The sequence below is a fragment of the Luteimonas campi genome (genome assembly GCF_051162505.1).
Lineage (GTDB): Bacteria > Pseudomonadota > Gammaproteobacteria > Xanthomonadales > Xanthomonadaceae > Luteimonas.
Genome location: NZ_JBNWEM010000003.1, coordinates 555,238 through 600,439, shown reverse-complemented (window position 1 = coordinate 600,439; position 45,202 = coordinate 555,238). Strand labels below are relative to the sequence as shown.

At 68.3% G+C, this 45,202-nt stretch carries 35 protein-coding genes and 1 riboswitch (1 of these 36 cut by a window edge); of the genes, 16 read left to right on the top strand and 19 right to left on the bottom strand.

What is annotated here, in order from left to right; genetic code table 11:
• Both ACQYVW_RS12610 and ACQYVW_RS12605 read left to right on the top strand, forming a co-directional pair.
• A partial coding sequence (locus ACQYVW_RS12610; RefSeq protein WP_434946877.1) for an L-serine ammonia-lyase, iron-sulfur-dependent, subunit alpha occupies positions 1–241 on the top strand: 241 nt, incomplete at its 5' end.
• A 580-nt stretch (positions 242–821) separates the two neighbouring features.
• On the top strand, positions 822–2,873 hold the full coding sequence (locus tag ACQYVW_RS12605; protein WP_434947205.1) for a glycosyl hydrolase family 18 protein: 2,052 nt from the start codon (positions 822–824) through the stop codon (positions 2,871–2,873).
• Positions 2,874–2,994: 121 nt separating this feature from the next.
• Here the strand turns inward: ACQYVW_RS12605 and ACQYVW_RS12600 are convergent, their stop codons facing one another.
• Genes ACQYVW_RS12600 through metX form a run of 3 tightly spaced genes read right to left on the bottom strand, consistent with a single transcriptional unit; the run spans position 2,995 to position 6,355 of the window.
• Positions 2,995–4,083 (bottom strand): homoserine dehydrogenase family protein, encoded by a 1,089-nt coding sequence (locus ACQYVW_RS12600; protein ID WP_434932764.1) that lies wholly within the window; start codon positions 4,081–4,083, stop codon positions 2,995–2,997.
• On the bottom strand, positions 4,080–5,315 hold the full coding sequence (locus ACQYVW_RS12595) for an O-succinylhomoserine (thiol)-lyase (protein WP_434947204.1): 1,236 nt from the start codon (positions 5,313–5,315) through the stop codon (positions 4,080–4,082). The genes ACQYVW_RS12600 and ACQYVW_RS12595 overlap by 4 nt, the downstream gene beginning before the upstream one ends.
• A complete protein-coding gene (gene metX, locus ACQYVW_RS12590; protein WP_434947203.1) occupies positions 5,312–6,355 on the bottom strand; it encodes a homoserine O-succinyltransferase MetX in 1,044 nt (347 codons plus the stop codon). The genes ACQYVW_RS12595 and metX overlap by 4 nt, the downstream gene beginning before the upstream one ends.
• Positions 6,356–6,453: 98 nt before the next feature.
• Positions 6,454–6,581, bottom strand: a riboswitch (SAM riboswitch).
• A gap of 95 nt (positions 6,582–6,676) precedes the next feature.
• Here metX and ACQYVW_RS12585 point away from each other — a divergent pair.
• The 5 genes from ACQYVW_RS12585 (at position 6,677) to ACQYVW_RS12565 (ending at position 13,283) form a co-directional block, all read left to right on the top strand.
• On the top strand, positions 6,677–7,768 hold the full coding sequence (locus tag ACQYVW_RS12585; RefSeq protein ID WP_434947202.1) for a phytase: 1,092 nt from the start codon (positions 6,677–6,679) through the stop codon (positions 7,766–7,768).
• Positions 7,765–8,673 carry a peptidoglycan DD-metalloendopeptidase family protein gene (locus tag ACQYVW_RS12580; RefSeq protein WP_434947201.1) on the top strand — a complete coding sequence of 303 codons (909 nt, stop codon included), beginning with the start codon at positions 7,765–7,767 and terminating at the stop codon, positions 8,671–8,673. Before ACQYVW_RS12585 ends, ACQYVW_RS12580 begins: the two co-directional genes overlap by 4 nt.
• Positions 8,674–8,878: 205 nt before the next feature.
• Positions 8,879–10,483: a peptide chain release factor 3 gene (locus ACQYVW_RS12575; RefSeq protein WP_434932769.1), complete on the top strand. Its 1,605-nt coding sequence runs from the start codon at positions 8,879–8,881 to the stop codon at positions 10,481–10,483.
• 131 nt (positions 10,484–10,614) lie between these two features.
• Positions 10,615–11,247 (top strand): PAQR family membrane homeostasis protein TrhA, encoded by a 633-nt coding sequence (trhA, locus tag ACQYVW_RS12570; protein WP_434947223.1) that lies wholly within the window; start codon positions 10,615–10,617, stop codon positions 11,245–11,247.
• A 77-nt stretch (positions 11,248–11,324) separates the two neighbouring features.
• Positions 11,325–13,283, top strand: coding sequence for an AsmA family protein (locus tag ACQYVW_RS12565; RefSeq protein ID WP_434947200.1), 1,959 nt, complete (start codon positions 11,325–11,327; stop codon positions 13,281–13,283).
• Between the two features lie 7 nt (positions 13,284–13,290).
• On the opposite strand, the gene ACQYVW_RS12560 is transcribed toward ACQYVW_RS12565, so the two are convergent.
• From ACQYVW_RS12560 to mtgA, 3 genes are all read right to left on the bottom strand, one after another.
• On the bottom strand, positions 13,291–13,719 hold the full coding sequence (locus ACQYVW_RS12560) for a CBS domain-containing protein (protein ID WP_434947199.1): 429 nt from the start codon (positions 13,717–13,719) through the stop codon (positions 13,291–13,293).
• Positions 13,679–14,707: a glycosyltransferase family 2 protein gene (locus ACQYVW_RS12555; RefSeq protein WP_434932772.1), complete on the bottom strand. Its 1,029-nt coding sequence runs from the start codon at positions 14,705–14,707 to the stop codon at positions 13,679–13,681. Before ACQYVW_RS12555 ends, ACQYVW_RS12560 begins: the two co-directional genes overlap by 41 nt.
• 179 nt (positions 14,708–14,886) lie before the next feature.
• On the bottom strand, positions 14,887–15,645 hold the full coding sequence (gene mtgA / locus ACQYVW_RS12550; RefSeq protein WP_434932773.1) for a monofunctional biosynthetic peptidoglycan transglycosylase: 759 nt from the start codon (positions 15,643–15,645) through the stop codon (positions 14,887–14,889).
• Positions 15,646–15,727: 82 nt separating this feature from the next.
• Between mtgA and hslO the strand changes: the two genes are divergently transcribed.
• The 4 genes from hslO (at position 15,728) to ACQYVW_RS12530 (ending at position 24,113) form a co-directional block, all read left to right on the top strand.
• Entirely contained in the window at positions 15,728–16,639 is a 912-nt protein-coding gene (gene hslO, locus ACQYVW_RS12545; protein WP_434947198.1) for an Hsp33 family molecular chaperone HslO, read from the top strand.
• A gap of 111 nt (positions 16,640–16,750) precedes the next feature.
• Entirely contained in the window at positions 16,751–17,599 is an 849-nt protein-coding gene (locus ACQYVW_RS12540; protein WP_434932775.1) for an XOO1806 family protein, read from the top strand.
• A 176-nt stretch (positions 17,600–17,775) separates the two neighbouring features.
• The gene (locus ACQYVW_RS12535) at positions 17,776–20,790 is read left to right on the top strand and encodes a TonB-dependent receptor plug domain-containing protein (RefSeq protein WP_434932776.1); all 3,015 of its coding nucleotides are present in this window, start codon (positions 17,776–17,778) and stop codon (positions 20,788–20,790) included.
• A gap of 392 nt (positions 20,791–21,182) precedes the next feature.
• Positions 21,183–24,113, top strand: coding sequence for a TonB-dependent receptor domain-containing protein (locus tag ACQYVW_RS12530; protein ID WP_434932777.1), 2,931 nt, complete (start codon positions 21,183–21,185; stop codon positions 24,111–24,113).
• 357 nt (positions 24,114–24,470) lie between these two features.
• Here the strand turns inward: ACQYVW_RS12530 and ACQYVW_RS12525 are convergent, their stop codons facing one another.
• From ACQYVW_RS12525 to ACQYVW_RS12495, 7 genes are all read right to left on the bottom strand, one after another.
• Positions 24,471–24,815, bottom strand: coding sequence for a hypothetical protein (locus ACQYVW_RS12525; protein WP_434932778.1), 345 nt, complete (start codon positions 24,813–24,815; stop codon positions 24,471–24,473).
• Positions 24,816–25,006: 191 nt separating this feature from the next.
• Positions 25,007–26,701: a tetratricopeptide repeat protein gene (locus ACQYVW_RS12520; protein ID WP_434932779.1), complete on the bottom strand. Its 1,695-nt coding sequence runs from the start codon at positions 26,699–26,701 to the stop codon at positions 25,007–25,009.
• Between the two features lie 9 nt (positions 26,702–26,710).
• Positions 26,711–27,157: a hypothetical protein gene (locus ACQYVW_RS12515; protein ID WP_434932780.1), complete on the bottom strand. Its 447-nt coding sequence runs from the start codon at positions 27,155–27,157 to the stop codon at positions 26,711–26,713.
• 61 nt (positions 27,158–27,218) lie between these two features.
• Positions 27,219–28,487 (bottom strand): aspartyl/asparaginyl beta-hydroxylase domain-containing protein, encoded by a 1,269-nt coding sequence (locus ACQYVW_RS12510; RefSeq protein WP_434947197.1) that lies wholly within the window; start codon positions 28,485–28,487, stop codon positions 27,219–27,221.
• Positions 28,488–28,584: 97 nt separating this feature from the next.
• On the bottom strand, positions 28,585–30,342 hold the full coding sequence (locus ACQYVW_RS12505; RefSeq protein ID WP_434947196.1) for a phosphoenolpyruvate carboxykinase (GTP): 1,758 nt from the start codon (positions 30,340–30,342) through the stop codon (positions 28,585–28,587).
• A gap of 118 nt (positions 30,343–30,460) precedes the next feature.
• The gene (locus tag ACQYVW_RS12500; RefSeq protein WP_434947195.1) at positions 30,461–31,201 is read right to left on the bottom strand and encodes a helix-turn-helix domain-containing protein; all 741 of its coding nucleotides are present in this window, start codon (positions 31,199–31,201) and stop codon (positions 30,461–30,463) included.
• A gap of 61 nt (positions 31,202–31,262) precedes the next feature.
• The gene (locus ACQYVW_RS12495; protein ID WP_434932784.1) at positions 31,263–31,892 is read right to left on the bottom strand and encodes a TetR/AcrR family transcriptional regulator; all 630 of its coding nucleotides are present in this window, start codon (positions 31,890–31,892) and stop codon (positions 31,263–31,265) included.
• 156 nt (positions 31,893–32,048) lie between these two features.
• Between ACQYVW_RS12495 and ACQYVW_RS12490 the strand changes: the two genes are divergently transcribed.
• The 3 genes from ACQYVW_RS12490 to ACQYVW_RS12480 all read left to right on the top strand — a co-directional run bounded on the left by ACQYVW_RS12490 (position 32,049) and on the right by ACQYVW_RS12480 (position 35,522).
• Positions 32,049–34,526 carry an acyl-CoA dehydrogenase gene (locus tag ACQYVW_RS12490; RefSeq protein ID WP_434947194.1) on the top strand — a complete coding sequence of 826 codons (2,478 nt, stop codon included), beginning with the start codon at positions 32,049–32,051 and terminating at the stop codon, positions 34,524–34,526.
• A gap of 97 nt (positions 34,527–34,623) precedes the next feature.
• Entirely contained in the window at positions 34,624–35,094 is a 471-nt protein-coding gene (locus ACQYVW_RS12485; RefSeq protein ID WP_434932786.1) for a hotdog fold domain-containing protein, read from the top strand.
• A 47-nt stretch (positions 35,095–35,141) separates the two neighbouring features.
• Entirely contained in the window at positions 35,142–35,522 is a 381-nt protein-coding gene (locus ACQYVW_RS12480) for a hypothetical protein (protein ID WP_434932787.1), read from the top strand.
• A 9-nt stretch (positions 35,523–35,531) separates the two neighbouring features.
• On the opposite strand, the gene ACQYVW_RS12475 is transcribed toward ACQYVW_RS12480, so the two are convergent.
• Positions 35,532–36,920, bottom strand: a complete 1,389-nt coding sequence (locus ACQYVW_RS12475; RefSeq protein WP_434932788.1) for an NTP/NDP exchange transporter — start codon at positions 36,918–36,920, stop codon at positions 35,532–35,534.
• Positions 36,921–37,019: 99 nt separating this feature from the next.
• Between ACQYVW_RS12475 and ACQYVW_RS12470 the strand changes: the two genes are divergently transcribed.
• Positions 37,020–38,633: a GMC family oxidoreductase gene (locus ACQYVW_RS12470; RefSeq protein ID WP_434932789.1), complete on the top strand. Its 1,614-nt coding sequence runs from the start codon at positions 37,020–37,022 to the stop codon at positions 38,631–38,633.
• Between the two features lie 44 nt (positions 38,634–38,677).
• Here the strand turns inward: ACQYVW_RS12470 and ACQYVW_RS12465 are convergent, their stop codons facing one another.
• The gene (locus tag ACQYVW_RS12465) at positions 38,678–40,564 is read right to left on the bottom strand and encodes a M48 family metallopeptidase (protein ID WP_434947193.1); all 1,887 of its coding nucleotides are present in this window, start codon (positions 40,562–40,564) and stop codon (positions 38,678–38,680) included.
• Positions 40,565–40,691: 127 nt separating this feature from the next.
• Positions 40,692–41,294 carry a LemA family protein gene (locus tag ACQYVW_RS12460; RefSeq protein WP_434947192.1) on the bottom strand — a complete coding sequence of 201 codons (603 nt, stop codon included), beginning with the start codon at positions 41,292–41,294 and terminating at the stop codon, positions 40,692–40,694.
• Positions 41,295–41,379: 85 nt separating this feature from the next.
• Here ACQYVW_RS12460 and ACQYVW_RS12455 point away from each other — a divergent pair, with 85 nt between their 5' ends.
• Positions 41,380–42,774 (top strand): serine hydrolase domain-containing protein, encoded by a 1,395-nt coding sequence (locus ACQYVW_RS12455; RefSeq protein ID WP_434932792.1) that lies wholly within the window; start codon positions 41,380–41,382, stop codon positions 42,772–42,774.
• A 540-nt stretch (positions 42,775–43,314) separates the two neighbouring features.
• On the opposite strand, the gene ACQYVW_RS12450 is transcribed toward ACQYVW_RS12455, so the two are convergent.
• From ACQYVW_RS12450 to gcvT, 3 genes are all read right to left on the bottom strand, one after another.
• The gene (locus tag ACQYVW_RS12450; RefSeq protein WP_434932793.1) at positions 43,315–43,749 is read right to left on the bottom strand and encodes a hypothetical protein; all 435 of its coding nucleotides are present in this window, start codon (positions 43,747–43,749) and stop codon (positions 43,315–43,317) included.
• 851 nt (positions 43,750–44,600) lie between these two features.
• The gene (gene gcvH / locus ACQYVW_RS12445) at positions 44,601–44,996 is read right to left on the bottom strand and encodes a glycine cleavage system protein GcvH (protein ID WP_434932794.1); all 396 of its coding nucleotides are present in this window, start codon (positions 44,994–44,996) and stop codon (positions 44,601–44,603) included.
• Between the two features lie 94 nt (positions 44,997–45,090).
• On the bottom strand, positions 45,091–45,202 hold the 3' portion of the coding sequence (gcvT, locus tag ACQYVW_RS12440; RefSeq protein ID WP_434947191.1) for a glycine cleavage system aminomethyltransferase GcvT. 983 nt of this gene lie beyond the right edge of the window; only the last 112 of its 1,095 coding nucleotides appear in the window; the start codon falls outside the window, past its right edge; the stop codon is at positions 45,091–45,093.

The window sequence follows — 45,202 nt, the reverse complement described above, 5'->3', positions numbered from 1 at the left end:
CAACCTCGGCCTGACCTGCGACCCGATCGGCGGCCTGGTGCAGATCCCCTGCATCGAGCGCAATGCGATGGGCTCGGTGAAGGCGATCAACGCCAGCCGCATGGCCCTGCGCGGCGACGGCCAGCACAAGGTCAGCCTGGACAAGGTGATCCGCACGATGCGCCAGACCGGCCGCGACATGCAGGACAAGTACAAGGAAACCAGCCGCGGCGGGCTGGCGGTGAACGTCATCGAGTGTTGAGGTCGCGCCGTACCCGGGGCGATGGATCCGCGTCCGGCAAGACCGTTCCCCGTCCGGCCACCTGATCGCCCGCCCCTGTCCGGCGCGCCGTCCGCAGCCAGCTCACGCATCCCCCGAACCGCCCGCCCCGGCCAAGCCCGCGACGGTCAGGCCCGGAGTCGGGAGACCGGCAGGCCGTGCCCGCGGCCACCCCATCCGTGCGCGAAGTCACGACAAGACGCCGGCGACAGCGTCCGGTCCATCCGTCAGCGCCGCACAGGCCATGCGACAGACACGCCCGCGCCGCGCGCGCCACCGTTGTCATCGTTGTCATGAGACATTGTGATTCGACCTGCATATCGGCCAGAAAGGCTTTGACAACGATGGTCGGCGCTCGTCATGTAGGCCTGCTCCGACAGGATCGTTGGCAGCATCGACACCGTCGGACGCAGCGCTTGCGCAACGCTGCCGCCCGCCCCTGGCGGTCGGCACCTTCCGGCCCCACTGGACCGCGTCCACCTGGCACCAGCAACGCATGCAGACCGGAGGGTCTCCGGGCATCGCCCGCCACTGTCACCGTCACGGAAGAAGGAGTCAGACCATGCACCGCAGAACCGCCCTTGCCACGCTGCTGCTTGCGGCCGCCTGTGCGCCCGCGCTGTCCGCGCAGGCGCAGACCGCCAGCTGTGCCGCCGTGCCCGCCTGGAACACATCGACCGTCTACAACCCCGGCGACCGGCTGGTCTACCAGAACCGCCTGTACCAGGCCAACATTCCCATCTGGAACGCGCCGCCGACGCATTGCCCTTCCTGCGGCTGGTACACCGATCTCGGCGCCTGCGGCACCGGCGGCGAGAACCAGTTGCCCAGCGTCTCGCTGACCGCCCCGGCGAACGGCGCCAACTTCAACGCCGGGACGCCGGTCGCCATCAGCGCCAACGCCAGCGATGCCGACGGCAGCGTGCAGCGCGTCGAGTTCTTCGCCGGATCGGTGTCGCTCGGCGTCGACGCCAGCGCTCCCTACGGCGCGACCTGGAACAACCCGCCCGTCGGCACGCACGCGCTGACTGCGGTGGCCACCGACGACGACAACGCCACGCGCCGCTCCACCGCCGTGACCATCACCGTACGCCACAATGCCGACGTCACCCCGCCCGGCGTGCCGACCGGCCTGAATGCCGTCGCCCGCGCCCCGCGCAGCATCCAGCTCGCGTGGACCGCCTCCACCGACAGCCCGGGCGGCAGCGGCCTCGCCGGCTACGACGTCTATCGCAACGGCAGCCTGGTGGGCTCGCCGACCAGCAACGGCTTCACCGACACCGCGCTGGTGCCGGGAACCCAGTACCGCTATCGCGTGCGTGCCCGCGACGCGGCCGGCAACGCGTCCGCGCAGGGCGCCGAACTGGCCGTCAGCACCACCGCCGACGACGGCACCGGTAGCGGCCGCAACGTGATCGGCTATTTCGCGCAATGGGGCATCTACGGCCGCGGCTACCTGGTGAAGAACATCCAGAGCAGCGGCTCGGCGTCCAGGCTCACCCACATCAACTACGCCTTCGGCAACGTCCGCAACAACCGCTGCGAAGTGGGGGTCACGCAACCTGCCGATCCGAACACCGGCGCCGGCGGCGACGCGTTCGCCGACTACACCAAGGCCTTCCAGGCGGGCGAGAGCGTCAGCGGCGCGGCGGATACCTGGGACCAGCCGCTGCGCGGCAACTGGAACCAGCTCAAGCAGCTCAAGGCGCGCAACCCCGGCCTCAAGGTGCTGATCTCGCTGGGCGGATGGACCTGGTCGCGCGGTTTCTCCGACGCGGCCCGGCCTGAGAACCGCCAGGCCTTCGTCGCCTCCTGCATCGACGCCTACATCCGCGGCAACCTGCCGGTGGTCGAAGGTGCCGGCGGTCCGGCCGCGGCGGCCGGCGTGTTCGACGGCATCGACATCGACTGGGAATATCCCGTCGCCTGCGGCCTGGCGTGCGGGCGACCCGAGGACAATGCGAACTTCACCGCCCTGCTCGCCGAGTTCCGGCGCCAGCTCGACCTCGTGCGGCCGGGCCTGCTGTTGACCGTCGCCGTTGGCGCCGGCATCGACAAGGTGCGCGTCACCGATCCCGGCCAGTACCACCAGTACCTGGACTACATCAACGTGATGACCTACGACTTCCACGGCGCGTGGGATTCGCGGACCAACCATCACAGCGCGCTGTTCGCCTCGCCGGCCGATCCGTCGACGGGCGATACCGCGTTCTACAACAGCGATGATGCGATCCAGGCGTTCCTCGACCGCGGCGTGCCTGCCGCCAAGCTGCACCTGGGCATCGGCTTCTACGGGCGCGGCTGGACCGGCGTGGCGGGCGCCAACAACGGCCTGTACCAGAGCGGTTCGGCTGCCCAGGGCACCTATGAAGCCGGCATCGAGGACTTCAAGGTGATCAGGACCCGGCCCGGCACGATCCACACCGATCCGGTCGCAGGCGCCAGCTGGAAGTACGACGGCAGCACGTTCTGGAGCTACGACACGCCGCAGATGGTCGGCGAGAAGATGCAGTACGTGAAGGCGCGCGGCCTGGGCGGCGCGTTCTTCTGGGAGTTCAGTGGCGACGACGCCAACGGCACGCTGGTCAACGCGATCCACGACGGCCTGCGCTGACGCCAGCCCACGCCGCGATGCGCGACACGACGACGGCCGCCCTGTGCGGCCGTCGTTCTTCATCGGTGGGTGCCAGCCCGCCCGCGCCAGCTCCTGGATCCGCGCTGCCGGATCGATCCGGTCAGCCGGCGCCTGCGGCGCGCGAGATCCGCAGCACGTCGTCCAGCAACGCCGCTGCCGTCACCTTCGCGCCTGCGCCAGGCCCCTGGATCACCAGCGGCTGATCACTGTAGCGGTCGCTGAAGATCGCGGCGCGGTTGTCGGTGCCGTTGCCGCTGGCCAGCGGGTGCGACAGCGGCAGTGCGCGCAGGCCCACGCTCGCGCCGCGCTCGGCGTCGAAACGGCCGACGAAGCACAGCCGCGCATCGTTGCGGTAGGCGTTGAGGAAGCGCTCGCGCAGCGGCGCGTCGAGTGCGGACAGCTGCGCATCGACGGCATCGGCCGGCGCATCGCGCAACGCGTCGGGGACCAGCGACGAGACCCGGATCTCGCGCGCTTCCAGCGGCAGGCCGGCGGCACGCGCGAGGATCAGCAGCTTGCGGCGCACATCCTCGCCCGACAGGTCCTGGCGCGGATCGGGTTCGGCATAGCCGGCGTCACGCGCCTCGCGCACCAGGTCGGAAAACGGCCGGGTGTCGTCGTAGCGCGACAGCAGCCAGGCCAGCGACCCCGACAGCACGCCCTCCACGGCGTGGATGCGGTCGCCGCCGGCGACCAGTTCGCGCAGCAGGCGCAGCAACGGCAGGCCAGCGCCGACCGTGGCCGAATCGCCGTAGCGCGCGCCTTCCCGCTGCGCATCGACGATCGCCTGCGCGCGCGCCAGGTCGCCGCCATTGCCCAGCTTGTTGGCGGTGACGACATGGATCCCGCGCAGCAGCCACTCGGGGTGCCAGCCGGCGACGGTGTCGCTGGCAGTGGCATCGATCACGATGTCGCCACGCGACAGCGACTCGCCTTCGGCCCAGGGCGGCACCGCGCCCGTGCCGCGCGGCGCGGTGCGCGCCTGGGCGATGGCGGCGTCCAACGACTCGCCGGCGGGCAGCTGCACGCGCGAGTTGCTCAGCCATGCGAATTGGGGAAGCGTCACGCCCCGCTCGACCAGCTGGCGATAGCGCGCGACCACCGCGCTGCCCACCACGCCCGTGCCCAGCAGCGCGACACGACCGATACGCGTCGGCGCCGAAGGCCGGATCGGCGTCACCGAGCTCATGCGTCCACCCGCTGCAGGCCGGCGGCGCGATCGGCGGACGCCGCGGCCAGCGCGCGCTCGAGCGCCGCGGCCAGGTCGGCCTGCAGGTCATCGCCGGCCTCGATGCCGACCGACAGCCGCAGCAGTCCGTCGGGAATCCCGGCCGCCGCGCGCGCCTCGGCGGTCATCGCCGCATGGGTCATCGAGGCCGGGTGCGCCACCAGGCTTTCCACGCCGCCCAGCGATTCGGCCAGGGTGAAATGGCGCAGGCCGTCGACAAAGGCGCGCACCGCCTCGACGCCGCCTTCGAGCTCCAGCGACAGCATCGCGCCGAAGCCGCTCTGCTGGCGCGAGGCCAGCGCATGCCCCGGATGCGAGGACAGGCCGGGGTAGTGCACTCTGGCCACCGCCGGGTGCGCTTCCAGCTGCAGCGCGATCGCCTGCGCGTTCTCCTGGTGCACGCGCAGGCGCGCATCCAGCGTGCGCAGGCCGCGCAACGTCATGAAGCTGTCGAACGGCGATCCGGTGATGCCCAGCGCATTCGCCCACCAGGCGAACTGCTCATGCAGCTCGCGCGTCTTCGCCACGACCGCGCCGCCGACCACGTCGCTGTGGCCGTTGATGTACTTGGTGGTCGAATGCAGCACCACGTCGGCACCGAACGCGATCGGCGTCTGCAGCGCCGGCGAGAGGAAGGTGTTGTCGACCACGGCCAACGCGCCGGCGCGATGCGCGGCCTCGATCACGAAGCGCAGGTCGGTGACGCGCAGCAAGGGGTTGGACGGCGTCTCGATCAGCACCAGCTTCGGCGACTGCGCCAGCGCCGTGGCCAGCGAGCGCGGGTCGGTGAGGTCGGCCGTGATCAGCTCGAAATGGCCCTTCTTCGCCAGCGCGTTGAACAGGCGCCAGCTGCCGCCGTAGGCATCGTGCGGCACCACCAGCTTCTCGCCGGGCGACAGCAGGGCGTTGAGCACCAGGGTGATCGCGCCCATGCCGGTGGCGGTGACCACGCCGCCGGCACCGCCCTCCAGTTCGGCCAGCGCCTCGCCCAGCAGGTCCCGCGTGGGATTGCCGCTGCGGGTGTAGTCGTACTCGCGTTTGTTGCCGAAGCCGTCGAAGCTGAAGTTGCTCGACAGCACGATCGGCGGCGTGACCGCGCCGTACGCGGTATCGCGGTCGATGCCCGCGCGCACCGCACTGGTGGCGGGACGACAGGCCCCGTGGCTGGCAACGGACGTGGAACTGGCGGTCATGCGGGTTCTCCAGGGTTGCGCAGCGCGCCGGCGAGGATGCCGTCGATGCGGTCGGTTTCTTTCAGGAAGGCGTCGTGGCCGTAGGGCGAGCGCAGCACGCGCAGCTGGCCCGGCGTGCCGAGGGATTCGACCAGGGCCACCGAATCGGACAGCGGCACCAGGCGGTCGCCTTCGACCGCGACCACCAGGGTTGGCACCCGGACCTGCGCCGGGTCGATGCGGTGCAGGTCGATCGACTCGGACAGGCGCAGCCAGGCGTTGACCGACGTACGCGCGACGAAGCGCGCACCGGCCGCGTCCAGATAGTCCTCGGCGGCGACGCGTACGCGCCCGTTGACGACTTCCGGCGGAGCGTCGAAGCGCTCTTCGAATTCTTCGGGCGTCCGGTAGCTGAGCATCGCGAACTGGCGCGCCAGCGACAGGCCCTGGACATCGGCGCACTGCAGCTGGCCGAGTGCCACCGCCTTGCGCTGCAGCGCGCGCCAGGCCGCGGCGTAGGGATGCGCGCGATGCGCGCCGCTCACGGCGACCAGGGTGGCCGCACGCGCCGGATGGCGGATCGCGAACTGCAGCCCCACCAGGGCGCCGTAGGAATAGCCCACGAAACCGCGCAAGGCCTCGATGCCCAGCGCATCGAGCAGCACGGCCACGGCGTCGGCCTGGTCGGCAGTGTCGAGCGGCGCATCGATGCGGCCATCGGCGCCGAGGTAGTCGAACCCCAGGATGCGCAGGCGCGCGGGGTCCAGGGTGCGGCCGGGGCCCACCAGGTCGTTGGCCCAGCCGGCTTCGGGGAATTGCGCATTGGCCGCGATGTGGCGATGGGCGGAGATGCCACCGGCCACCAGCACCACCGGTGCGTCTTCGGGGCCGACGATCTCCCAGGCGATCCGGACCGGGCGCGGCCCCGCGTGGCGCAGCGGAATCGCCACCTCCAGCACGCCGCGCCGCGCGCCCGACGGATCGGCGACGGGCGCGCGCGCATCCGCCGACGCCGCGGCAGGCGGCGGACAGGGGCTGGCGGTGGCGTGGACAAGACCCATGGCGCAATCCGTTGGAGAGGACGCCAACGAGGCTTGCGGGGATCGGAAGACTGCCGGCAAGGCCGGCCAGATGCGCATCCACCACGAGCGGTGCTGCACAACCATCTTCCGGTAGACACTCAGGTCCCCGCAGGACTTGGCACCGCGACAGAGCCGACCTTGCGGTCGCCTCCATCAGGTTGCCCCGGCGTCTTCGGGCCTGTCCCTCAGCCGGTCTCGATGGATGGGGGCAGATTGCCAGCGCCCCGGGCGCCTGTCAATCGCTTCATGCCGATGAAGCGATACTTCGCAGGCGGGCCGCTTGCGGCGATAATCCGCGCCATGCGTTCTGCCCTTCCCCTCCTGGCGGCCCTGCTGCTGGCCGCCTGTGCGACCCCGCACGCCCCCGTCGGCTCCGGACCCGCGCCCGCGCCGGGGGCCGACGCCGTGACCGTGCCCGAGCGCTACGTCACCGTGGAGAACCCCGAGGACGAGCTGGACTCGCTCGCCACCTGGCCTACCGAGGACCGCGCGGTCTGGCTGATCGCCACCGCCAAGAACAGCCACGAACTGGTCGTGTTCGACGCCGACAGTGGCGAGCAGCTGCGCAGCGTCGGCCACCGCGGGACCGCCGATGGCGAGTTCCTGCGGCCCAATGGCGTGTTCGTCCACGGCGATCTGCTGCTGGTATCCGAGCGCGACAACCGCCGGGTGCAGATGCTGTCGCTGCCCGGCTTCCGTCCGCTGGGCAGCTTCGGCGAAGACAAGCTGCGCAGCCCGTATGGTCTGTGGGCTTACGAATCCGAACCCGGCCAGCTGCAGGTCTACGTGACCGACAGTTTCATGGATGGTCCCGATTTCAGGACCGTGCCACCGCTGGCGCAGCTCGCCCAGCGTGTGCACCGCTTCCGCATCGACACCGACGGCGAGGGCCAGCCGCAGCCCCGGCATCTGGGCGCGTTCGGCGATACCGCGCCGGACACCGCGCTGCGCATCGTCGAATCGCTTCTGGGCGATCCGAGGTACGACCGTCTCCTGGTCGCCGACGAGGACGCCCGGCATGGGGCGGCGCTGCGCGAGTACGCGCTCGACGGCCGCTTCACCGGCGGCGGCGTAGGGCCTGGCGCCTTCCTCGCCGAGCCCGAGGGAATCGCGCTGTGGGCCTGCACCGCCGACACCGGCTACTGGGTCGTCGCCGACCAGCTCCGGCCGCTCACGGTGTTCCGCGTCTTCGACCGCAAGGACCTGACGCCACGCGGCGCCTTCAGCGGCCAGGTCACCGCCTGGACCGACGGCGTGAGCCTGCATGCCGCGCCGACCGCGCGTTTTCCGGAGGGCGTCCTGTTCGCCGTCCACAGCGACCGCGCCGTGGCCGCGTTCGATCTGGGCGATGTCGCCCGCGCGCTCGACCTGGATCCGGCTTGCCGCCAATGAGCCGGCGGCGGCTGGCCGTTGCCATCGCGGCGCTTGCGTTGGCCAGCGCGCAGGCCTCGACGCTCTACCGCTGGACCGACGCCGACGGCCGGGTCCATTACGCCGATCGCGTCGACGCGCGCCATGCCGAGGGCGTGGAGCGCATCGCGATGCGCGCCGAGCCGGTGGCGGTGGCGCGCCTGCGCGTGGTGCCGGACGCCATCGGCGCGCAGGCCTGGGTCGACAACCTGCTGGCCGGGCCGATCGAGGTGATGCTGCACGCCGACGGCGTGGCCTACGCCAGCGAACCGGCCCTGCCCGCGCGGGCCACGATACCGCCGTACTCCCGCGCCCTGCTGGCGCGGATCGCCCAGGGCAATCCGCGCCTGCTCGTGGCCGCCGTGCCCGGCTCTCCCAGCGCACGGCCGCGCGACGTCGAATACGCCTGGCCGCTGCCGTCCGCCCCGCTGCGCATCCAGCAGGCCTGGGGCGGCAGCCACAGCCATCGCGACGCGGAGAACCGCTACGCCGTCGACTTCGCCGCGCCGGTGGGCACCCCGGTGGTGGCCGCGCGCGACGGCCTGGTGATCCAGGCCGAAGCGGACTACGGCGAGGCCGATGGCGAGGACGAGGCCAGCCTGCTGGCCCGCGCCAACTTCATCCGCGTGCTGCACGACGACGGCACCATGGCCCTCTACGCGCATCTGCAGACCGGCGGCGTGCTGGTCCGGCCCGGTGAACGCGTGCGCCGTGGCCAGTCGATCGGCCGCTCGGGCAACACCGGCCTGAGTACGGCCCCGCACCTGCACTTCGTGGTGCAGGCCAACCGCGGCATGCGGATGGAAGCGGTGCCGTTCCGCATGTTCGGCCCGCACGGCATCCTGCGTTTCGGCGAGGCCCGGGGACTCGAACCGCCGGCAGACTGACGCGGGGCGCCACTCCTGCCCGGGCGCTCGGAGGACGGCAATGCGCAGCCCCGCGCTTCCCGCCTCGCCGCACCGGGCAGGCCCCGACCACGCACCCCGGCCCGCTGTCGCCGGCGCGATCGCGCGCATCGCGCCCTGCCCGGCCGCGCCCCGTATAATTTCCATCTTTCCCAGACCTCCCGACGCCAGTGCGGCGGGTATCGCCATGCCTGACGTTTCCACCGAAGCCGCGCGCCGCCGCACCTTCGCCATCATCTCCCACCCCGACGCGGGCAAGACCACGCTCACCGAGAAGCTGCTGCTGTTCGGGGGCGCGATCCAGATGGCCGGCTCGGTGAAGTCGCGCAAGACCACGCGCCACGCCACCTCCGACTGGATGGCGCTGGAGAAGGAACGCGGCATTTCGGTCACCAGCTCGGTGATGCAGTTCCCCTACGAGGGCCGCATCGTCAACCTGCTCGACACCCCCGGCCACGCCGACTTCGGCGAGGACACCTACCGCGTGCTCACCGCGGTGGACTCGGCGCTGATGGTGATCGACGTGGCCAAGGGCGTGGAGGAGCGCACGATCAAGCTCATGGAGGTGTGCCGCATGCGCGACACGCCCATCATGACCTTCATCAACAAGCTCGACCGCGAGGGCAAGGACCCGATCGAGCTGCTCGACGAAGTGGAAAGCGTGCTGGGCATCCAGTGCGCGCCGGTGACCTGGCCGATCGGCATGGGCCAGCGCCTCAAGGGCGTGGTGCACCTGCTCACGGGCGAGGTGCACCTGTACGAGCAGGGCCGCAACTTCACCCGTCAGGATTCGACCATCTTCCCCTCGCTCGACGCGCCGGGACTGGAAGAGAAGATCGGCGCGCAGATGCTGGCCAGCCTGCGCGACGAACTGGAACTGGTGCAAGGCGCCAGCCATCCCTTCGACAAGCAGGCCTATCTGGACGGCAAGCAGACCCCGGTGTTCTTCGGCTCTGGCGTCAACAACTTCGGGGTACAGCCGCTGCTGGACTTCTTCGTCGAGCACGCACCCTCCCCGCGTCCGCGCGCGACCACGGGGCGCGACGTGGCACCACGGGAAGACAGGCTGACCGGCTTCGTATTCAAGATCCAGGCCAACATGGACCCACAGCACCGCGACCGCGTGGCGTTCATGCGCGTGTGTTCGGGCCGCTTCAGCGCCGGCATGAAGGCCTACCATGTGCGCAGCGGCAAGGAAGTGAAGCTGGCCAACGCGCTGACCTTCATGGCCTCCGATCGCGAGATCGCCGCCGAGGCCTGGCCGGGCGACGTGATCGGCATCCACAACCACGGCACCATCTCCATCGGCGATACCTTCACCGAAGGCGAGGCACTGAGCTTCACCGGCATCCCCAACTTCGCACCGGAGCTGTTCCGCCGCGCGCGGCTGCGCGATCCGCTCAAGCTCAAGCAGCTGCAGAAGGGCCTGGCGCAGCTGTCGGAAGAAGGCGCCACCCAGTTCTTCCGCCCGCTGATGAGCAACGACCTGATCCTCGGCGCGGTCGGCGTGCTGCAGTTCGACGTGGTCGCCTACCGGCTCAAGGACGAGTACGGCGTGGACGCGATCTTCGAGCCGGTCCAGGTGGCGACCGCGCGGTGGGTGAAGTGCGATGACGAGAAGAAGCTCGAGGAATTCCGCGAAAAGCATGCGATGAACCTGTCGATCGACGCGGCCGGCGAGCTGGTCTACCTCGCGCCGACCCGGGTCAACCTGCAGCTCGCCGAGGAGCGCGCCCCTGCGGTCAGGTTCATGGCCACCCGGGAACACGCCCATGCGGTATCGGTGAGCTGACGGCTCAGGCCAGGCCTGCCCGGCCTCCAGGGCGTCGACAGCCACGGTCGGCGTCGATGCGGTAACGTACGGGGGTGAGTACCCCCCACAGCGAGCTCCGCCAGTCGCGCGCCCGCAGGCGCGCGGCGCGCCTGTCCCACCTGCGCGACGAGATCGCCAGCGCGCTGACCCACGGCTTCGGCGCCGCCGCCGCACTGGCCGGCGGCGCGGTGCTGATCACGCTGGCCGCGATCCACGGCGATGGCTGGCAGCTGGGTGCGGCCATCGTGTTCGGCGTGACCCTGCTGCTGCTGTACCTGGCGTCGACGCTCTACCACGCCATCCAGCATCCGGTCGCCAAGGGGCGGCTCAAGGTCTTCGATCATTGCGCGATCTACCTGCTGATCGCCGGTACCTACACGCCGTTCACCCTGATCGGCCTGCGCGGCCCTTGGGGATGGAGCCTGTTCGCCGCCATCTGGACCCTGGCGCTCGCGGGCGTGGTGTTCAAACTGTTCTACACCGGCCGGTTCAAGCGGCTGTCCACCCTGATCTATCTGGCGATGGGCTGGCTGGTGCTGGTGGCGATCAAGCCGGTGATGGCCACGCTCGATGGCTGGACGTTCGGCTGGCTGATCGCCGGCGGCGCGTTCTACACGCTGGGCACCTTCTTTTATCACCGCGAGTCGATTCCCTACGCGCACGCCATCTGGCACCTGTTCTGCATCGGCGGCAGCGTCTGCCACTACGTGGCGGTGCTGGCCCAGGTGGTACCGCGCGCCTGAGCACGAGGGTTTCGCGAAGCTGAACCCTTCGCAGCGCTTTCGCGCGAGGATGACGCGGCTCGCGCAACCCTTGCGCGATGTCGACCAGCCCAAGTCCAGCGCCCGCGACCACCCCGCGCCGGCTTCGCCGCCCCTCGCGGCGCACGCTCACGATCCTCGGGGCGCTCGCGGCCGTGGTGGTGCTGCTGGTGCTGTTCTGGGACTGGAACTGGTTCAAGGGACCGGTCGAGCGCGTGGTCGAGGCGCGTACGGGGCGCGAGTTCGAGATCGCCGGCGACCTCGATGTGGATCTGGGCCGCGTCACCACGGTCACCGCCGATGGACTACGCCTGGGCAATGCGGAGTGGTCCGACCAGGCCCAGATGGCGACCGCCGACCGCCTCGCCCTGCAGTTCGAGTTCTGGCCGCTGCTCGTCGGCAAGCTGCGCCTGCCAGAACTGCGCCTGGTGCGGCCCGATGTGCGCCTGGAAACCGGCCCCGACGGCAGCCCGGGCAACTGGGACTTCGGCTTCCAGGACGATGGCGGCGAACCGCTGCAGCTGCGGCGCCTGTGGGTCGACCAGGGACGCCTGCGCTTCGACGATGCGCGCAGCGAGACCGCCATCGACATCCGGCTGTCCAGCGAGGAGGCCGCCCAGGCCGGTGCGGCGCCGTCCATCGCGCTGAAGGGCGAGGGCAGCTGGAGCGGCAACGAGTTCAGCCTGGAGGGCAGCGCCGAATCGCCGCTCGAACTGCAGGACACCGAGCGGCCCTATCGCCTCGACCTGCGCGCGCGCGCCGGCGCCACCCATGCCCATGCCCGCGGCAGCTTGATCGACCCGTTCCGCCTGCGCGACTTCGATCTCGAGTTCGCGCTGGCCGGCCGCAACCTGGCACACCTCTACCCGCTGCTGGGGCTGGCACTGCCCGACTCGCCGCCCTATTCGATCGACGGTCGCTTGACCCGCGACGGCAACACCTGGCACTACGACGCATTCACCGGCGAGGTGGGCCAGAGCGACCTCGGCGGGTCCGCCGCGATCACCACCGGGGGCGAGCGCCTGTTCTTCAAGGCCGATCTGGTTTCCAACCGGCTGGACTTCGACGACCTGGCCGGCTTCGTCGGCGGCGCGCCGGACCCCGAGGGAGAGAAACTCGACCCGGCGCTGGCCGCCCAGGCCGCCGAGCAGGCCGCGCGGGGCAAGGTGCTGCCCTCGCGCCCCTACGAACTGCAGAAGCTGCGTTCCATGGACGCGGACGTGCGCCTGCGCGCGCGCCGCATCAACGCGCCCAGGCTGCCGCTGGACGACATGGATGCCCACCTGCTGCTCGAGGCCGGCATGGTGCGACTGGCGCCGCTCAACTTCGGCGTTGCCGGCGGCGACATCCGCGCCGACATCCGCATGGACGCGCGCCGCGACACCATCCATACACAGCTCAAGGCCGAGGTGCGGCGGGTGGAGCTGTCGCAGCTGTTCCCCGACGTGGAACTGGCCAAAGACACGGTCGGCCGGCTGGGCGGCAGCTTCAACCTGGCCGGCACCGGCAATTCCGTGGCCGCGATGCTGGCCACGGCCGATGGCGACGTCGCGGTCGGCATGGGTCGCGGCGAGATCAGCAACCTGCTGGTCGAAGTGGCGGGCATCGACATCTACGAGGCGGTGAAGTACCTGATCGGCAAGGACCGCAAGGTGCCCGTGCGCTGCGCCTTCGCCGATTTCGGCGTGAAACAGGGGGTGATGGATTCGCGGGCACTCGCCTTCGATACCACCGACACGCTCATCGTCGGCCAGGGCCAGATCGACCTCGGCGAGGAAACCCTCGACCTGGAACTTCGGCCGCGGCCGAAGGATCGCAGCATCCTCGCCCTGCGCTCGCCGCTGCACGTGGGCGGCACGTTCGCCGATCCCAGCTTCCGTCCCGATTTCGCGCGCCTGGGGTTGCGCGGCGCCTTCGCGCTGGCGCTGGGCAGCATCGCCCCGCCGGCCGCACTGCTGGCGACCCTCGAGCTGGGCCCGGGCGAGGACAGCGACTGCGGCGGCGACTACGCCAAGTGACGCCGCCTCAGCCGGCGATGTAGCGCTGCAGCTGGTCCAGTTCGTGCTGCTGGTCCTCGATCACGGCCGCCACCAGGTCGCCGATCGAGATCATGCCCACGACCTCGCCGTCTTCCAGCACGGGCAGGTGGCGGATGCGGTTGCGGGTGACGATCTGCATGCACGCGGGTACGCCATGGTCGACGCCGACGGTCACCACCTCCCGCGTCATGATCGCGCTGACCGGCGTGTCCTTCGACGAGCGCCCTTCCAGCACCACCTTTCGCGCGTAGTCGCGCTCGGACAGGATGCCCACCAGACGCGCACCATCCATCACCAGCACCGCGCCGATGCCCTTCACCGCCATCAGCCGGATCGCATCGATGACCGGGGCATCGGGGGCGACGGCGAACAGATCAGCCGTCTTGGCTTCCAGCAGATGACGCACCGTACGCATGGCGCTTCCCTCCCGTTGGCTGCGATGCCACGGAGGATACTCCGGTGGACGCCGGGCGCCAGTCGTCGACCAGGTAGAGCGGACGCTGCTTGGATTCCTCGTAGAGGCGGCCGAGGTACTCGCCGATCAGCCCCAGCGCCACCAGTTGCACCCCGCCCAGGAACAGGATCACCGACATCATCGTCGGCCAGCCCGCGACCGGGTCGCCATAGAACAGCGCCTTGGCCACGATCACCATGGCGTAGACGAAAGCCAGCATCGCCACGCCCAGTCCGAGGTAGGTCGCCAGCCGCAGCGGCGCGGTCGAGAAGCTGGTGATGCCCTCCAGCGCGAAGTTCCACAGCTTCCACAGGTTGAACTTGCTGCGCCCGGCCACGCGCGCCTCGCGCCGGTACGGCAGCGCCACGCGGTTGTAGCCGATCCAGCCGAACAGCCCCTTCATGAAGCGGTGGCGCTCGCGCAACTGCCGCAATGCCGCGAGTGCGCGCGGCGAGAGCAGACGGAAATCGCCTGTATCGGTGGGAATGGGTGTATTCGACAGCCGCTGGATCACGCGATAGAACAGGTGCGCGCTCGCCCGCTTGAGCCAGCCCTCGCCGTCGCGCTGCTCGCGCATGCCGTACACATCATCGTAGCCCTGCCGCCACAGCGCCACGAATTGCGGCAACAGCTCGGGCGGATCCTGGCCGTCGGCATCGAGGATGATGGCGGCTCCGTCTTCCACGCGGTCCAGGCCCGCGGTCAGCGCCGCCTCCTTGCCGAAGTTGCGCGACAGTCGCAGCAGCGCCACGCGGCGATCGCCGTTGGCCAGCCCGCGCATCACGTCCCAGGTGCCGTCGCGGCTGCCGTCGTCCACGTACAGGATGCGGCCCTCGACCCGATCCGCCGCCAGCGCATCGAGCACGCGCGCCAGCCGCGCATGCAGCAGCGGCAGCGCCTGGGCTTCGTCTCTCGCCGCGATCACGACGGTCAGCAGTTCATGGTTCATGGCGCGCATCCTAGCCGAGCCGGCGTCAGGTTCCGCAGTGGCGCCGAGCCGTGGCGACGGCCTGGCCTGTCCGTGCAGCCTCTTGTCCGGGTCGCAGTCCTGGATGGGCAGGCGCCGGGCGGATGCCGCGCGCCGCGTACGCATGGCCGGGCCTGCCGCGGACAGCGGCCGCCGGTCGCTCAGTCCAGGGATTCGAGATAGGCGTTGCCGCCGATCTGCCGCATGTTGCGCTCGATCGCCCGCGTGCGCCGCTGGACATAGGGTCCAGGACTGGCGGCGCTGTAGCGCTTGGGACTGGGCAGCACCGCAGCGAGGCGCGCGCTCTGCGCGGCCCCGAGCGCCGAGGCGTCGCGGCCGAAGAAACTGCGCGCGGCCGCCTGCGCTCCGTACACGCCGTCGCCGAATTCGGCGACGTTCGCGTAGACCTCCAGGATGCGGCGCTTGGGCCACAGCAGTTCGATGAGCACGGTGTACCAGGTCTCGACGCCCTTGCGCAGCCAGCGCGAGGGCGGGCTCGACCCCTGCCACAGGAACAGGTTCTTGGCCAGTTGCTGGCTGATCGTGCTGCCACCGCGCAGGCGCCCCCCACGCTCGTTGCGCTTGCGCGCATGTTCGATCGCCGCCAGGTCGAACCCGGAATGGACGGCAAAGTTCTGGTCCTCGGCCGCGATCAGCGCAACCGGCAGCGACGGCGCCATGGCATCCAGGTCGCGCCAGTCGTAGGCGACGCGGAAACCGCCCTCGCCCTGCATCCAGGCATCGACCTGGCGGATGGCCATGAACGCAGAGAAGGGCGGGTCCACGAACCGCAGCAAGGCCACCTGCAGCACGCTGAACGCCAGCAGCCAGACCGGCAGCCAGAACAGGCGCCGCAGCCATCTGCGGCGAGGACGGCGACCGGCAGGGGACGGCGGGTCTCCGGGGAAGGCTTGCGGCATCTTCGGTTCGCCCCAATCTCGACTAGGACGCGACATCCGCGTCGCCACTATTCGACCACGCAGCGCAGGCCCGAAGCGAACGATGACCGATCTCCCCTCCCCCGCCGGCAACGACCGGCTGACCCGCTTCCTTCTGCCCGGCGCCGGCGTGCGCGGCGTGCACGTGCGCCTGCAGGACGCCTGGCAGCGGATCCGCAGCAGCGACGACTACCCCGCCGCCGTCTCCGAAATGCTGGGCGAGGCGGTGGCGGCCTCGGCCCTGTTCACCGGGCACGTCAAGGTCGAGGGCCGGCTCTCGGTGCAACTGCGCGGCCGGCACCGCCTGCGCACCCTGTTCGCCGAGTGCACGGCCGCCGGCACGCTGCGCGCAATCGCCCGCCTGGCGGAAGACGATGCCAGCACGATCTCGCGCGACCTGCGCGAGCTCGGCGATGGCGCCGTCCTGGCCATCACCATCGAGAACCCGGGCATCCGCGGCCGCGAGCCGGCGCGCTACCAGGGGCTGGTGCCTCTGGAGGCGGATTCCCTGGCGGGCGCATTCGAGGACTATTTCCGCCAGTCCGAACAGTTGCCCACCCGCCTGCTGCTGGCGGCCGACGACTCCCACGCGGCCGGGCTGCTGCTGCAGAAGCTGCCCGGGGACGAGGGCGATACGGACGGATGGGCGCGGGCCGGTGCCCTGTTCGACACCCTCGGTGCCGACGAGCTGCTGGCCACGGATGCGCAGACCCTGCTGTTGCGGCTGTTCCACGAAGAGGGCGTGCAGGCCCTGGGCGGGCGGGATCTGGCCTTCGGCTGCTCGTGCTCGCGCGAACGCGTCGCCGGCATGCTGCGCTCGCTGGGCGCCGAAGAAGCGCGCGCCGCCGTGATTGATGGCGCAGCCAGGGTGCGCTGCGAGTTCTGCGGGGAGCGCTACGCATTCGACCCGGGCGAGGTCGAAGCGCTGCTTGCGGATGAAATGGTTGACACCGAGGCACCCGAACGGGTTCAGTGAGCGTACAGGAATCCTGTGAGAGATGGATTGTTAAATAAACATAAACGCGCTAGGCTCGTCTTCCGTCTATAGAGGGAACTCCCGCCACTGCGGCGGGTCGATAGCACTCCCATGGCACGCCATCCCGCCCGACTGTTGACCGCACTGCTGCTTGGCCTCGGCCTGGCCGCGGGCGCGCATGCGCAGGGCAAGCGGGATCAGGCCGTGCTTCCGGTGGTCGATCACAGCAGCGGCAAGGTCCAGGCCTATCTTCTGCTGGAGCCTACGGGTGGCAATCGCGCAGGCACGCGCTGGCGCGCCGGCGACGATTCGCTGGACGCCAGCTTCGGCCTGCGGGCCGGCAGTTCGCTGGCCCTGCTCTGCAACCAGCGGAGCGGCGTTTTCAGCGCGGTCAGCAGCCTGGTGGACAACTGCCAGCTCGCCTCGCTGGACGAAAACGGCGGTAACCGCAACGCCAGCGCCACTGCGGCGTTCCAGCGCCCCGGTGGAGGCTTCGGGGTCACCGTCGGCCAGGGCAGCCAGAACCTGCCCGCCTGGATGACCCGCGGCAATGCGAGCGGCAACCCGCAGCTCGACCTCAACGACCTGACCGTCTTCGCCCAGAAGAACATCGGCGATGCGGCCTACGTGACCATCGCCGGCACCGTGGCCAAGGCCACCCTGATCCCGTTCTCAGAGGCGCCCGCAGACATCAGCGACCGCTGGAGCAGCAGGAGCCTGTCGGTCGGCGGTGGCTATGGTGCTTTCAGCGCCAACGTCATCGGCCGGGTCATCGAAACCCCCGGCCAGCCCCGCTTCGAAGGACTGGGGCTTGGCGTCACGTGGCGCACCCCCTGGAGCGGCCAGTTGACGGTCGGCGCCGAGAACGTGGTGACGCGCGGCCGCAACCCCTTCTCACCAAATGGTGAGACGAACGACGAGGGGGCCGTGCCCTACGTGCGGTACGAGCAGGATCTCTGATCGCTGGCGTGCATTTCCTTGCCATTTCGACGGGTCATCACGCAATTCAGTCGAAATGTTAACGACACTTTAATTTCTCTCCTCGGCCTTGTAGTATCGGGCGCAACCTTGCCGAACTTGGTGTCCACGTTGACGCCTCCGCGAGGTTCCTTAGAGATCACTGAGAGAGAGACCGCATGAACCTGAAGACCAGCAAGCTCCGCAATGCGATTTGTTTCGCCATTGCCGCGAGCGCGACTGCCGTGGCCGGCACCGGTGTCGCATTCGCCCAAGAGGGACAGCAGACAACTGAACTCGACCGCATCCAGGTCACTGGTTCGCGCATCCGCCAGGTGGATCTGGCCACCCCCGCTCCGGTGGTGCAGGTGTCCCGCGAGGACATCGACCGGATGGGCTTCCAGACGGTGGGCGACATCCTGCAGAACCTGCCGGTCCTGGGCTCTCCCCCGATCAGCCGCGCGAACGCGCTTTCCGCCGGTGAAGGCAACGGCGGCACCTTCGTCAGCCTGCGCAACCTGGGCGCGGAGCGCAGCCTCGTCCTGCTCAACGGCAAGCGCCTTGGCATCACCACCAGCGGTCTGGCTGACATTTCGCTGATTCCGGCGGCTGCCATCGAGCGCATCGAAGTGCTCAAGGATGGTGCCTCGGCGATCTACGGTTCCGACGCGATCGCGGGCGTGGTCAACCTGATTACCCGTACCGGTTTCGACGGCGTGCAGGGTTCGGTCTACTTCGGCCAGTACGATGAGGGCGACGGCGATACCCTGCGGGGCGACATGGTGCTGGGCGTGACCGGGGAGCGCTCGAGCCTGACTATCGCGGCCGAATGGGGCGAGGAAGACGGCGTGTGGGCCAAGGACCGCCCGTACAGTGCCTATCCGCGCTCCTACCTCCACCCAACCGACAGCTGGACGACCGTCGGCGAGTACGGCGGCTTCGTTGCCAGCTATTCCAACCGCGCGCTCTTCCCCGGCATCACGTTCCCCGCTCCCACCGCTACTAATCCAAATCCTGGCGTGCGCGTGGTCTGGGACGGGGTCGGCGACCCGACTCTGCCCACTAGCTATATCGCGCAGGATCAGAGTGTGGGCAGCTGCAACGCGAGCGGCTGCACCCCGGGCAGCACCCTGCACAAGAGCAACAGCAACGAGCAGATGTACCTGCGCACTCCGCGTGAGTACAAGTCGCTGTTCCTCGACGGAACCTACGACTTGAGCGACAACGTACGCTTCCGCACGAACCTGGCCTACAACAACCGGACCACGGAACGCTCGATCGCAGGCTATCCTTTCCAGGGCCCCACCTTCGGCGTTGTTGTCGACGCGGACAGCTACTTCAATCCGACCGGCGCCGATATCAGCAACTGGTGGCGTCGCCTTTGGGAAGTGCCGCGCGGCTCCACCACCACTACGGACAACTATCGCTTCACCGGCGCATTCGAAGGCAGCTTCGAAGTCGGCGAGCGGTATTTCGATTGGGACGTGAGCTATATGTTCAACGAGAACCGCCTGACCCGCAGCGACCGGGGCGATATCGCCTTGTCGCCGCTGCGTGCGGCGGTCGGACCGTCCTTCCTCAATGCGGACGGCGTGGTGCAGTGCGGTACCGCCGCCGACCCGATTGCCCTGTCTGCTTGCCTGCCGTGGAACCCCTTCCTGCACTCCGGCGTGACCGGGCCGAACGCGTTGACCGGCAACGATGTGCTGATCGATCGTCTGTTCCCCATCTACCACGACACCGGCAAGACCAGCACCACGGTCTGGTCGGCCAACGTGACGGGCAGTCTGTTCACCCTGCCCGCTGGTGAGCTGGCATTCGCAGCCGGCGTGGAAACCCGCAAGGAGAAGGGCGAGTTCGAGGCGGATGCGCTGAAAATCATGGCCGAGACCTCCGGACTGGCCAGCAAGCCGACGCGCGGCAGCTACAATGTGGACGAAGTCTATCTTGAGCTGAGTGTTCCGCTGCTTCGCGACATCGTCGGTGCCAATGAGCTGACGCTGGACGTTGCGACCCGCTACTCGGATTACGACCTGTTCGGCGACACCACCAACAGCAAGGTGGGCCTCAAGTGGCGCCCGATCGAATCGCTGCTGGTCCGTGCCACCTGGGCGGAGGGCTTCCGCACGCCGACGATCCTCGACCTGTACGGCGGCGGGTCCCAGACCTTCGCGACTTTCGCCGATCCGTGCGACACCGTGTACGGCGCTGCGGCCAGCAACCCCACCGTCCTGGCTGCGTGCACCGCGGACATGGGCGCGATCGCCGCAACGTTCCGGCAGCTGCAGCAGGGCTTCGTTCCTTCGGTGGGTCCTTCGGTCCAGACACCAGTTCCGTTCTTCTCCAGCGCCGGCAATCCGACGCTGACGGCGGAAGAGTCCGAGTCCAAGACCGTTGGCCTGGTTTACAGCCCGGACTTCCTGCCCGGCTTCAACGTTGCGCTTGACTGGTGGAACATCCGCGTAGAGAACACCATTGTGGGCGACACGCCGACCCTGATGCTCAACGACTGCTACGTCCAAGGGATTTCCAGCCGCTGCTCCGACCTGCTCTTCACCCGAGACCCGGTACAAGGCTACGTCACCAACCTGCGTTTCGGCTTCCGGAATGCCGGTTATCGTGAGGTGGAAGGCTTCGATTTCGATTGGAACTACAGGTTCGAGACCGGCTCGTTTGGTGACTTCGTCCTGACCTCGAACACCACCTACACGGTCAGCGATGTACTGCTGAGCACGAATGATCCTCGCGTGCCGCTGTCCTCGGTCAGCTTTGGCGGCAACCACCGGATCCGATCCAACACCGGACTGAACTGGAGCATGGGCGACTGGGGTGCGAGCTGGAATGCGCGCTTTTACTCCCGGACCAAGGAGAACTGCACGTACTTCGTCCCCGGTTCGACCGAGCCCAATCTCGAGTGTGATGAGATCACCTATGCGCCTACGGGTGCCTATCTGGCGGACGGCGTGACGCCTGCCTCCCAGATCTCCCGCCGTCGCCTGATTGGTTCGAACACCTTCCACGATCTGCAGATCCGCTACAACGCACCCTGGAATGCAGTCATCGCGGTGGGCGCCAACAACGTGTTCAACCACGAAGGCCCGGTGACCTATGTCGCCACCAATGGCGACTTCACCTATAACGGTGCGTTCGACATCGGCCGCTTCGTCTACATGAAGTACACCCAGAAGTTCTGATGGACTTGGCTGGATAATCAGCAAGTTACTGCGGCCCCGAAAGGGGCCGCAGTTTTTTGGGGTTCGTGAGCCCGTGCCGTTTCCGCTCGGCACACACTTCTATGCGCTCGACCCGGCTTTCCGGGGTTACGCGCCATCCGGGGACCCGCGTCAGGTTGCGTCCTGGCAAGCATCCCCACGGAACGCGGGGCACCCCTATTAGTCCGGCTCGGCCAGGGAGGTCGCAACGGAAGACCCCTCGCAGCCTGAACGACTCCGGTGCTGAGGACCAATTAACGACTCTTTAATTCTCGATTCACAGGGCGTAGTATCGGGCGCAACCTTGCCGATCTTGGCGTCATTGTTGACTCCCCGGCCTGGTTTGTGGTTACCCAAGTCCACTGGAGAGAGAGATGAGATTGAAGAGACACAAGCTCCGCGATGCGATCGCCTTTTCACTTGCGACCAGCGCTGTTGTGCTCGTGGGCACTGGCTCCGCGTTCGCCCAAGACGCCACAGCCGATCAGCAGACCCCGACGAGCCTTGACACCATCACCGTCACCGGCTCTCGCATCAAGAGTCAGACCTTTACGGCCTCCAGCCCCATCACGGAAATCACCGCGGAGGAGTTCACGCAGTACGGCGCCACTACGGTGGAGGACCTGGTCAACCAGTACCCGCAGGTCGACCTGAGTTTCGACAACTTCGAGAACAACGGCTCCTACGGGCACGCCACCGTCTCGATGCGCGGCTTGGGCCCGCAGCGCACGCTGACCTTGGTCAATGGCCGTCGCCTCCCGGCGAGCCGCAACGAAGTTACCGATCCGTCCATCGTCCCGGCGGCACTCATCAAGCGTGTCGACATCCTCTCCGGCGGTGCTTCGGCGATCTACGGCGCAGACGCTGTGGCCGGCGTGGTCAACTTCGTGCTTGACGACAAGTTCGAAGGCGTCCACCTGAACTTCGGCTATTCGGCCTACCAGCACGACAACGACAACGAGTATTGGCAGGGCCTCAACGAAGATGCGGGCTATGAGGCACCAAGCGGCAATTCCGGCTTCGACGGCATCAGCCGCAACGCCGACCTGGTAGTGGGCGGCAGCTTTGCCGAGAACAGGGGCCACGCGGTCGGCTGGCTGACCTGGCGCGAGAACGATGCTCTCTATCACGGTCAGCGCGACTACTCCCACTGCTCGGTGTTTTATGACGCGCCGGTATGTGGTGGCTCCGGCACGGCCGACCCGGCCCGCTTCGTGGTCAACGAGTACGGCCCGTTTGTAGACGAAGATGGCGAGAATCAGATCGGAGTGATCCCGTGGCCGACTGGCACCAATGCCAATTACGTCTATAACGGCAGTGGGTACGAAAACGGCGTCTACCTCTACAATTACGCGCCGATCAACTTCTACCAGCGTCCCGATAAGCGTATTACTGCGGGATTCATGGGCAGCTATGAGATCAACGAGTACTTCGAGCCCTATATCGAAGCGCTGTTTCTCGAGCGCAACTCCGAAGTCCAGATCGCCGAATCTGGTGCTTTCGGCGTGCCGATTCTGGTGAACTGCGGCAACGAACGGATCGGCAGCCTGTGCGCTGATGCGGGCGTCACCACCGATGTTGCGCAGATCGCGTTGTGGAAGCGCAACGTCGAGGGCGGCCCGCGTATCAGCAGTGCCGATGACAACACCCACCGCATCACCGCTGGCGTGCGGGGGTCCCTGTTCGATTCGTCGTGGACCTACGACCTGTCGCTGCTTTCCGGCAAGACCAAGACGGTCGACATCGGTAAGAACGACTTCCTGATCTCGCGAATCTCGGCCGCCGCGCTGGGCTGCGTGGACCCAACCTACGGCACGTTCCAAGGTTGCGAGCCGTATGACATCTGGACGGGCGAGATTTCGCCGGAAGCGGCGCAGGCCATGGCCGGCACTAGCTTTGCCGTGTATAAGACCAGTTATCGCGCGTTCTCCGCCGAGGCCAACGGCTACCTGGGCTTCGGCTTCCCCACTGCGGATGGTGAAGAGGTCGGCTTGGCAGTCGGCATGGAGCGCCGCGACTATTCCTATTACACCGAGTATGATACCGACTCCGCGGCGGGCAATTTCGCGGGCGCCGGTGCAGCCAGCCTTCCGGTGAATGCATCCAACACCGTGAACGACTTCTTCCTCGAGGCGGCGCTGCCGATCTACGTGGGCGACGGTGCTTTCAACCGCTTCGACGCTTCACTCGGCTACCGCTATTCGGATGACGAAACCACCGGCAACTACGATACTTACAAGTTCGGCCTCAGCGGCACGTTTTTCGACAACAAGTTGTTGCTACGCGCCGGATACAACCGCGCCGTCCGGTCTCCGAGCCTGAACGACCTCTACTACACGCAACGGATTGCCCTCAACACTGGCGGCACCGACCTTTGTGCCGGTGAGAATCCCAGCTACACGGCGGAGCAGTGTGCACGTACCGGTGTCCCGCTCAGCGTGTATGGCAACGTTCCTGCCAACGAGGCCAACCAGTACTACAACACGACTGGCGGCAACCCGAACCTGGCACCGGAAGTAGCAGACACCTACACCGTCGGGTTCGCGGTGGAACCGATTGACGACCTGAATATCTCGCTCGACTGGTACCGGGTGGAGATCGAAGATGCGATCGGTGGCATCGGGTACAACACCATTCAGATCCTCTGCATGGAACAGAGCCTGTATTGCGATCGCATCCACCGCGACGCCCGTGCCGGCCAGTACGACCTCTTTGTCGGCCTGGCGTCCGACCCTTTGTCCGGCAACATCAACAATCTTCCGGACAATATCGGCATCTACAAGAGGTCTGGCCTCGACTTCGCGGCGAACTACTCGTTCGCTCTGGGAGCGGGTCGTCTGACGACCAGTCTTGCGGCCAACTACGTGCTGGACGACTTCACCCAGACGTTGGCAGGGCAGCCCAGCACCGCTTACGACTGCACGGGCCTGGTCAACGAGACCCGGCTGTGCCAGACACCGGAGCTGCGCAGCATTGCCTCGGTGCGGTATGGCTGGGACCGTTATGGAATTGGCCTGCGCTGGCGCTTCATCGATGGCATGGACTACAGGGACGTGGATGGCAGCGCGCTCACCGATGACGACCGCGTCATCTGGCTGGATAACGGCGTGCCTTCTTACAACTACCTGGACCTCAACGGCAGTGTGAGTTTCGGCCAGGCGACGGTCACCCTGGGTGTGAACAACGTGCTCGACAAGGAACCGCCGTTCTCCGGCGACAGCGGCCTTTCGGCCAACGCCAACGCCCTCGGCGGCTACGATCAGGTCGGTCGCTACGTCTTCGGCAGCATCTCGCTGAAGTTCTGATCGAAGCAGGATATCGTTTCAAGGCAAGATCAAGCGGCGGGCTTCGGCCCGCCGCTTTTTTTGCTTTTTGCATTGCTGCTCGGCCGCGACAGGCAGATTCTCCTGCCGATTGCAGCGTTGCCCGGGGCAAATTCCCGGGGTGCAGGCGGTCATGATCGGCAAGGAAACCGGACGCGACCAGGTCGGATCATTCGGTAGGGCCGCGCCGCTGGAGCAGCGCGGCCGGACATCTGCTTGCTAGCAGACCGGTACGACGTATGCGCCAAGCCGGCACGGGATGCAGCGGCGCGACCCAGCAGCGGCCACGCATGAAAGAGGGAACTCCAGGTTGGAAGGGGAGATTCCAAATCCTTGCGCTTATTCGTCCCTGGGACCCCCAGGCGACTTGCGGTCGAGTTCACGCACCATGTCCCTGGCCGCGCGCTCGCGCGCCTCCCACTGTTCAGGCGTGTGGCACACGCGCTTCTTCATCCGGCTGCCAGTGACGTCTTCATGTTGGCAGATCTTCCCGTTCTTGCCGGGCACGGGAACTGCGGGAGCTTGGGCAGCCTCCGCTCCAGCCTCCTGCGCCATCGCCAGCCCGACGGACAGCAAGCTCATGGTCACGGCCGCGACCAGCGCATAGCCGATATGCCGCCGCCATCGCGGCCCTGCCCCGGAAATCCGAGGATAGCGGATGGAGCCAATGTGATTGACGCGCATAGCGGTGTCCTTGGTAGTTGCTGGAGTCCGTCGGCAAAGGGAGGAGGACGCCAGTTGTGGCCAGCACGCTCCTAGGCACCATTTATACCGCTGTGATCGACGCGTGGCGACCATGGCGGACCAATTTCGGTGCCGGACATGGCCCTCGCTCCCGACAAGCCGCCGTTGTCCGCCACGCCACGAAACGCACGCTATGCCTTCGGCTGCATGTCGAAGGCAATGGTCAGGCGCGATTCACGACCGTCGAACGGCACGGTGCCGTGCCACATGTAGGACGGAAACAGAGCTACGTACCCTGGTCTGGGATGGACCAGGCGACGCGGCGGCAGGGACAGCCTCAGGCTCTCCAGCGGCTGTCCGAACTGGATCCACCCGGCACGGTCCCCAGCATCGGGGTCGCGCACACAGCTGGGTAGCGAAACGTAGAAGGCGGAGCTTGCCCACCCCTTGGGGTGGATATGGTTGGAGTGATGCCCCGATGACCGCAGCCGCACCGACCATGAGGTCACGAAATCCACACTGCGCCGCCTGCGCGAGAGGAACGGATGAAGTGGATCATCGGGCAGGGTGACGAGCCAACTCTCGATTGCCGCACGCAGGGCCGCTTCGGTGGCGTGGATGATCGCAAGATCGCGTCCAAACAGCTGGCCTGCCGTCTGCGTACCGCCTCGCACGCTCTGGTTGATGGGCTCACGCGTGGCGTTGTGCATGGCCTCCAGAGTTTCGGCCAGCGCCTGCAGGAATGCCGACCGGCTCGCAAAACCACGGGGCGTCGGCACTTCGACGAAGCCCACCAGCCTGTCGTAATCGCAGAGCCAATGCTCCCGCTCATCGCCCGCCAGCCGCCATGCCGTGGCCAGATGGCTCCAGCCTTCCTGACCGGAGGGGTCGAGCTCGACTGCCTTCTCCGCGCAGCTTGCGGCCAAACCGATATCCCCGACGCGGAACGCGTGGCGCGCTCTTGCATTGAGAAACTCGGGCAACCGCCCCAGTTCGCCGTCCGCCACTGCGGAGTACAACACCGATGCCTGTTCTCGCTCCTGTAGGGCATCAAAGGCGTCGGCCGCGAACCAGCTCAGCAACGCGTCGTCGGGTTCTCGCTTGCGCAGCGGTTGCAGCAGCTCCAAGGCTTCTTCTGCGCGACTTGTCGCCAACAGCATCCGCGCCAAGCCCAGCTGCAGGGCACGATTGCCGGGCTTTGCGTTTGCCGCCGTGCGAAATGTGGCCAAGGGGTCCTCATCGGGTGCCAGTTGCGTGCCGTTCTCCCACAGCAGGTTGCTCAGCGTCTCGTGGGCGGGCGCATGGCCCGGGTGCATGGCAACTAGCTTGCGTGCGCCCTCCAGCGCCTCGCCCATGCGACCCGCGTCGATCAGCACGCCGTTGATCGCGTCCTGCAGTTCTGGCGGAACTTCGCCGCGTTGGCGCAGCATCCGCTCCGCCCGGCGGTACGCGTCGAGCGCATCATCGACGCGGCCCAGCAACCGCAGCACCACGCCCAGGTCGACCCATGCAGACGGCTGTTCCGGCACCAACGCCAGCGCCTTGCGGAGCGTGGTTTCGGCGGCGTTCCATTGACCCTGTTCACGCAGCACCTTGCCGTGCCGGGCGAGGCTCAGCCCGTAGTTGCGCGACACCATTGCATCGCCAGGCAACAGTCTCAACGCGCGTTCGAACGCGGCATCAGCGTGTGCGTGGCGACCGATGTGCGCCAGGCATATCCCCAGCAGGTGCCATGCATCCGCCGCGTGCGGCGCCTGCTCCGTCAATGCTTCGGCAATGGGCAAGGCCAGCGCATGCTGTCCGGATTGCAGCAGACTCCGCGCTTCCCGGAAGCGCCCTGCCTGCGCCGTACCCAACGGCTGGTTATTAGCGGGGAGCGGCGACATTCCTGACGCTCAGCGGGCCCGGCTTACGCGCAGGCCCACACCATCCGGCGTCAGCAGCCTGTATCCACCCATGATCGCCTTGCGCACCTGGACAACGTCGCCGGCACGAACGTGTCCAGTGCTGCGGGCCTCGGCCTGCCTCCAGACCTGCCCATTCTCGAGACTGAAGCTTCGCTGGCCGCCGTGGGCGTAGTCGACCTTGACCACCCGGCTCTCGATACGTTCCGGGTCTGCTTGCTCGACCGTCTGCCCTGGATTGCGCAGGGTTTCCCTCGGCTTGTCCAGACCGAAACTGGCTTGTGCCCTCTCCGTCGCCGCCTCGCTCACTTCAGGGGGGGGCGGGAAGGCCTTGTCATAGCAGGCCAGTCTCTGGGCAGGTTCGACCACGCTGGTGCAGGCATGGGTGGGTTGTTGCGCAGCCAGCGACAACGCGGGCAACCACAGGAGCAACGTCAAAAGACAGCGCCTAGGCATCATCAACTCCGCTGGACAGCTCAGGATAATTCACGGGACCAAACTACTCGCTTCCGGTGCGCCAATCGCGCATCGCACCCGCCAATGCGGTCGCCATTTCCCGCTCCTCCAGGCTGAGCAGCGGATTCCACACATCGAACATGAGGATCACGCGCATCTTGTCGCTGTCGTTGCGCGCCTCGTGCTCCAGCGTGTCGTCGAACACCCAGCACTTTCCCTCGCGCCACTGCCGCCAGTCGAAGCCGACGCGGTAGCTGCACTTTTCCGGGACGACCAGCGGCAGGTGGGCGACCAGTCGCGCATTGGTCTCACCGGTGTGCGGCGGGATATGGGCGCCAGGCGCCAGTGCCGAGAACATCGCATTCGGGCACAGCCCCGCAATCTCGACCGCATCCACCAGCGCCAGCGCCTCCGCCGTCCGCGGGCACTGCGCCAGGTGCTCTGCCACCGGCTCGCCATGCGCATAGAGATGGAATCCGCTCCAGTTGCGCGAGTGGTTGAGCTTGTCCCACTGGTTGACGGGGTCGCCCGGACGGTACTGGATGTACGGTACGAACTCCTCGCCCTTGCGCGCCAGCATGTCCTGCAACTCGGCCTTGATCACGTCGGTTCGCGATTCGAGTTCGCGCATCCACGGAAACAACGCGTCGTCATAGAAGGTGATCGCCGGCAGGCGGGGCACCTGCAGCTGATTGCAGTGCGACTGGTAGGGGCGCGTCCTTCCGGCAAGGATCGACACCGCCTCGTCCCAGCGCGCAGCGTGCACCTGGTCGATGGTCGCGCGTGTCGCGGCGACCTGGTGCCCGACATACTCGACGAGCTGCTCGGTGTCGCGCTCGACCACCTCACGCGCATGGCCGAGCCGTCGCCGCAGCGCGGGTGGCCACTCCGCTTCGGCTGGCGCCACCTTGAGGACATCGCGGAACGCGGCGGCCGCCGCTCTGGGCTTGCCTTGCTGTTCGAGAAATTCCGCCTTGCCCAGCAGTCCCGGCAGGAAATAGGGATCGATCTCGAGCGCGGAGATGATCGCGCCCCACTCCAGCTCGGGCCGTCCGGACTCGCGGTGCACGCGCCCGATGGTCAGCAGGATCATCGGGTCGCCGGGCGCACGCTGGCGCGCCTGCTGCAGGAATTCCAGCGCACCACGCGCGTCTCCCCGCTGGAACGCGTGCACGCCCAGGCTGAAGAGCGCCTGCACATGGTCGGGCGCGAGCGCGTGCACCCGCCCCCAGAGCTTCTCGGCGTCCTGCCAGCGACCCGATGCCGCCGCGGCGCCCGCGGCGTTGACCAGCGACGACAGTTGCCCGTCCACGCGCCCTCCCCGTGCCCGCCCGACGGCGGTTCGTCGCATTCTAGCCAGCGCCGCCTGCCTGCGCGCAAGCGGCGGCCCTTATCGCCCCACCGGTTTCTCAGCGCAGTGCGTGCGGCAGCCGCTCTCCGCACTGCGCCAAGTGGCGCGCGATTTCATCCTGCTCCACCGACCAGCCCTGCGCGTCTAGCTGCAATACCTCCTCGAGATCGGCCGCGTCGCATAGGGGCGAAGCGACCGCACCCTCCTCCGGCAGCAGCCCGATCGGACTCTCGACCGCGCCGGCGGTTCCAGCCACACGCCCCACCATCCACTCCAGCACCCGCATGTTCTCCCCGAAGCCCGGCCACAGGAAGCGGCCGTCCTCGCCCTTGCGGAACCAGTTGACGTGGAAGATCTTCGGCAGCTTCGCGCCGGGCCGGTCGAACGACAGCCAGTGCGCGAAGTAGTCGCCGAAGTGGTAGCCGCAGAAAGGCTTCATCGCCATCGGGTCGCGGCGCATCACGCCCACGGCGCCGGTGGCCGCGGCGGTGGTTTCCGAGCCCATGGCGGCGCCCACGCGCACACCATGTGTCCAGTCGCGGGCCTCGAACACCAGGGGCATGAAGGTGGACCGGCGTCCGCCGAACACGATCGCCGAGATCGGCACGCCCTGCGCGTCTTCCGCGCGCGGCGACCAGCTCGGGCACTGCTGCGCCGAGACGGTGAAGCGCGCGTTGGGATGCGCGGCCGGACCGTTGGCCGGATCGTAAGGGCGGCCCTGCCAGTCCAAGGCCGGGACGCGATCGTCCAGGCCTTCCCACCAGGGCTGGTTGTCGTCGGTGACCGCGACATTGGTGTAGATCGTGTCGCGCTGGATCATCGCCAGCGCGTTGGGGTTGGTCCTGGCGGATGTTCCCGGCGCGACGCCGAAATAGCCGGCCTCCGGGTTGATCGCCCAGAGGCGCCCGTCCTCGCCCGGGCGCATCCAGCAGATGTCGTCGCCCACCGTCCACACCTTCCAGCCCTGCGTGCGATACGACTCCGGCGGAATCAGCATGGCCAGGTTGGTCTTGCCGCAGGCGCTGGGAAAGGCGGCGGCGATGTAGTGCGTCTCGCCCTGGGGGTTTTCCAGACCGAGGATCAGCATGTGCTCGGCCAGCCAGCCTTCCTGGCGCGCCTGCCAGGAGGCGATGCGCAGCGCATGGCATTTCTTGCCGAGCAACGCATTGCCGCCGTAACCCGAGCCATAGGACTTGATGCCCAGTTCCTCGGGGAAATGCATGATGAAACGGCGGTCGGGATCGAGCTCGCCGATGGAATGCAGGCCGCGCACGAAGGAGCCGCCCTGTTCGCCCTCGCGCTCGATGCGCGCCAGGGCAGCCGCGCCCATGCGCGTCATCAGGCGCATGTTGGCGACCACGTAGGGAGAGTCGGTGATTTCCACGCCGCAGCGCGCCAGCGGCGAGTCGATCGGCCCCATGCAGTAGGGCACGACATACAGCGTGCGGCCCTCCATGCAGCCCTCGAACAGCGCGTCGATCTTCGCATGCGCCTCGGCGGGCGCCATCCAGTGGTTGTTGGGACCCGCGTCGTCGCGCTCGCGCGTGCACACGAAGGTCAGGTGTTCGACCCGGGCCACGTCCTGGGGGTCGGAGCGATGTAGGTAGCAGCCCGGGTGGGTGTCCTGGTTGAGTTCGACCAGGGTGCCGTCGGCCAGCATGCCGGCAACCAGCGCCCGGTACTCGTCCTGGCTGCCGTCGCACCAGTGCACGCGGTCGGGCCTGGCCAGGGCGACGACCTCGTCCACCCAGTCGTTGAGCGCGGCCAGCCGGCTCCCATGCGCAGGCGCTGCCTGCGGGCGCGGAACTGCATTCATCGATGTCCTCTCCAAAATCCGGCAAGCGCCGGCAAAGTACGTATCAATTGCAACAGTCTATGCGCCCCTGCGACGTGGGCGCTTGCTGCAATGCGACACGTTGGAGATGACAGCGTTATCAGTCCCGCGCACGACGGTAGGGCGCGAACAGCCGCAGCAGCCATGGCTTCTGCGCCAGCACCAGGCTCACGCCGACGCGCTGCTCGGCGGGCAGCGCGGCATCGCGGGCCAGCAGCCCGTCGAACTCGCGCGCCACGTCCTCGAGCCGCTGCTTCATCTGCTTCACGCCCTCCGGGCTCAGGGCGCCGGAGAGCAGCAGCAGTCGATCCTGCTCGCCATCGAAGGGGTCCGCGAAATAGTCGCCCAGCAGCGTGTGGCGGAAGTGGCGTTCCATCGGCCCGTCGGTGAGCCAGCGGAAGTTGCGCGCGGTCAATGGCCGCGCCCGGTTGCCGGGCTGCAGTTCGATGATGCCGAGCCGGTCGAGCCGGACCAGCAACCCGGTCCACTGCGGCAGGGTGAAGGCGAAGTGCGCCATCGCGTCCTCCTGCCGCCAGCGGTTGATGCTCAAGAACATCGCGAGCATCAAGGCGGGATCGTCGACCAGCGCCTGCTCCTGCGCTTCGCTCAGGCGCGCCATCGGCTCGGCTCCGCGACCGGCCTCGGCACCGAGCCCCGCCAGGCCCACCCCCAGCACCTCGCAGATCTGCTCGAGTCGCAGCAGGCTCATCGCGCGGCGCGAGAACATGCGCTTGACGGCGGCCTCGCTCAGGCCGATCCGCTGCGCGAGTTCGCGGTAGGTCAGGCCCTGCGCGCGCAGCGCACGCTTGAGTGCGTTGACCAGATCGACCGAAACACTCATCGCCGCGCCCCTTCCGCCTGGGTTCCGGGCTGGTCGTCGACCGCGCAGCCCATCACGTGCATCAGGCCGGAACGAGCGTGGCCGTGAGGTGCTCCACGTAGGCCTCGAATTCCTCCTGGGGCATGCGCGCCTGGTGCAGCTGCAGGTTGAGCTGGAGGAAGCCGACATAGGCGGCGTAGGTCAGGCGTGCGCGATGCAGCGCCTCCTCGCGTCCCAGGCCGGTCTGGCGGAACGAGGCGGTCAGGTAGTCGAGGCGGCGCTTGGACACGCGGTCGATCACCGGCTGCACCGCCGGGTGGTCGAGCGCCTTGAGCAACGCGCTGTAGATCACGTGCGACTGGTATTCGTGAGCGACCATCTGGAACAGCGACCGCAGGCGCTCGCGCGGATCTGGCACACGCTCGAGGGTGCCGAACACGGCCTGCTGCTCCACCGTCTCCCAACGCTCCAGCGCCGCCTGCAGCAGGGCCTCGCGCGAAGGGAAATGCCAGTAGAAGCTGCCCTTGGTCACGCCCAGCCTGCGGGCCAGGGGTTCGACCGCGACCGCGGCGACACCCTGTTCGGCGATCAGCTCGAGCGCGGCCTGCGCCCAGTCCTCGGCGCTGAGGCGCCCGCTACGCTCCGGCTTGGCGGCAGTGGCGCCCGTGGCGGTCGGTGCGTCCGCAGCGGGCCTGGTGGCGGATCTGGCCATGTCGATCGTTGTCCATACGCTGCCGTCGGGAATCGTATCGTCACCCATCCAGCGGTCCGTTGACAAGTCCGGAGGGACTGCCATACTCACCCGTACGGTCAGGCCTGACACGGCGATTGGCGCTGCGCAGGCCAGCAACTTCTGGAGGCACATCGGATGAGCGTCGCCATTCCCTTCATCGCCCTGCTGCTCGTTGGCGCATTCGCGGCCTACCACCGCGCGCGCCTCCCCATCTGGGTAGCCCTGAGTGCCGCCGCGCTGGTCGGCTGCTGGTTCCTCGGCGCCGACCGCGACGCCACGGTGGTGGCCGGTGCGCTGCTTGCCCTGGTCGCGGTGCCGCTGCTGCTGCCGTTCGTGCGCAAGCCGCTGATCACCGCGCCGGCGCTGGGCTTCCTGCGCAAGGCGCTGCCGCCGCTGTCGCAGACCGAACGCATCGCGCTGGAAACCGGTTCGGTCGGCTTCGAGGGCGAACTGTTTTCCGGCGATCCGGACTGGAACACGCTGCTGTCCTACCCCAAGCCCGAGCTGACCGCCGAGGAGCAGGCTTTCCTCGATGGCCCGGTGGAAGAGCTGTGCCGGATGACCAACGAGTGGGAGATCAACCACGTCCACGCCGACCTGCCGCCGGAGCTGTGGGACTTCATCAAGCGCAACAAGTTCTTCGGCATGATCATCCCGAAGGAGTACGGCGGCCTGGGCTTCAGTGCGCTGGCGCACCACAAGGTGATCCAGAAGCTGTCCTCGGTGAGCAGCGTGGTCAGTTCCACCGTCGGCGTGCCCAACTCGCTCGGTCCGGGCGAGTTGCTGATGCACTACGGTACCCAGGAACAGAAGGACTACTACCTGCCCCGCCTCGCGGTGGGCCAGGAAGTGCCCTGCTTCGGCCTGACCGGCCCCTTCGCCGGCTCCGACGCCACCTCGATCCCGGACTTCGGCATCGTCTGCAAGGGCCAGTGGAACGGCGAGGAAGTCCTCGGCGTCAAGCTCACCTTCGACAAGCGCTACATCACGCTCGCGCCGGTGGCGACGATCATCGGCCTGGCCTTCCGCATGTACGACCCGGACGGGCTGATCGGCGACACCCGCGATATCGGCATCACCCTGGCGCTGCTGCCGCGCGACACCGACGGTGTCGAGGTCGGTCGCCGCCACTTCCCGCTCAACTCGCCGTTCCAGAACGGGCCGGTGCGCGGCAAGGAAGTGTTCCTGCCGCTGCAGCACTTGATCGGTGGCGTCGAGAAGGCCGGCTTGGGCTGGAACATGCTCAACGAATGCCTGGCCGTGGGCCGCTCGATCACCCTGCCCTCCACCGCCAGTGGCGGCGCCAAGTTCGCGGCCGTCGTGGGCGGCGCCTATGCGCGCATCCGCAAGCAGTTCGGCCTGTCGGTCGGCCGCTTCGAGGGCGTCGAGGAAGCGCTGGCACGCATCGGCGGCAAGGCCTACGCGATCAGCGCGCTTTCGCAGGCCACCGCGGCCGCGGTCGACCGCGGCGACGTGCCCTCGGTGCCGTCGGCGATCGCCAAGTACCACTGCACTTCGATGGGCCGCGAGGTCGCCAGCGATTTCATGGACATCGTCGGCGGCAAGGGCATCATCCTCGGGCCGCGCAACCTCGGCGGCCGCGCCTGGCAGGCCTCGCCGATCGCCATCACGGTCGAAGGCGCCAACATCATGACCCGCAGCCTGCTGATCTTCGGGCAGGGCTCGATCCTGTGCCACCCGTACATCATGAAGGAGATGAAGGCGGCGCAGGACCCCGACGGCAAGGCCGGCCTGGAGGCGCTGGACGATGCGCTGTACGCCCACATCGGCGGCGCGATCTCCAACGCGGTGCGCTCGTTCTGGTTCGGCCTCACCGGCTCGAAGATCGGTGCGGCGCCCGGCGACGACAATACCCGCCGCTACTTCCGCAGGCTCGACCGCTACGCCGCCAACCTGGCCCTGCTCACCGACGTGTCGCTGGGCGCGCTGGGCGGCAAGCTCAAGTTCAAGGAGTCGCTGTCCGGGCGCTTGGGCGACGTGCTCAGCCACTTGTACATGATGAGCGCGGTGCTCAAGCGCCATCACGACCTGGGCGCGCCTGAATCGGATCGCCAGCTGCTGGCCTGGGCCTTCCACAACAGCGCGCACCAGATCGAGCTGGCGCTGTCGCAGGCGCTGCGGAACTTCCCGATCAAGCCGCTGGGCTGGCTGCTGTGGCCGGTGGTGTTCCCGCTCGGCCGCCGCGCCGTGCCGCCGGGCGACCGCCTGAGCCACCGCGTGGCGGCGTCGCTGATGACGCCCAACGAGGCGCGCGACCGCCTGGCGCAGGGGGTGTTCCTGACCCCGTGCGAGAACAACATGGGAGGCCGCATCGACAGCTACCTGGCCAAGGCGATCGCCGCCGAGCCGGTGGAGCGCAAGTTCCTCAAGGCGCTCAAGGCCAGCGACATCGAGGCGCTGGACTTCGCCTCGCAGCTGGACGAAGGCGTGCGCGAGGGCTGGATCACCGCCGACGAGCGCAGGCAGCTGGAGGAACTGCGCGAACTCACCCTCGACACCATTACCGTGGACGACTTCGATACCCACGAACTGCGAGCCGCCAGCTACTACGACCTGCCGCAGCACAAGCGCCAGCCGCGCGAAGCGGCCTGACCGCGCTGCCCCCGGTCGCCCGCGCAATGCGGGCGACCGTCGAATCGTCGCCAACCAGCGGCCCGCCCCTGCGGGCGGGCCCGCCGCGGAATCCGCCATGACCTCGAACGTCCTCGCGCTGTACCGCTCACTGGAAGGCAAACCGGCCGGACGCTGGCTGTTCTCGCGCCTGGTGTGCTGGAAAGCGCCCTATTTCTCGAGCATCGCGCCGCGCATCGTGTCGCTGGCACCCGGGCGCGGCGAGGCCACGGTGCGTCACCGCCGTCGCGTCAGCAACCACCTCGGCACCGTCCACGCCATCGCCCTGTGCAACCTGGCCGAGTTCATCGGCGGCCTGACCACCGACGCCAGCATTCCCGCCACCATGCGCTGGATCCCGCGCGGCATGGCCGTGGAATACCTGAAGAAGGCCAGGGGCGCGATGCGCGCCGTCGCCGCGCCGCTGGAAGCGCCGCGCGAAGCCGCCGACGGCTATGAGCTGCCGGTGCGCGTCGAAGTCTTCGACCCCGCTGGCGAACTGGTGTTCCGGGCGACCATTCGCATGTGGGTTTCGCCGCGCCGCAGCTGAGGCGCGCGGCCGGCGGGGCCGGATCGGACATCGGGGAGGACTTTGGGATGTCGGTCGACACGATCCTCCTGCTCTGCGCCGTGCACAGCCTCGGCTTCGCCCTGTTCCATCTGGGCTTCTGGCGCTGGTTCGACTGGCCGCGCTCGCTGCTGCATGCGGGCGGCCCGAACCGCGCGATCGTGCAGATCGCCAACCTCCAGCTGGTCTGGGTCTTCGCCGGCGTCGGACTGCTGTGCCTGCTCTACCCCGCGGCGCTCGTGCATACGCCCCTGGGGCGCGCGATGATGGCCGGCATGTCGGCGTTCTGGCTGATCCGGCTCGCAGCGCAGTTCGTCTGGTTGCGGATCCATCATCCGCTGGTGCACGCACTCAGCGCACTGTTCGCGTGCGGCGCCTTGCTGTTCGCCTGGCCGCTGCTGCGCGCCTGACGCTCCGGCTCAGGCCGGGTCCGGCCTGGCTGCCGCCTCGCCCGCCGCAGGCCTGGCTGCGCGTTCCGGCGGCAGCTTCGCCTCCTCGCGCAGCAGCCGCCAGGCGCTGAAGGTCATGCCGGAGGCGATCACCAGCCCCGCGCTGAACACCACGTTCGAACCGAACGCCGCCAGCAGCTTGTGCAGCCAGACGAAGGCCAGGTCGCCGCCGCGGTAGATCACCGTGTCGATGGCCGCGCCGGCCTTGTAACGCCACTCGCGGCCCACACGCGTGTAGATGGTCTCACGGGCCGGTTTGGCCAGCGAGAACTCGCTGGCGCGGGTGACCACCTGCACGATCGCCACCATCAGCGGCAACGGCGAAGCCGACAGGACCGAGAAGCCGAGGATGATCGCCGCGCCCGGGATCAGCAGCGCCGGCGCGATGCCGAAGCGCGACATCAGCGCGCGGGTAACCAGCAACTGCACCACCAGGGTCAGCGAGTTCACGGCGAGATCGAGCGTGGAGAAGAACGCCGCGCGTTCTTCGGCGGTCGCGAAGGCGGTGCGGGCGATCCGGTTCTGCTCGTTGTACAGCAGGGTGCCGATGCCCACACCCAGCACCACCATCAGCGCCAGCCAGCGCAGCAGCGGCTCGCGGGCGATGAGCTTGAGCCCGGCCAGCACCTCGCCCCCCATCGGCGTCTCGCCGCTGGCCTGGCCGCGCTCGGCCTCGCGCGCCACCGCATACCGCCGCAGCCGCAGGATGCAGACCACGCACAGGCTCAGCAGCACGGCCGACACCAGCATCATATTGGGGATGCCCACGCGCTCGACCAGCGCCCGGGTCAGGATCGGGCCGACGAAGGCGCCGATCGTGCCCGCCGCTCCGATATAGCCGTAGTACCGCCTGGCCTCGACGTTGCTGTAGACGTCGGCCATGAAGCTCCAGAACACCGCGACCGCGAACAGGTTGAACACCGTCAGCCACAGGATGAAGGCCAGCCCGCGCCCCGCCATGCCGCTGTCGAACATCGCGTAGAACAGCAGCAGGGTGGCGATGAAGAAGCCGTAGATCACCGGCAGGAACACGCGGCGCGCGAAGCGGCTCACCAGCCAGCCGTAGACCGGCTGCAGCAGCAGCATGATCACGAACACGGCGGTGAAGATGAACTGCAGCGTGAACTCGCCCAGGGCTACGCCACGCTCCGCGAAGAAGCCGATCAGCGCAGGCGGGAACACCGCTTCGATATCGCTGGAAGCCGCCATCGCCTCGCGCACCGGGCGCAGCACGTAGTAGCCGCTGAGCAGGCAGAAGAAGTACAGGAACGACCACAGCAGCGGCGGGGATTCGGCGAACGCCGCGCGAAACCTCGCGGCCCGGCCCGCAGGGACGTGGTGTTCGGCTGCGCTGCTCATCTGGGTTCCACGCGTGGGGCGCGCAAACGGTAGCCGAATGCGGCGGCGCATTCCAGCAGCCGAGCATATGCTCTAGGCCCGCGCCCTACCTTCCCGCGGATGCGCAGCCGGCCCGCCACCACGCCCACGTTCGACTACATCGTCGTCGGCGCAGGATCGGCCGGCTGCGTTGTCGCCAGCCGGCTCTCGGAAGATCCGGACGTGCGCGTGCTGCTGCTCGAGGCCGGTCCGCGCGACTGGCATCCGTTCATCCACATGCCCGCGGGCCTGGCGCGCCTGGTCCACCGCAGGGACATCAACTGGAACTACAGCACGGCGTCCGAGCCCGCGCTGGACGGGCGGACACTGTGGTGGCCGCGCGGCAAGGTGCTGGGCGGCTCAAGCTCCATCAACGCCATGTGCTACATCCGCGGCGTGCCGAGTGACTACGACCACTGGGCTGCGCTCGGCGCCAGCGGCTGGCACTGGAACAACGTGCTCCCCTGGTTCCGCCACAGCGAGGGCAATACCCGCGGCGGCGATGCCCTGCATGGGGCCGATGGGCCGCTGTCGGTGTGCGACCTGCGACACGTCAATCCACTGTCGCAGGCATTCGTCGAGGCGGGCGTCCAGGCCGGCTTCGCGTGCAACACCGACTTCAACGGCGCCGTCCAGGAAGGCGTGGGCCTCTACCAGGTCACCCAGTCCGAGGGTGCGCGTTGTTCGGCCGCCACCGCCTACCTGTGGCCGGCGCGGAGGCGCGGCAATCTTCGCATCCTGAACGGCGCCCAGGCGCAGCGCATCACGTTCGAGCGCGGTCGCGCGACCGGCCTGGTGTACACCGCGCAAGGCCGCGCATTCCACCAGCCCGCGGCACGCGAGGTGATCCTGTGTGGCGGCACGATCAACTCGCCGCAGCTGCTGATGCTGTCGGGCATTGGCCCGGCCGCGGACCTGCGGCGGCACGGCATCCGCGTGCAGCACGACGCACCGGGCGTCGGCGCCAACCTGCAGGACCACCTCGACATCTGCACGCTGCGCCAGGCCACCCGGCGCGTCTCCTACGACCGCGCCAGCGAGCTGCGCCTGGCCTTCGACTATTACCTGCGTGGCAGACGAGGCGCGGACTCCAGCAACATCGCCGAGGCCGGCGGCTTCGTGCGTTCGCCGCTGGCGCCGGACGAGCGCGCGGACATCCAGCTCCACTTCGTGCCGGCGATGCTCGAAGACCACGGCCGGCGCCGCCTGCCCGGCGATGGCTATACCCTGCACGCCTGTTTCCTGCGTCCGCGCAGCCGCGGCCGCATCACGCTGGCCAGCGACCGCGGCGGCGATGCGCCGCGGATCCAGGCGAACTATCTATCCGATGCGGAAGGGTTCGACCTGCGGATGATGGTCGAATGTGCGCGGATCTCGCGCGAGATCCTGGCCCAGCCGGCGTTCGCGCCCTACCGCGGCGGCCCGATCCAGCCTGTCCGCGACGATCTGGACGACGAAGGACTGGCGCGTTTCGTCCGCGCCCGCGCCGAAAGCGTCTACCACCCGGTCGGCACCTGCCGGATGGGCAGCGACGAAATCGCGGTGGTGGACCCGGAGCTTCGTGTCCACGGCGTCGAGGGCCTGCGCGTGGTCGACGCCTCGGTGATGCCCACCCTGCCCGGCGGCAACACCAATGCACCCACGATCATGATCGCCGAGCGCGCATCGGCGCTGATCCGCTGCGCAGATCGATAGGGCACGACAGCGGGTGGCAGATGGAGTCCCCTTGCGCGGGCGACTCAATGCTCCAGCATCGGCGGCAGCGGGCAGTGCAGCACGCCGCAGATCGTGCGCAGCAGCTCCGACTCGGCGACCGAGATCCGGCCGTCGTGGGAGGCCGCGTCGGTAATCGCCTCCACCGCCAGCTGCTTGGCCAGCGGGTCGAGCGCGTCCAGCGCATCCCACACCGCATCCAGCGCCAGCACGCCTTCGGCAGGCGGCGCATAGGGAAGATGGTCGCGCGGCAGCACGCGCTGCATGCCGGCGAGGTAGGCGCGACGCGCACCGTCCGGATCCCCGGGATGCCCGGCCTGCGCCACGACCGCCAGCAGGATGGAAAACTCCTGGCGCACATTGCCCGGCTTGCGTCGGCCGAAGCGCGCGTAGCGGGCGGGATCGAGCGCTTCGCGCAGCTGCACTTCCAGCAGGCGGCCAAGACAGTACTCGAACAGGCTCACGCGGCCGTCGGCGTGCACGATGGCATGCACGGTGTCGAGGTAGGTCGCCAGCTCGGGACGCGGACGCAGCCGCATCGTCGGGAAAGCGAGCGCGGCCAGCGGCATGCGCAAGGCCGGATGCAGCGCGCGCAGATGCTCCTCGCGCAGTCGCCGCGCTTCCGCCGCGGCCTGCACGCCGAGCCTCGCCACGATCTCGCTGCGCTGGCGGTCGGCGACATCCGCATCGTCGTCGAGCAGCAGGCCGAGCAGCAGGGCTCCCGCGGCATCGCGCTGGCCGGCCAGCGCACGCAGCGCCGGTGGCATGGAGGCGACGATCGCGTCGGCGCGCCGGTAGTCGTCCTCGCGCGGATCGGCGACCTGGGACGCGACCATCGGCGGGGTGACGTCGAGCCTTGCAGAGGCGAGCGGCAACGCACCGCGCCCCGCCGCGACCAGCCCCATCTGCATGTCCTCGTCCAGCCCGCTTGGCGGAACCGCCAGCCACTGCGCCCTCAGCCGCTCCAGGCTTTCGGGCTTGAACGACGGCTCCAGCGCCTGGATCCGCTGCAGCACCGGCGGATGGGTGGCGAACAGTCCGCTCAGCCCGGTGCCGTCGCCGAACAGCATGTGGCTGACTTCCTCCGCATCGGCGCGCTCGGCCAGTCGCGAGCCATCGTGCAGGCCGGCGATCTTTTTCAGTGCACCCGCCAGGCCGCTCGCCTGGCGCGTGAACTGCACCGCGGACGCATCGGCCAGCACCTCGCGACTGCGGCTGACCGCTGCCTTGATCATGCGCCCGAAGAACAGCCCCACATAGCCCACCAGCAGCGCGATCAGCGCGGCCACCAGGACCGGCATCGCCCCGCGCCCGCGCACGCTGCCACCGTGCTGCAGGATCTTGCGGCCGATCAGGCCCAGCATCAGGATGCCGAAGAGCACGCCGATCAGGCGGATGTTCAGCCGCATGTCGCCATTGAGGATATGGCTGTACTCGTGGGCCACCACGCCCTGGAGCTCATCGCGATTGAGCCGGTCGAGCGCGCCGCGGGTCACCGCGATCACCGCATCGGAGGTCGAGTAGCCGGCCGCGAAGGCGTTGATGCCCGGCTCGTGCTCCATCACGTAGACCTTGGGCACCGGCACGCCCGAGGCGATCGACATCTCCTCGACCACGTTGCGCAGCCGGCGCAGATGCAGGTCGGTGGTGTCCTCGGGCACGGGCACGCCGCCCATCTGCAGCGCCACCGATTCGCCGCCGCCGCGCAGCGACGCCACGCGGTACAGAGAGCCGATCCCGATCACTCCCAGTGCCAGCAGGGTCGAAAGCGCCAGCAGCACCGGATCGCCCCCGAACACCAGCAGCACGCCCACGTCCACCGCCACCACGATCCCGACTACCGCCAGCGCGAACAGCAGCACCAGCCGCGACGTATTGCGGCGCGCCTGCGCCTGGCGTTCGAAGAAGTTCATCGGGAGCCGGGATTCGGGATTCGGGATTGGGGACTCGGAAGATCAGGAGCGCGCGCCGGGACTCGGACAGCAGGCGCGACCTGCCGCTCTTCCGAATCCCCAATCCCGAATCCCGGCTCCCGGCTCCTCAGAACTGCACCTTCGGCGCTTCGCGCACCTCCGCGCGGTCGGCCGGGATGTCGAGCAGGGCGGCCGGCGCGAAGTTGAACATGCCCGCGACGAGGCTGGAGGGAAACACCTCGCGCCTGTTGTTGTAGGCCATCACCGAGTCGTTGTAGGCCTGCCGGGCGAAGGCGACCTTGTTCTCGGTGCTGGTCAGTTCTTCCGTGAGCTGCATCATGTTCTGGTTGGCCTTGAGGTCCGGATAGGCCTCCGCCACCGCCAGCAGCCGGCCCAGCGCGCTGTTGAGCATGCCCTGCGCCTGCCCGAGTTCGGCCATCGCCGCCGGATCGCCGGGGCTGGCCTTGGCCGCGGAGAGGCCGGACACCGCCGCACCGCGCGCGGCAATCACGGCCTCGAGCGTCTGCCGCTCGTGGGCCAGATAGCCCTTCACGGTCTCGACGAGGTTGGGGATCAGGTCGAAGCGGCGCTGCAGCTGCACGTCGATCTGCGCGAAGGCATTCCTGAACGCGTTGCGGGCGGTCACCAGGCCGTTGTAGATACCGATGCCCCAGCCGCCGAACAGCACCGCGATTCCGACCAGGATCGCCAGCAGAATCAATCCACTCACGAAGATTCCTCCCCTTGTTCATGCAACTGCGGAAACAGGCGCATATGATCGCCTGCAGCGAGAGCATACGCAGGGGGCAGTCCCGATGAAAGCGAACCTTCCCCGGCCGCGCAGCACACGCCTGCATCGCGCATTGCTGCTCGGCCTGCTGCCGGCGATCGCCCTGACCGTCGCCGCGCAGACACCGCTGCCATGGACCAGTGACGCGCCGGTCGCGGCGGATGTGACGCCGGCACCGATCACGCCGGTGGTCCCGGCCGACCGTCCCGCGCCGCTGCCGGCCGAGGTCAAGCGCCTGCCGCTGGCCGAAGGCTTCGACGTGCGCCTGTTCGAGGCGATGGCCCAGGACCTGGTCGCCAACCAGCGCGTGCCCGGCATGGCGATGGCGATCGTGCACAACGGCCAGGTGCTCAGCGCGCGCGGCTACGGCATCACCGACGTCTCCAATGCCGAGCCGGTGGACGCGCACACCGTGTTCCGCCTGGCTTCGCTGTCGAAATCGTTCGCCGGCACCGTGACCGGCATGCTGGTGGCCGAAGGCGCGCTGCGCTGGGACAGCCGCGTGGCCGACTTCATGCCCAGCCTGCAGTTCGCCGATCCCACCGCCGCGCAGCGGCTCACGGTGGCGGACGTGCTCAGCCACCGCGTGGGCCTGCGCCATCACACCTACGACCGCGACATCGAAAGCAATGCCGAATACCACAGCCTGGTGCAGCGGTTCGCGGCCGTGCCCATGGCATGCGGCCCGGGCGAATGCTACGGCTACCAGAACGTCGCCTTCAGCCTGGTGGGCGACGTGGTGTTCGCCGCCAGCGGGCAGTTCTACAGCGAGTCGGTGGCGCGTCGCATCTTCAAGCCGCTGGGCATGAACGACGCCAGCCTGGGCCTCGACGGCATCACCGCCAGCCCGCGCTGGGCCAAGCCGCACGTGCGCGCCGGCGGCGGCTGGAAGTCGCTGATGCCCAAGCCCACCTATTACCGGCTGGCGCCGGCGGCCGGGGTCAACGCCAGCGCCGCCGACATGGCGCAGTGGCTGCTCGCCCAGGGCGGTCACCGCCCGGACGTGCTGCCTGCGCCCCTGCTGGCCACGCTGCAGGCGCCGATCGTGGGGACGCCCGGCGAGATCCGCGGCAGTTCCTGGCGACGCGAGCGCCTGAACTCGGCCGGCTATGGTCTGGGCTGGCGTGTCTACGACTACGCCGGCCACCGCCTGGTCTTCCACGGTGGCGCGGTGCAGGGCTATCGCGGCCTGATGGCGATGCTGCCCGAGCGCGACCTCGGCGTGGTGGTGCTGTGGAACAGCAACAGTTCGCTGCCCTCCGGCCTGCTGCCGACGATCCTGGACCGGGCGATCGGCCTGCCTGCGCAGCAGTGGCTGGATGTCGACATCGACATGGAAACGCTCTACGCCTCCGACGGGGCCGAGCCGCCGGCGCATGGTGGTCCGCAGTCGGACCGTGCCCAGGCCCAGCCGGACTGAGCCCGCCGCGTCTCGTTCTGCCGCACTGCAGGCGTGCCACGACGCCGACCGCCGCGCAGTGGTGGTCGCTGAAACCTGTGACCAAGACGAGCGATCGCGGCCTGGTGTTCCGCGCGTGGTTTCGACGCGGGTAACGGTGGCCGCACAGTCGCCCGACCTTTCGCCGATGCGGTTTGGCCAGACGCGAGGAGGACGGGGTGCCGCTACCACCCCGGCAGCACTGCGCCTGACGCGTGGCCAGCAGCGGCCTCGCCTTGCCCGAAGCCGGAAGATGCATCGTCGGCGAAACTTGCACCGCCCTCCGGAGCGCCGGCTCATCGCCCGCTGACGCGAATGGACATCCAGCAGTCGGTCGCCAGACACCTGGCGGAGCGCTGTGCGATCACCTGCCGGCGGGGCATGGCCCTGCAGGCCGATCCGTCGGGGACCGCGGCCCGTCACTCACTCGCCGGTCGCGCGTCGCCAAGCGGCAGTCCCAAAAAAAACTCCCTCTCCGCCTGGGCACGCGGAGAAGGAGCTTCGGTTACGGCTGATCGGGGATCAGATCAGGGGCGTCGGCATCGGCGGCATGGCCACAGCGGCACCCTTCTTGGCAGTCCGCTTCTTGGCTGCCTTCTTGGTGGTCTTCTTCGCAGCCGCCTTCTTGGCGGTCTTCTTGGTGGTCTTCTTCGCGGCCTTCTTGGCAGGACGCTTGGTGGCCTTCTTGGCGACCTTGCGGGTCGACTTCTTCGCCGCCTTCTTGGCTACCTTCTTCTTGGCGGCCTTCTTGGTGGTCTTCTTGGCCGCCTTCTTGGCGGTCTTCTTGGCGGCCTTCTTGGCTACCTTCTTGGTGGCAGCCTTGCGGACGGTCTTCTTGGCGGCCTTCTTGGTCGCCTTCTTGGCTACCTTCTTCTTCGCGACCTTGGCGGTCTTTTTGGCAGGTGCCTTGGTCGCCTTCTTGGCGACCTTCTTCTTTGCAGCTTTCTTCGCGGCCATGGGATGGCTCTCCTCGTCAGTTGACTTGCAGTACGACTGCCCAGTGGTCAAGCAGCACGCGGGTATCGGACCCGCGCACAACCGCCGGCGCGCGACGCGCGCCGGAACGGATACGGCAGGGACAACGCGCTCGGGGGAACGCAGTCCCGGTAACACGAAAACACCTGCGGCCCGGTGCGGCGCAGGTGTCTGGAAAAGGGTGGTCTGGTTTTCGCAGCGGAGACGGTGCCTTCATCCACCTTGTAGAAGTTCGGGGCGGAGGTGTTTTTTTTGCTGCGCGTTTTCGCTGTGTACTGACTCACTCGCTTCTGCGGCAACCGTCTGTTGGGCGAAACCTAATCACGGTTTTTTCGGCTGTCAACACCCCGCGTCGCGAATTCTTCGCGGCGCGTGCACGGACGTCGGCCAGGCGCACGCAGCCGGAGCATCGCCACCACCGTGCGAAACCTTCCCGCATCTTCGCCGTCGCACGACACGCGCGAAACGAAAGCGCGAAAAACAAGTGTGTTTTGAAAATTCCGCTCTGGATTCGCCACGCGCCACGCGTCGTCGGAACGCACGCCCGGCACGTCGCCGCGCGCGTCCGTCGGGAGCGCGACGGCAGTTGAACGGAAGGTTTCGGAAGGTCGCGTTGCGCGGCGCACAACGGGCGTTTGCGCCGAAAGTGCGCAAACTTTTTCGAGGTGGGTGATGCCTTCGAAAGCAGCAAGCGAGGTTCGTGGCGTCGGTCCGGGGCGGACCTGTCGCGTTCGCGGATGTGTCGCGCGTGCCGCGTTCACCGGAAGCGAACGCCGCGGTAAACCCGGCGACGTCCGCTTCGGCGGCGGGCGATGCGCCCGCCGCGTGAGCGATCAGTGATCGTCTTCCTCGAGCAGTTCGGCGTAGTCGTCCGGCTCGAGCAGGTCGTTGAGCTGGTCGGGTTCGCTGAGCTCGACCACGTACAGCCAGCCCTCGCCGTAGGCGTCCTCGTTGATCGTCTCGGGCTTGTCGGCCAGCGCGCTGTTGACCGCCGTCACCGTGCCCGACACCGGCGCATAGACGTCCGACGCCGCCTTGACCGATTCGACCACCGCGCATGCGGTACCGGCCTCGATGCTGTCGCCGACTGCGGGCAGTTCGACGTACACCAGGTCGCCCAGCAGGCCCTGGGCGTGGTCGGAAATGCCGACGGTGACCTTGCCGTCGCCTTCGACGCGCGCCCACTCGTGGGACTTCAGGAACTTCAGGTCGCCAGGGATCTCGCTCATCGTGGACTCCGCTCTCGTACGGGCTTCAGGGGAAGGGGCGGCTAGTGTAGCCAAGCCCGGCGCCGGCACCGCAACCGCCGCCGGCCGGACCGGGTCAGAGGGCCTTGCCGTCGCGGACGAAGGGGAACCGCACCACCCGGACCGGCACTTCGCGGCCACGGATGTCGACCCGCACGCCGGAGGACACATCGCCCGCGGGCACCCGC

Coding starts and splice junctions, on each gene's coding strand:
- ACQYVW_RS12605 (WP_434947205.1), top strand. CDS start 822: ATGCACCGCAGAACCGCCCTTGCCACGCTGCTGCTTGCGGCCGCCTGT.
- ACQYVW_RS12600 (WP_434932764.1), bottom strand. CDS start 4,083: ATGAGCTCGGTGACGCCGATCCGGCCTTCGGCGCCGACGCGTATCGGT.
- ACQYVW_RS12595 (WP_434947204.1), bottom strand. CDS start 5,315: ATGACCGCCAGTTCCACGTCCGTTGCCAGCCACGGGGCCTGTCGTCCC.
- metX (WP_434947203.1), bottom strand. CDS start 6,355: ATGGGTCTTGTCCACGCCACCGCCAGCCCCTGTCCGCCGCCTGCCGCG.
- ACQYVW_RS12585 (WP_434947202.1), top strand. CDS start 6,677: ATGCGTTCTGCCCTTCCCCTCCTGGCGGCCCTGCTGCTGGCCGCCTGT.
- ACQYVW_RS12580 (WP_434947201.1), top strand. CDS start 7,765: ATGAGCCGGCGGCGGCTGGCCGTTGCCATCGCGGCGCTTGCGTTGGCC.
- ACQYVW_RS12575 (WP_434932769.1), top strand. CDS start 8,879: ATGCCTGACGTTTCCACCGAAGCCGCGCGCCGCCGCACCTTCGCCATC.
- ACQYVW_RS12565 (WP_434947200.1), top strand. CDS start 11,325: ATGTCGACCAGCCCAAGTCCAGCGCCCGCGACCACCCCGCGCCGGCTT.
- ACQYVW_RS12560 (WP_434947199.1), bottom strand. CDS start 13,719: ATGCGTACGGTGCGTCATCTGCTGGAAGCCAAGACGGCTGATCTGTTC.
- ACQYVW_RS12555 (WP_434932772.1), bottom strand. CDS start 14,707: ATGAACCATGAACTGCTGACCGTCGTGATCGCGGCGAGAGACGAAGCC.
- mtgA (WP_434932773.1), bottom strand. CDS start 15,645: ATGCCGCAAGCCTTCCCCGGAGACCCGCCGTCCCCTGCCGGTCGCCGT.
- hslO (WP_434947198.1), top strand. CDS start 15,728: ATGACCGATCTCCCCTCCCCCGCCGGCAACGACCGGCTGACCCGCTTC.
- ACQYVW_RS12540 (WP_434932775.1), top strand. CDS start 16,751: ATGGCACGCCATCCCGCCCGACTGTTGACCGCACTGCTGCTTGGCCTC.
- ACQYVW_RS12535 (WP_434932776.1), top strand. CDS start 17,776: ATGAACCTGAAGACCAGCAAGCTCCGCAATGCGATTTGTTTCGCCATT.
- ACQYVW_RS12530 (WP_434932777.1), top strand. CDS start 21,183: ATGAGATTGAAGAGACACAAGCTCCGCGATGCGATCGCCTTTTCACTT.
- ACQYVW_RS12525 (WP_434932778.1), bottom strand. CDS start 24,815: ATGCGCGTCAATCACATTGGCTCCATCCGCTATCCTCGGATTTCCGGG.
- ACQYVW_RS12520 (WP_434932779.1), bottom strand. CDS start 26,701: ATGTCGCCGCTCCCCGCTAATAACCAGCCGTTGGGTACGGCGCAGGCA.
- ACQYVW_RS12505 (WP_434947196.1), bottom strand. CDS start 30,342: ATGAATGCAGTTCCGCGCCCGCAGGCAGCGCCTGCGCATGGGAGCCGG.
- ACQYVW_RS12500 (WP_434947195.1), bottom strand. CDS start 31,201: ATGAGTGTTTCGGTCGATCTGGTCAACGCACTCAAGCGTGCGCTGCGC.
- ACQYVW_RS12495 (WP_434932784.1), bottom strand. CDS start 31,892: ATGGCCAGATCCGCCACCAGGCCCGCTGCGGACGCACCGACCGCCACG.
- ACQYVW_RS12490 (WP_434947194.1), top strand. CDS start 32,049: ATGAGCGTCGCCATTCCCTTCATCGCCCTGCTGCTCGTTGGCGCATTC.
- ACQYVW_RS12485 (WP_434932786.1), top strand. CDS start 34,624: ATGACCTCGAACGTCCTCGCGCTGTACCGCTCACTGGAAGGCAAACCG.
- ACQYVW_RS12480 (WP_434932787.1), top strand. CDS start 35,142: ATGTCGGTCGACACGATCCTCCTGCTCTGCGCCGTGCACAGCCTCGGC.
- ACQYVW_RS12475 (WP_434932788.1), bottom strand. CDS start 36,920: ATGAGCAGCGCAGCCGAACACCACGTCCCTGCGGGCCGGGCCGCGAGG.
- ACQYVW_RS12470 (WP_434932789.1), top strand. CDS start 37,020: ATGCGCAGCCGGCCCGCCACCACGCCCACGTTCGACTACATCGTCGTC.
- ACQYVW_RS12465 (WP_434947193.1), bottom strand. CDS start 40,564: ATGAACTTCTTCGAACGCCAGGCGCAGGCGCGCCGCAATACGTCGCGG.
- ACQYVW_RS12455 (WP_434932792.1), top strand. CDS start 41,380: ATGAAAGCGAACCTTCCCCGGCCGCGCAGCACACGCCTGCATCGCGCA.
- ACQYVW_RS12450 (WP_434932793.1), bottom strand. CDS start 43,749: ATGGCCGCGAAGAAAGCTGCAAAGAAGAAGGTCGCCAAGAAGGCGACC.
- gcvH (WP_434932794.1), bottom strand. CDS start 44,996: ATGAGCGAGATCCCTGGCGACCTGAAGTTCCTGAAGTCCCACGAGTGG.